57 protein-coding genes and 1 pseudogene (2 of these 58 cut by a window edge) are annotated in these 54,909 nt (G+C 61.3%); 19 read left to right on the forward strand and 39 right to left on the reverse strand.

Going from position 1 to position 54,909, the window contains the following annotated elements; genetic code table 11:
- Together hisH and ACSFC7_RS23610 are read left to right on the forward strand one after the other, a co-directional pair.
- Positions 1 to 532 carry the 3' portion of an imidazole glycerol phosphate synthase subunit HisH gene (hisH, locus tag ACSFC7_RS23605; RefSeq protein WP_436345483.1) on the forward strand. It extends 119 nt beyond the left edge of the window, so the window shows 532 of its 651 coding nt (coding positions 120-651); the start codon falls outside the window, past its left edge; its stop codon occupies positions 530 to 532.
- 1,087 nt (positions 533 to 1,619) lie between these two features.
- Positions 1,620 to 2,819: a Cdc6/Cdc18 family protein gene (locus ACSFC7_RS23610; RefSeq protein ID WP_436345485.1), complete on the forward strand. Its 1,200-nt coding sequence runs from the start codon at positions 1,620 to 1,622 to the stop codon at positions 2,817 to 2,819.
- 43 nt (positions 2,820 to 2,862) lie between these two features.
- Here the strand turns inward: ACSFC7_RS23610 and ACSFC7_RS23615 are convergent, their stop codons facing one another.
- Both ACSFC7_RS23615 and ACSFC7_RS23620 read right to left on the reverse strand, forming a co-directional pair.
- On the reverse strand, positions 2,863 to 3,519 hold the full coding sequence (locus ACSFC7_RS23615) for a hypothetical protein (protein ID WP_436345487.1): 657 nt from the start codon (positions 3,517 to 3,519) through the stop codon (positions 2,863 to 2,865).
- A gap of 145 nt (positions 3,520 to 3,664) precedes the next feature.
- Positions 3,665 to 4,021, reverse strand: coding sequence for a hypothetical protein (locus tag ACSFC7_RS23620; RefSeq protein WP_436345489.1), 357 nt, complete (start codon positions 4,019 to 4,021; stop codon positions 3,665 to 3,667).
- 111 nt (positions 4,022 to 4,132) lie between these two features.
- Between ACSFC7_RS23620 and ACSFC7_RS23625 the strand changes: the two genes are divergently transcribed.
- Positions 4,133 to 5,329, forward strand: coding sequence for a sensor histidine kinase (locus ACSFC7_RS23625; protein WP_436345491.1), 1,197 nt, complete (start codon positions 4,133 to 4,135; stop codon positions 5,327 to 5,329).
- Positions 5,330 to 5,368: 39 nt separating this feature from the next.
- On the opposite strand, the gene ACSFC7_RS23630 is transcribed toward ACSFC7_RS23625, so the two are convergent.
- Positions 5,369 to 6,259 carry a type 1 glutamine amidotransferase gene (locus ACSFC7_RS23630; protein ID WP_436345493.1) on the reverse strand — a complete coding sequence of 297 codons (891 nt, stop codon included), beginning with the start codon at positions 6,257 to 6,259 and terminating at the stop codon, positions 5,369 to 5,371.
- A gap of 497 nt (positions 6,260 to 6,756) precedes the next feature.
- Between ACSFC7_RS23630 and ACSFC7_RS23635 the strand changes: the two genes are divergently transcribed.
- Positions 6,757 to 7,878 (forward strand): tRNA (guanine(26)-N(2))-dimethyltransferase, encoded by a 1,122-nt coding sequence (locus ACSFC7_RS23635; protein WP_436345494.1) that lies wholly within the window; start codon positions 6,757 to 6,759, stop codon positions 7,876 to 7,878.
- A 261-nt stretch (positions 7,879 to 8,139) separates the two neighbouring features.
- Entirely contained in the window at positions 8,140 to 9,456 is a 1,317-nt protein-coding gene (locus tag ACSFC7_RS23640) for a YhjD/YihY/BrkB family envelope integrity protein (RefSeq protein ID WP_436345496.1), read from the forward strand.
- Positions 9,457 to 9,629: 173 nt separating this feature from the next.
- Here the strand turns inward: ACSFC7_RS23640 and ACSFC7_RS23645 are convergent, their stop codons facing one another.
- On the reverse strand, positions 9,630 to 10,427 hold the full coding sequence (locus ACSFC7_RS23645; protein ID WP_436345498.1) for an alpha/beta fold hydrolase: 798 nt from the start codon (positions 10,425 to 10,427) through the stop codon (positions 9,630 to 9,632).
- Between the two features lie 86 nt (positions 10,428 to 10,513).
- Between ACSFC7_RS23645 and ACSFC7_RS23650 the strand changes: the two genes are divergently transcribed.
- On the forward strand, positions 10,514 to 10,723 hold the full coding sequence (locus ACSFC7_RS23650; RefSeq protein ID WP_436348030.1) for a DUF2250 domain-containing protein: 210 nt from the start codon (positions 10,514 to 10,516) through the stop codon (positions 10,721 to 10,723).
- 33 nt (positions 10,724 to 10,756) lie between these two features.
- On the opposite strand, the gene ACSFC7_RS23655 is transcribed toward ACSFC7_RS23650, so the two are convergent.
- From ACSFC7_RS23655 to ACSFC7_RS23675, 5 genes are all read right to left on the reverse strand, one after another.
- The gene (locus ACSFC7_RS23655; protein ID WP_436345500.1) at positions 10,757 to 11,602 is read right to left on the reverse strand and encodes a hypothetical protein; all 846 of its coding nucleotides are present in this window, start codon (positions 11,600 to 11,602) and stop codon (positions 10,757 to 10,759) included.
- Positions 11,603 to 11,704: 102 nt separating this feature from the next.
- Positions 11,705 to 12,301, reverse strand: a complete 597-nt coding sequence (locus ACSFC7_RS23660; protein ID WP_436345502.1) for a hypothetical protein — start codon at positions 12,299 to 12,301, stop codon at positions 11,705 to 11,707.
- Between the two features lie 147 nt (positions 12,302 to 12,448).
- Entirely contained in the window at positions 12,449 to 13,525 is a 1,077-nt protein-coding gene (locus tag ACSFC7_RS23665; protein WP_436345504.1) for a Vms1/Ankzf1 family peptidyl-tRNA hydrolase, read from the reverse strand.
- 180 nt (positions 13,526 to 13,705) lie between these two features.
- On the reverse strand, positions 13,706 to 14,881 hold the full coding sequence (locus tag ACSFC7_RS23670) for a Fic family protein (protein ID WP_436345506.1): 1,176 nt from the start codon (positions 14,879 to 14,881) through the stop codon (positions 13,706 to 13,708).
- A 194-nt stretch (positions 14,882 to 15,075) separates the two neighbouring features.
- Complete coding sequence (locus ACSFC7_RS23675; RefSeq protein WP_436345507.1) at positions 15,076 to 16,065, reverse strand: DMT family transporter; 990 nt, start codon at positions 16,063 to 16,065, stop codon at positions 15,076 to 15,078.
- A gap of 259 nt (positions 16,066 to 16,324) precedes the next feature.
- Here ACSFC7_RS23675 and ACSFC7_RS23680 point away from each other — a divergent pair, with 259 nt between their 5' ends.
- Positions 16,325 to 17,122 carry a helix-turn-helix transcriptional regulator gene (locus tag ACSFC7_RS23680; protein WP_436345508.1) on the forward strand — a complete coding sequence of 266 codons (798 nt, stop codon included), beginning with the start codon at positions 16,325 to 16,327 and terminating at the stop codon, positions 17,120 to 17,122.
- 131 nt (positions 17,123 to 17,253) lie between these two features.
- Here ACSFC7_RS23680 and ACSFC7_RS23685 read toward each other — a convergent pair whose 3' ends face one another.
- Positions 17,254 to 18,639 (reverse strand): sodium:calcium antiporter, encoded by a 1,386-nt coding sequence (locus tag ACSFC7_RS23685; protein ID WP_436345510.1) that lies wholly within the window; start codon positions 18,637 to 18,639, stop codon positions 17,254 to 17,256.
- 303 nt (positions 18,640 to 18,942) lie between these two features.
- Positions 18,943 to 20,538: a GMC family oxidoreductase gene (locus tag ACSFC7_RS23690; RefSeq protein ID WP_436345511.1), complete on the reverse strand. Its 1,596-nt coding sequence runs from the start codon at positions 20,536 to 20,538 to the stop codon at positions 18,943 to 18,945.
- Positions 20,539 to 20,731: 193 nt separating this feature from the next.
- On the opposite strand from ACSFC7_RS23690, the gene ACSFC7_RS23695 reads away from it, so the two are divergent.
- A complete protein-coding gene (locus ACSFC7_RS23695) occupies positions 20,732 to 21,796 on the forward strand; it encodes a peptidase zinc-dependent (RefSeq protein ID WP_436345513.1) in 1,065 nt (354 codons plus the stop codon).
- A 75-nt stretch (positions 21,797 to 21,871) separates the two neighbouring features.
- Here ACSFC7_RS23695 and ACSFC7_RS23700 read toward each other — a convergent pair whose 3' ends face one another.
- The 7 genes from ACSFC7_RS23700 to ACSFC7_RS23730 all read right to left on the reverse strand — a co-directional run bounded on the left by ACSFC7_RS23700 (position 21,872) and on the right by ACSFC7_RS23730 (position 33,000).
- A complete protein-coding gene (locus tag ACSFC7_RS23700; protein WP_436345515.1) occupies positions 21,872 to 22,654 on the reverse strand; it encodes a hypothetical protein in 783 nt (260 codons plus the stop codon).
- A gap of 3 nt (positions 22,655 to 22,657) precedes the next feature.
- Positions 22,658 to 23,248, reverse strand: a complete 591-nt coding sequence (locus ACSFC7_RS23705; RefSeq protein ID WP_436345517.1) for a LemA family protein — start codon at positions 23,246 to 23,248, stop codon at positions 22,658 to 22,660.
- 96 nt (positions 23,249 to 23,344) lie between these two features.
- On the reverse strand, positions 23,345 to 23,800 hold the full coding sequence (locus ACSFC7_RS23710; protein WP_436345519.1) for a DUF7344 domain-containing protein: 456 nt from the start codon (positions 23,798 to 23,800) through the stop codon (positions 23,345 to 23,347).
- Positions 23,801 to 24,403: 603 nt separating this feature from the next.
- Positions 24,404 to 27,943 (reverse strand): PAS domain S-box protein, encoded by a 3,540-nt coding sequence (locus tag ACSFC7_RS23715; RefSeq protein WP_436345521.1) that lies wholly within the window; start codon positions 27,941 to 27,943, stop codon positions 24,404 to 24,406.
- Positions 27,944 to 28,291: 348 nt separating this feature from the next.
- The gene (locus ACSFC7_RS23720) at positions 28,292 to 29,632 is read right to left on the reverse strand and encodes an FAD-dependent oxidoreductase (protein WP_436345522.1); all 1,341 of its coding nucleotides are present in this window, start codon (positions 29,630 to 29,632) and stop codon (positions 28,292 to 28,294) included.
- A 791-nt stretch (positions 29,633 to 30,423) separates the two neighbouring features.
- The gene (locus ACSFC7_RS23725) at positions 30,424 to 31,914 is read right to left on the reverse strand and encodes a sensor histidine kinase (protein WP_436345524.1); all 1,491 of its coding nucleotides are present in this window, start codon (positions 31,912 to 31,914) and stop codon (positions 30,424 to 30,426) included.
- A 123-nt stretch (positions 31,915 to 32,037) separates the two neighbouring features.
- Positions 32,038 to 33,000, reverse strand: coding sequence for a hypothetical protein (locus tag ACSFC7_RS23730; protein WP_436345526.1), 963 nt, complete (start codon positions 32,998 to 33,000; stop codon positions 32,038 to 32,040).
- Positions 33,001 to 33,237: 237 nt separating this feature from the next.
- Here ACSFC7_RS23730 and ACSFC7_RS23735 point away from each other — a divergent pair, with 237 nt between their 5' ends.
- On the forward strand, positions 33,238 to 33,861 hold the full coding sequence (locus ACSFC7_RS23735) for a class I SAM-dependent methyltransferase (protein WP_436345528.1): 624 nt from the start codon (positions 33,238 to 33,240) through the stop codon (positions 33,859 to 33,861).
- Between the two features lie 243 nt (positions 33,862 to 34,104).
- The gene (locus ACSFC7_RS23740; RefSeq protein WP_436345530.1) at positions 34,105 to 34,896 is read left to right on the forward strand and encodes an aldo/keto reductase; all 792 of its coding nucleotides are present in this window, start codon (positions 34,105 to 34,107) and stop codon (positions 34,894 to 34,896) included.
- A gap of 126 nt (positions 34,897 to 35,022) precedes the next feature.
- On the opposite strand, the gene ACSFC7_RS23745 is transcribed toward ACSFC7_RS23740, so the two are convergent.
- From ACSFC7_RS23745 to ACSFC7_RS23755, 3 genes are all read right to left on the reverse strand, one after another.
- Complete coding sequence (locus ACSFC7_RS23745; RefSeq protein ID WP_436345532.1) at positions 35,023 to 35,460, reverse strand: NINE protein; 438 nt, start codon at positions 35,458 to 35,460, stop codon at positions 35,023 to 35,025.
- Between the two features lie 38 nt (positions 35,461 to 35,498).
- Positions 35,499 to 35,969 carry a DUF2085 domain-containing protein gene (locus tag ACSFC7_RS23750; protein ID WP_436345534.1) on the reverse strand — a complete coding sequence of 157 codons (471 nt, stop codon included), beginning with the start codon at positions 35,967 to 35,969 and terminating at the stop codon, positions 35,499 to 35,501.
- 455 nt (positions 35,970 to 36,424) lie between these two features.
- Entirely contained in the window at positions 36,425 to 36,730 is a 306-nt protein-coding gene (locus ACSFC7_RS23755) for a hypothetical protein (RefSeq protein WP_436345536.1), read from the reverse strand.
- Between the two features lie 12 nt (positions 36,731 to 36,742).
- Between ACSFC7_RS23755 and ACSFC7_RS23760 the strand changes: the two genes are divergently transcribed.
- Positions 36,743 to 37,138 carry a hypothetical protein gene (locus ACSFC7_RS23760; protein ID WP_436345537.1) on the forward strand — a complete coding sequence of 132 codons (396 nt, stop codon included), beginning with the start codon at positions 36,743 to 36,745 and terminating at the stop codon, positions 37,136 to 37,138.
- On the opposite strand, the gene ACSFC7_RS23765 is transcribed toward ACSFC7_RS23760, so the two are convergent.
- The gene (locus ACSFC7_RS23765) at positions 37,064 to 38,500 is read right to left on the reverse strand and encodes a DUF389 domain-containing protein (RefSeq protein ID WP_436345539.1); all 1,437 of its coding nucleotides are present in this window, start codon (positions 38,498 to 38,500) and stop codon (positions 37,064 to 37,066) included. The genes ACSFC7_RS23760 and ACSFC7_RS23765 overlap by 75 nt on opposite strands.
- Before the next feature lie 299 nt (positions 38,501 to 38,799).
- Here ACSFC7_RS23765 and ACSFC7_RS23770 point away from each other — a divergent pair, with 299 nt between their 5' ends.
- Entirely contained in the window at positions 38,800 to 38,970 is a 171-nt protein-coding gene (locus ACSFC7_RS23770) for a hypothetical protein (RefSeq protein ID WP_436345541.1), read from the forward strand.
- 86 nt (positions 38,971 to 39,056) lie between these two features.
- Here the strand turns inward: ACSFC7_RS23770 and ACSFC7_RS23775 are convergent, their stop codons facing one another.
- From ACSFC7_RS23775 to ACSFC7_RS23790, 4 genes are all read right to left on the reverse strand, one after another.
- Complete coding sequence (locus tag ACSFC7_RS23775; RefSeq protein WP_436345542.1) at positions 39,057 to 39,722, reverse strand: AIM24 family protein; 666 nt, start codon at positions 39,720 to 39,722, stop codon at positions 39,057 to 39,059.
- 117 nt (positions 39,723 to 39,839) lie between these two features.
- Entirely contained in the window at positions 39,840 to 40,613 is a 774-nt protein-coding gene (locus tag ACSFC7_RS23780) for a hypothetical protein (protein WP_436345543.1), read from the reverse strand.
- A 22-nt stretch (positions 40,614 to 40,635) separates the two neighbouring features.
- Positions 40,636 to 41,184: a hypothetical protein gene (locus ACSFC7_RS23785; RefSeq protein WP_436345544.1), complete on the reverse strand. Its 549-nt coding sequence runs from the start codon at positions 41,182 to 41,184 to the stop codon at positions 40,636 to 40,638.
- A gap of 9 nt (positions 41,185 to 41,193) precedes the next feature.
- Positions 41,194 to 41,631 (reverse strand): DUF4870 domain-containing protein, encoded by a 438-nt coding sequence (locus ACSFC7_RS23790; RefSeq protein WP_436345546.1) that lies wholly within the window; start codon positions 41,629 to 41,631, stop codon positions 41,194 to 41,196.
- 252 nt (positions 41,632 to 41,883) lie between these two features.
- Here ACSFC7_RS23790 and ACSFC7_RS23795 point away from each other — a divergent pair, with 252 nt between their 5' ends.
- A complete protein-coding gene (locus ACSFC7_RS23795) occupies positions 41,884 to 42,693 on the forward strand; it encodes a helix-turn-helix transcriptional regulator (RefSeq protein WP_436345547.1) in 810 nt (269 codons plus the stop codon).
- Between the two features lie 442 nt (positions 42,694 to 43,135).
- Here the strand turns inward: ACSFC7_RS23795 and ACSFC7_RS23800 are convergent, their stop codons facing one another.
- The 4 genes from ACSFC7_RS23800 to ACSFC7_RS23815 form a co-directional block, all read right to left on the reverse strand.
- Positions 43,136 to 44,176: a hypothetical protein gene (locus tag ACSFC7_RS23800; RefSeq protein WP_436345549.1), complete on the reverse strand. Its 1,041-nt coding sequence runs from the start codon at positions 44,174 to 44,176 to the stop codon at positions 43,136 to 43,138.
- Between the two features lie 329 nt (positions 44,177 to 44,505).
- Complete coding sequence (locus ACSFC7_RS23805) at positions 44,506 to 44,976, reverse strand: nucleic acid-binding protein (RefSeq protein ID WP_436345550.1); 471 nt, start codon at positions 44,974 to 44,976, stop codon at positions 44,506 to 44,508.
- The gene (locus ACSFC7_RS23810; protein ID WP_436345551.1) at positions 44,973 to 45,224 is read right to left on the reverse strand and encodes a hypothetical protein; all 252 of its coding nucleotides are present in this window, start codon (positions 45,222 to 45,224) and stop codon (positions 44,973 to 44,975) included. Before ACSFC7_RS23810 ends, ACSFC7_RS23805 begins: the two co-directional genes overlap by 4 nt.
- A gap of 630 nt (positions 45,225 to 45,854) precedes the next feature.
- Positions 45,855 to 46,163: a HalOD1 output domain-containing protein gene (locus ACSFC7_RS23815; RefSeq protein WP_436345552.1), complete on the reverse strand. Its 309-nt coding sequence runs from the start codon at positions 46,161 to 46,163 to the stop codon at positions 45,855 to 45,857.
- A gap of 270 nt (positions 46,164 to 46,433) precedes the next feature.
- Between ACSFC7_RS23815 and ACSFC7_RS23820 the strand changes: the two genes are divergently transcribed.
- Complete coding sequence (locus tag ACSFC7_RS23820; protein WP_436345553.1) at positions 46,434 to 46,886, forward strand: DUF7344 domain-containing protein; 453 nt, start codon at positions 46,434 to 46,436, stop codon at positions 46,884 to 46,886.
- 21 nt (positions 46,887 to 46,907) lie between these two features.
- Here ACSFC7_RS23820 and ACSFC7_RS23825 read toward each other — a convergent pair.
- A pseudogene (locus ACSFC7_RS23825) lies at positions 46,908 to 47,183 on the reverse strand (PadR family transcriptional regulator).
- A 187-nt stretch (positions 47,184 to 47,370) separates the two neighbouring features.
- Here ACSFC7_RS23825 and ACSFC7_RS23830 point away from each other — a divergent pair.
- Positions 47,371 to 47,700: a hypothetical protein gene (locus ACSFC7_RS23830; RefSeq protein ID WP_436345554.1), complete on the forward strand. Its 330-nt coding sequence runs from the start codon at positions 47,371 to 47,373 to the stop codon at positions 47,698 to 47,700.
- Positions 47,701 to 48,415: 715 nt separating this feature from the next.
- Positions 48,416 to 48,976 carry a TATA-box-binding protein gene (locus tag ACSFC7_RS23835; RefSeq protein WP_436345555.1) on the forward strand — a complete coding sequence of 187 codons (561 nt, stop codon included), beginning with the start codon at positions 48,416 to 48,418 and terminating at the stop codon, positions 48,974 to 48,976.
- A gap of 52 nt (positions 48,977 to 49,028) precedes the next feature.
- On the opposite strand, the gene ACSFC7_RS23840 is transcribed toward ACSFC7_RS23835, so the two are convergent.
- Together ACSFC7_RS23840 and ACSFC7_RS23845 are read right to left on the reverse strand one after the other, a co-directional pair.
- Positions 49,029 to 49,304 carry a HalOD1 output domain-containing protein gene (locus ACSFC7_RS23840; protein ID WP_436345556.1) on the reverse strand — a complete coding sequence of 92 codons (276 nt, stop codon included), beginning with the start codon at positions 49,302 to 49,304 and terminating at the stop codon, positions 49,029 to 49,031.
- 100 nt (positions 49,305 to 49,404) lie between these two features.
- Entirely contained in the window at positions 49,405 to 50,064 is a 660-nt protein-coding gene (locus ACSFC7_RS23845; protein WP_436345557.1) for a helix-turn-helix domain-containing protein, read from the reverse strand.
- Positions 50,065 to 50,252: 188 nt separating this feature from the next.
- On the opposite strand from ACSFC7_RS23845, the gene ACSFC7_RS23850 reads away from it, so the two are divergent.
- Positions 50,253 to 50,399, forward strand: coding sequence for a DUF7563 family protein (locus ACSFC7_RS23850; protein WP_436345558.1), 147 nt, complete (start codon positions 50,253 to 50,255; stop codon positions 50,397 to 50,399).
- Between the two features lie 94 nt (positions 50,400 to 50,493).
- On the opposite strand, the gene ACSFC7_RS23855 is transcribed toward ACSFC7_RS23850, so the two are convergent.
- From ACSFC7_RS23855 to ACSFC7_RS23870, 4 genes are all read right to left on the reverse strand, one after another.
- Positions 50,494 to 50,802 carry a thiamine-binding protein gene (locus ACSFC7_RS23855; RefSeq protein ID WP_436345559.1) on the reverse strand — a complete coding sequence of 103 codons (309 nt, stop codon included), beginning with the start codon at positions 50,800 to 50,802 and terminating at the stop codon, positions 50,494 to 50,496.
- Positions 50,803 to 51,053: 251 nt separating this feature from the next.
- The gene (locus tag ACSFC7_RS23860; protein ID WP_436345560.1) at positions 51,054 to 51,992 is read right to left on the reverse strand and encodes a tyrosine-type recombinase/integrase; all 939 of its coding nucleotides are present in this window, start codon (positions 51,990 to 51,992) and stop codon (positions 51,054 to 51,056) included.
- Positions 51,992 to 52,495 (reverse strand): hypothetical protein, encoded by a 504-nt coding sequence (locus ACSFC7_RS23865; RefSeq protein ID WP_436345562.1) that lies wholly within the window; start codon positions 52,493 to 52,495, stop codon positions 51,992 to 51,994. Before ACSFC7_RS23865 ends, ACSFC7_RS23860 begins: the two co-directional genes overlap by 1 nt.
- A gap of 229 nt (positions 52,496 to 52,724) precedes the next feature.
- Positions 52,725 to 52,943 carry a hypothetical protein gene (locus ACSFC7_RS23870; protein WP_436345564.1) on the reverse strand — a complete coding sequence of 73 codons (219 nt, stop codon included), beginning with the start codon at positions 52,941 to 52,943 and terminating at the stop codon, positions 52,725 to 52,727.
- Positions 52,944 to 53,288: 345 nt separating this feature from the next.
- Between ACSFC7_RS23870 and ACSFC7_RS23875 the strand changes: the two genes are divergently transcribed.
- Entirely contained in the window at positions 53,289 to 54,032 is a 744-nt protein-coding gene (locus ACSFC7_RS23875) for a glycosyltransferase (protein WP_436345566.1), read from the forward strand.
- Between the two features lie 117 nt (positions 54,033 to 54,149).
- Complete coding sequence (locus ACSFC7_RS23880; RefSeq protein ID WP_436345568.1) at positions 54,150 to 54,539, forward strand: pyridoxamine 5'-phosphate oxidase family protein; 390 nt, start codon at positions 54,150 to 54,152, stop codon at positions 54,537 to 54,539.
- A gap of 70 nt (positions 54,540 to 54,609) precedes the next feature.
- Here ACSFC7_RS23880 and ACSFC7_RS23885 read toward each other — a convergent pair whose 3' ends face one another.
- Positions 54,610 to 54,777 (reverse strand): DUF7576 family protein, encoded by a 168-nt coding sequence (locus tag ACSFC7_RS23885; RefSeq protein WP_436345570.1) that lies wholly within the window; start codon positions 54,775 to 54,777, stop codon positions 54,610 to 54,612.
- Positions 54,770 to 54,909, reverse strand: partial view of a HalOD1 output domain-containing protein gene (locus tag ACSFC7_RS23890; RefSeq protein ID WP_436345572.1) — the 3' portion only. Its footprint extends 127 nt past the window's final position; 140 of the gene's 267 nt are visible here — the last part of the coding sequence; its start codon lies beyond the right edge, outside the window — the gene reads right to left on this strand; it ends in the stop codon at positions 54,770 to 54,772. The genes ACSFC7_RS23885 and ACSFC7_RS23890 overlap by 8 nt, the downstream gene beginning before the upstream one ends.

Consider the following 54,909-nt stretch of genomic DNA (forward strand, 5'->3'; position numbering starts at 1 on the left):
TCCGGACGCCTTCGCCGCGGCCGACGGCGTCGTCCTCCCCGGCGTCGGCGCGTTCCGCGAGGGCGTCGAGAACGCCGATCCGCTTCGGGAGGACCTCCTCGAGGTCGCCGAGTCCGGAACGCCGCTCTTCGGCATCTGTCTCGGGATGCAGATGCTGCTGACGACCAGCGAAGAGGGTGAGAACGACGGCGAGTCGGCCGTCCAGGGGCTCGACCTGATTCCGGGCACCAACGTTCGATTCGCGGAGGGCCAGAAGGTCCCCCACATGGGCTGGAACGAGTTGGACGTGGAGCGTGACCACCCGCTCGTGGACGGTGTCGACGGTCGGTACGCCTACTTCGTCCACTCCTACTACGCCGTGCCCGACGACGAGAGCGCGGCAGTTGCGACGACCGACTACGAACTCGAGTTTCCCTCGATCGTCTCCAACGAGGCGGGAAACGTCTTCGGGACCCAGTTCCACCCCGAAAAGAGCGGCGAGACCGGATTGCAGATCCTGCGGAACTTCGTCGAGATCTGCGCCGAGGAGTGATCGGACCGCGAACGGCTAGCGGGAGGGTGCGGTGTTGGTTCGAGTTCAAAGCGAGCGGTGTTAGTTCGGTTTTGCTTCGGTTTTGGCTCGGTTTCCGTTCCGGTTCGTTTTGGGTCGCTTTTGGGATTTGTGCTGGATTCAGGCTTCTCGAGGCAGACTTCTCGAGGCAGACGAGTCCCCGAGGGAATCGAACCGGATTCGATCGGTTTGAGTCGGGGACACACCCCGCGGTGCCGCTGTATAGGTGCGAGAGAGAACTAATTGCCCGGGAATTCGTCAGAATCGGTGATGATCGGCAGAACGATTCTCGATCGAGTCACTCATCCAGACCATCACTGCTAAATACTAGTCGTGTGTCACCGACCACTGAGGGTATTGAACGCGGAGCGACGGCGTCGGTTTTGAACGCGGTCTCGTCGTTCGAGTCGAACTGGACCGTCGTCGTTCGTCACCGTCCGCTTCCGATCGCCCCGCGTGACGGATGCTCCCCTCGAGTTATCGCAGTCCAACCGGGGGTTCAGCTACTCCAACACCCCTACACCGTTACAGCGGCACCGCGGGGTGTGTGACCCAACATACAGCGGCACCGAGGGGTGTAGAATCGTCGACTCGATTCCTGTAGAAATCCTTTTGAATCCATACAGCGGAACTACGGTACCGAATCGAGGGTGCCAGCAGCCGTCTCGTGCTTCGACGCGAGCGGGACCCCGCGATACAGCGGCACTGCGGGGTACCGCCACGACGAGACGGCACCGCACGACGGCTGCTACCGGGATTCGTACAGCGGCACTCTGGGGCCAACCGGTGGGAGTGCACACCGGGGATCCAAGCGTCGACGTAACCGAGACGGCGCACGGCCTCTACAGCGGGATCGTAGGAACCTATACGACGGAACCGCGGGGACCTATATAGCAGAACCGCGGGGATCTATACAGCGGAACCACGGGGTTCCACAGAAACGATACAGCGGCATCGAGGGGTGTATTTTACCGCTTTGAAGGGGGCAAGCCCACCAATCCCGTGTTATACAGCGGCAATCGGGTCCCGAACAGTTAAGTCACGGCTGTGTGATGTCCGTGATAGCTGAATGTCGGACTCGATGGACTACTTCGGAAGCGAAAACGAAATCTTTCAGAACAAGGAGCTACTGCAGGTCTCGCACCTTCCCGACGGTGATCGGATCATCGGTCGCGAGGACGAGTTGACGAACCTCGCGAACGCGATCAAACCGGCGACGCGCGGCAACACGCCGAACAACGTCCTCGTCTACGGAAAGACGGGAACCGGGAAATCGCTGTGTTCGAAGTTCATCACGAACCAGGCCGTCGAGCGTGCGAAACAGGACGCGGTGTCGATCGGCGTCGCCTACGTCGACTGCCTGCAGGAGTCGACGGAGACGCAGGCCGTTCAGTCCGCCGGTCACCAGCTCAACGAACAGGACGCGACGGGAATCTCGATCCCCCACTCGGGGTTGAGCACGGCCGAGTACTACCGCCGACTGTGGGAGATCGTCGACAACCGATACGGCGTCGCACTCATCATCCTGGACGAGGTCGACAAGATCGAAGACGACGATATCCTGATGCAGCTCTCGCGAGCCGTCGAGTCCGGAAAACTCACCGAGAGCACCGTCGGCGTCATCGGCATCTCGAACAAGGTTCGGTACAAGGACTCCCTCGACGAGCGCATCAAATCGAGTCTCTGCGAGCGCGAGTACGTCTTCTCGCCGTACGACGCGACCCAGATCCGAGAGATCCTGCGGTCGCGCGCCGACGCGTTTCACGAGGGCGTCCTCGAAGACGGCGTCGTCCCCCGGGTCGCCGCACTCGCCGCCCGGGAACACGGCGACGCGCGGAAGGCGATCGACATCCTCCGCTTTGCCGGCGAGATCGCCGAAGAGAACGACCTCGAGCGTGTCACGGAGGACTGCGTCGACCAAGCCCACGAGCGCGAGGAGACCAGCCGACTCGCCGAACTCATCTCGAAGAGTCCGAGCCACGCGAAACTCGTCCTCGAGGCGATGGCACTCCGCACCCAGCAGACGGGGAACGACGACGCGCCGGTGACGACGAACGAGGTCTACGACCTCTACAAACGGCTCTGCGAGCGAGACCAGTCCGACCACCTGAAACTCCGTCGGGTACGGGATATCCTCTCGGAACTCGAGTTCCTCTCGATCATCGATCAGGAGCGCAAGTGGGCCGGCAAGGGGAAGGGGAACTACATGGAGAACCGGTTGATCGACGATCCCGAGGTCATCATCGCGGCCTGTAACGAGTCAGACTGACGGCAAATGTCTTAATCGCGAGCGGTCGCCCACGTTTCGACCGTCACTCCATCGCTAGCGACCAGGGACCATCAGCTTCGATCGTCACGTAGCCGATTCCATCGACATCGAACGTCGTCTCGCCGTCGAATTCGTCGAGTTCGTTGAAGACGAGTTCCGAAAACTGGTCGTCCTGCGGAAGGATTTCGACGATGAAATTCCCCTCGCCCTCGTATGTACCATGTGCTTGCCCGAGTCCGTCGAACTGAAACGGCCCGTCCCACGCCGGTTCCTCGCCCTCGAGTTCGATCGGTAATGTATCGGACTCGTCTTCCGTCGCACGCGGTTGTAGGATCTCGAGTTCCCAGTCGCCGTCCGCATCGACATCCAAGAGATACGTCCCTTCCTCTGCGAGAACGCCCGAGGCTCCGTCGAAGTCTCCGATCACGTTGACCAACAGTTCCTCGAAACCGCCGTCCGTCGGTACTAACTCGACGATAAAGTTCGACTCACCGTCGTGGACAGTTTCGGCGATCGTCACACCGCCCTCGAGTTCGAACTCGTCGCTAACTGTCGCTCCGGTACCCTCGAACTCGAGTGGGGAGGGGTTTGTTTCGTCTTCGTCATCGGTCTCCTGGACGGTGTTAGCAATCACACCCGGCGATCCGACGATCGGGGCTAGCAGTCCGAGACTGGCGGCGAGATAGTAACGTCGGCGCATACGACTGTTCCACCAGAGACCTACTTCAAACGCCATTCATGTCGACGGTGAGACTCGTTTTCGTTGAGACGTATGGCCAGTTCGAAATCGGGGTCGAGCACCGAAACTTGTACTCAACGTGTCAGGATAGACGACTCGAGTCCGGTTACAACAGTTCGCGGACCTCCGAGTACCACATGTCGTGGTAGTCGACATGACCGACCCGGCGAGCGATGGCGACGGCGAGCACGTGCCAGCAGTAGTCGGTCGGATCGTCGTCGTCTAAGTTGTACTCGCTGTCCTTGCAGGTACAGCCGCCGTCCTCGACGATGTACTCGTCCTCGTAGCCGACGACGATCGTGAAATCGCGGTAGGCTTTGACCCGGTTCTCGCCGACGGCCTCGATCGCGCGGACCCCGCGGTCACCGTGGACGCGGGAGATCTGCCCGACGATCTCGGGCGTGAGTTCGCCCGCCTCCTCGAGGGCTGCCTGCCATCGATCGACTGGGTTGGCCTCCGACACGACCGCAACTGTGCGCGCAACTGTAAAATCGGTTTGGTTGTCGGTCGCGGCGGCGGAGCGGACGCCAGCGACGGCGCAACCCAAAAATAGCTTCCGGTCCGACTAGATTCAATGACCCGCTGGCGCCGGTTGCTGTCTGCTGCCGGAGGGCGCGGTACGATCGCGGCCCTCGGAACAGTGTACGTCGCGCTCGCGTTCGCGTGGGCGTCCACCCAACTGATCGACGGATACCCAGTTTCGAACGTGGTTCTCGTCTCCAGCTTTATCGGTACTCCCGGGCTGGTGCTGCTGTACGGCAGTCGTCGATTGGTGCGGACCGACGTCCAGGCCGCGTTCTATCCGACGATCGCGCGCTGGTGTTTCGGCGGGGTCGGACTCCTCCTCGCCATTCTCGCCCTCTACCAACTCGAGCCCGCCGAGAGCGTTAGCGATCCGGTTCGGGCCGTGCTCGTCCTCACGGCGTTCGGGAGCGTCGCCGGCTTCGGCGTCGGCGTCCACGACGCGCTGGCCAAGACGCGAGCGCACGAACTCAGACGACGCAATCAAGAGTTGAGGCGGATGAAAGCACGACTCGACGAGACGGTCGTGCAACTCGAGTCGGCAAATCGCGAATACGAGGCGTCCAACGAGCGACTCGAGCAGTTCGCGTACGCGGCCTCGCACGACCTCCAGGAGCCGCTGCGGATGATCACGAATTACCTCACGCTCGTCGAGCGCCGGTACGGCGATCGGCTGGACGCCGACGGCCGCGAGTTCATCGAGTTCGCCGTCGACGGCGCCGAGCGCATGCGCGCGATGATCGACGGCCTCCTCGAGTACTCCAGGGTCGAGACGCAGGGCGACCCGTTCGAACCGGTCGACCTGGAGGAGGTGTTCGCGGCCGTGCTGAAAGACCTCGAGGTGCAGATCGCCGAGAGCGACGCGACGGTGGAGATCGAGGCGTTGCCGAGCGTCGAGGGTGACGCCAGCCAGTTACGGCAGGTGTTCCAGAACCTGCTGTCGAACGCGATCGAGTACAGCGGCGACGACCCGCCGCGAGTGCACGTCACCGCCGAACGAACCGGGTCGAACTGGACGGTCTCGGTCGCGGACGAGGGCATCGGCATCGATCCCGCGGATCAGGATCGCGTCTTCGACCTCTTTCAGCGACTCCACGGCCGTGAGGAGTACGAGGGGACCGGACTCGGACTCGCGCTCTGTCGGCGGATCGTCGAGCGCCACGGCGGCGAGATCCGAGTCGACTCCGACCCCGGCGAGGGATCGACGTTTTCGGTGACCCTGCCGGCCGTCGCCGATCGAGGTTCGTGACGCCGGCTCGCTGTCCCACGGTAGTTCAACGGTGGGCGATTACCTCGAGTCGACCGGCGAGTCCGAGAGCCACTCCGCCGTAGCGGCGTCGGCACCCGCATCGACACCGGTCTCGCCAGCGGCACTCGCGCTGACGCCGATATCGCCGGCGGCGTCGACACGCGCGTCGGCAGCGAGCCGCACGTTCCGCTGCTCCCGCACGAATCCGGTGAAGTTGTCGAAGAGTCGCTTGGCCTCGCAGGCGACCTCGTAGGTCTCGGCGTCGATCCCCCCGAGGACGGCCCGAATCCGTTCGTCCTCGAGTTCGCCCTCTTTTCCGGCCGTGACCCGCTCCGCCGTCGTCGCGTCGTACTCGGGGTGGAACTGGACCCCAAAGACGCGGTCCCGCTGGAAACCGTGGATGCCGTACTCGTTTCTGGCGAACACCGTCGCGCCCGGCGGCGCCTCGGCCACGCGATCCGAGTGTGTCGTGAAGACGGTGAACCGGTCGTCGATGCCCGTCAACAGGCGATTCGCTCCGTCGTGTTCGACGGCCCGGTAGCCGATCTCGTACTCACCCATGGCCTCGACGCGGCCGCCGAGGACGTCCGCGAGTAGCTGATGGCCGTAACAGACGCCCAGAAACGGCAGTCCCGCTGTGACGGCCTCGCCGACCCACTCCTTCAGCGCGCCGATCCACGGCTCGTCCCAGTAGACGGAGGCGCTCGAGCCGGTGACGACACAGGCGTCGAACGCGAACGTTTCGGGGAGTTCGCCCGACGGACAGTGAAACTCGACGAGGTCGGCGTCGAGTTCCCGCTCGAAGTTTCGCTGGGTCGTGCCGCGTTTGTGCGCCGCGTTCAGCAGTGCGATTCGTAACCGGTCGGGACGGTCGTTCGTCTCAGTGTGTTCGCGTCCGTCAGCCCGCTCGTCGGTCGACGGGGCGCTCACGTGTCGCCCCACTCCAGTAGAACCGGCGCTGTTCGGTCTGGTGTGCTCGAGGAGGCGATCGTTCGTGAACCAAAGCGTATCAACGGGGGCCGGGGCATCGATATACAAATGGAAGGGATGCTGGCTACAAAGGACTTTCTAACGGTATAATTAATGATAAACCGATATCAACCGCTATTCAGGTAGTATGTCCGTATTTACTGGACATATGTACTCCACACCTCGGAGTATCGAAAAGAACGCTATCGGATTAGTATCGACTCGTTAGACGGTGTCTGCTCGACGCGAACACCGGTCGACAGCCGAGAAACCGATATGACCGTGGTTGTGGACCGAGAAAACCGAGAAACCGACGTGACAACGGTCGATAGTTTGGAAATCGAGGGCCCGTTCGACGGTTCGGGGATCAAGTGGTCCCGTTCGACGCCGAAGACGAGTGCCGACGGGCCATCACCACAGACCACGTCGTTTTTCGCGGTCGCCCGTCGACAGGAGGTATGCGCGTCACCGAGGGCGGGGTCGAACTCGAGGTCCCCGGCGAACAGACGGAGGGCGTCGAGGAGTCGGTGTTCTACAACCCGCGACAGGAGTTGAACCGAGATCTGACGATCGCGACGCTGCGGGCCTTTCGCGAGCGCGAAGATCGTGCGGAGTCGTATCTCGACGCGATGACCGCGAGCGGTATCCGTGGCGTTCGAGCGGCCGACGACGGCTGGCGGGTAACCTGCTGTGATATCGACGAGGAAGCCATCGACCTCGCGCGGGCGAACCTCGAGCGAAACGACCTCGAGGAGGGGTCGAGGATCGAACACCGCAACGTCAACGCGCTCATGCACGAGTCGATGTTCGACGTGATCGATCTCGATCCCTACGGGACGCCGATGCCCTTCGCCGACGCGGCCTTCGCGCGCTGTCGGGATCTGGTTTGCGTGACGGCGACCGACACCGCACCGCTCTGTGGCGCCCACTTCAACAGCGGCGTCCGGTCTTACGGCGCCCATCCCCAGAACACCGACTATCACACCGAGATGGGCGTGCGGATCCTCCTCTCCGCGCTCGCTCGCAGCGCCGCCCGCTTCGACGTCGGCGTCGAACCGATCCTCACCCACGCGACGAGCCACTACGTCCGGACCTACCTCGAACTCGATCGGAAGCCGACGGCCGCCGACGCCGCCCTCGAGAACCTCGGCCACCTCTCCCACTGCGAGGACTGTCTCCACCGCGAGGCCGAGTACGGACTGGTCGCGGACCCGCTCGAGTCCTGCCCAAACTGCGGCGGCGAGCGGATCCTCGTCGCCGGCCCGGTCTGGCTCGGCCCCTACCGCGACCGCGAGTTCACGGCGGCGGTTCGGGAGCAGATTCCCGACGCGTTCGGAACCGCGGAGAAGGCTCGAGAACTCTGCGAGACGCTCGAGGCCGAACTCGACGTGCCGACCTACTACGACCAGCACAAACTGTGCAAGAACTGGGGACTGCCGGCCAACGCGATGGACGACTTCCTCGCGGATCTCCGGGACGCAGGCTACGATGCCTCTTTCACCCACTACGGCGGGACGACGTTCAAGTCGGACGCGAGCGTCGCCGAGATTTTCGAGGCGACCGAAGCGAATCTCGAGTGAGCGAGTCGAGGTCGGCGTACAGCCGAACGAGTCGTCACGCCGCAGTCGGGACGGCAAAGACGTTCCGCGTCTTTCGAGCCCTCGGTCGCTGACGCTCCCGAGGACAGCGTCGTCGCTCCGTGTCGTCCACCCGACGTGGCAGTAAACGGTAATGGCGACGACCGGAGTCTCGAGCGAAACTGGACTCGAGACAGCCGCTTTCAGTTTGCAGGCCTGTGCCACACGACCGCATATTGCGCTGGCCGCAGACAGTTCTGAGACGTGATCGACCGGAGACAGGGCCTCGAGTTCGCGACCGCCGTCGTCGGCCTCGCTCAGAGCCAACAGCTGACGCTGCTGGCGGCCGGCGTCGCCTTCTACGGCTTCATCTCGCTCGTCCCGCTGATGTTGCTGGGGTTAGGGATCGCCGCCTCGCTCGGAGGGGAAGCGCTCGCGGCCCAACTCACGGCAGCGGCGAGCGACGTCCTCACGCCGTCGGCCCAGGAGATCCTCGCCGACACGGTCCTCGACGACACCGGGCGACAGGGGGCTACCGTCTTCGGTGCACTGGGACTGCTGTGGGGCTCGAGTCGGGTCCTTCGCGGGCTCGATCGAGCGTTCTCACAGATCTACGGTACCGCGGCCTCGAAGTCGTTCGTCGACACGGTCTGGGACGCGATGATCGTCTTCCTCGTGATCTCGTTCGGCCTCGCGCTCGTCGGGGGCCTCGAGTTGCTGATTCGGTTCGTTCCGTTCCTCGGCGTCGCCATCGTCGGCCCGATCCTCGTCGTGCTCGGCCTGGCGGTGACGTTCCTGCCGCTGTACGTCGTCTTTCCGAACGCAGACGTCGACATTCGGGAGGCCGTTCCCGGGACGATCGTCGCCGCCGTCGGCTGGTTCGTTCTCAGTCGGACCTTCGGTCTGTACGCCGCCGTTGCGGGCGATTACGCCGTCTACGGCGCGCTCGGAGCCGTCTTTCTCGTGCTCATCTGGCTGTACGTCGGCGCGATCATCCTCGTCTTCGGTGCCGTCATCAATGCCGTCCTCGCCGACCGTGAAGCGGATCGGCAGCTACAAAGTCCCGGCGCTCGACAGTTTTGGACAGAAGCGATGACCGACGACGCCACGGGTGCCGACGAGGGGGCGACGAAGGACCAAGCAGGGACGGGTGCGCAAACGGCCGGTACGGGGACGAGTACCCGCCGGAGTGCCCGGACTCGAGACCGATCCGACGATCCCGAAGCGCTTCGAGAGGAGATCGAACGGCTGCGCGACCGTGTCGAGTCGTTCGAGGACAACGTCGAGAGTCGTACCGTCAGGAAAGAGTCCCTCGAGAGCGAACTCAAACGCTACGTCCGCCGCAAGTACCGTCGCGGCCACGCTCGCGACTGGGGACCGTATCTCGTCCTGTTGTACGGGACGGCGATGTCCATCGCGGCGTTTTACTTCCTCTCGGGCGGCTGGGCCATTCTGGCGATGTTCGTCGTCTGGACCTCGACCCTGGGCGTCTACGCCCTGATGGTGCTATTCGGCTTCGGGATCTCCGTGCTCGGGATTCCCGGCCGGATCCGCGACGCGATCGGCGATCGGCGCTCCTGAGCCACCAACTCGCTCGCACCACCATCCGTCCCCCGCGTGACGCCGTCTCGGTATCCGTCCCCCGCGTGACGCCGTCTCGGTATTCGCCCCTCCGTTGACGTCCCGTCGGACCCGTTTTCCAGTGCTCCTCGCCTTCGCCGCTACAGTCGCAACCGAACCGCCGCAGAACAGCGCTAGCGCGGCGCCGCAACGCGTTGTCGAACGAAGTTTCGAACGCGAGCGGTGTACGTCTCCGGCCGGTGGAGATTGCAGATGTGACCGACGCCCGCGAGCACTTCGATGCGTCCGTCCTGGGCCGCAGCGGCGTGTTCGCGCTCGCCGCGGCGCATGACCTTGTCGTGTTCGCCGTTGAGAACCAGCGTCGGGCCGGGATAGGTCGAGAGTTTCGCGCGGAAGTCGACGCCCGCGACGTCCGGCCCCGCGTCGCCGAACTGCTTCGGGTAGATTCCGGCCTCGAGGATCTCCCGCTTGACGTCCTCGGGGAGGTCGCGATTGTTCACCCATCGTTCCCCGAGTCGTTCGACGAGACGCTTGCTGACGTCGGGTTTCGTCGCGAGTCGAGAGATCGCCCCGGTAGCGCGCGCGAGCGCCTCCATGCCGCCGACCGGGTTCGCGCTGGAGCCCGAGAGCACCAGTCCGTCGACGTCGCCGGGATGGCGGTAGGCGTACTCCGTCGCGGCGTAGCCGCCGAGCGAGAGGCCGACCAGCACCGCGTTCCCGTCGGTGTGACGACCGATCACGCGCTCGAGGAGGTCGATCGCGGGTTCCATCCGAAACGTCTCGTCCGCGCGAACGCCGTGGCCCGGCAGATCCGGGGCGACGATCCGATACTCGTCGGAGAGGCCGCGAATCTGTGGCAGCCACATCTTCCGCGTGAACATCGCGCCGTGGACGAACACGATCGATTGTCCGTCGTCGGGACCAGCGACGTCGATACCCGCGATTCCGTCGTCACCGTTGCGTCTGGACATAGCCGTCGTATCACGAGGCACAACTTAACCTTCGGCCCGGAATCCACAGCGCTCTCGAGACGCCGTTCCGAGCGCTCCGTCCGGATATTCGTCGGTCAACGGAACGAGTCTATACCACACATCCCTCTCGTCGAGTCAATCGATGGTCGTCTCCCGGCCCGAGATCGAACGGCTGCGGACGGAAGCCGACACCATCTCGGAAGCTCAAGCCGAAGGACGAGACCCACCGCAAACACACGTACTACGTGCCGACCGACGTGGCCCATCGGCTCTTGTGCGATTTCGAGGACGCGTGAACGCTACCGAGAACGAAGCCGCGATAGCGGGTGTCAACTCTCGTCGTCGCGCTCGAGGTCGTCGGCCTCCGACTCCTCGTCACGTCCGATCCGCTGTTCTTCGGGTCCGTCCTCGAGGTTCCCGCGGCCCGCATCTTCGGTCGTCGGGCCACTGTCGTCTGTGTCCGCGTCACGAATCGCATCCGGATCCATCTCCGCGTCCGTCCGGCGGGGCTGTTCGCCGGGGTCGACTGCGGCGTCCGTCCGCCGCGGGTCGTCGTCGAGGTCGACCGCAGCGTCGGTCGATCGGTGGTCGTCGTCCGGCTCGACACCGGCATCGGTCCGGGAACTGGTATCGCCGGGATTGAACTCGGCCTCCGGTTCCTGCTTGGCCAGTTCGGTCGGATCGGCCTCGAGGCCGCGATCCGTTCCCCGCTCGTCCACCGAGTCCGGCCGCTCCGCGTCGGTGGCAGTCCCTTCCGCCGAGTGGATCGAATCCGTCTCCTCGTCGGTTTCGTCGTGCAGATCCTCGGCGACTTCGGTCTCCTCGATACCGGCCGAACCTCCGGCGGGTTCGGTCGCTGGCTCCGACGTTCCCTCGCGGTCGTCGGTACCGACGGCCGATTCGGGTTCGGACGCCGGATCGTCATCCGTCGTCGGCAGGCCACCCTCGAGCCGAACCGCATCGTCGGTGATCTCGCGAACGGAGTCGCTGCTCAGCGGCTGGGTCTCTTCGGCGACGCTGTCCCACCCGATCGAGGACGTAATCGAACCGACGGCGTCCGTCTCCGGCCTGACGTGGGCGATGTCGCCCTCGACCGACGTGACGACGCCGATCTCCTCGTCGGCGTCGTTCACGACGGGTTTGCTGACCTCGTCGTCCGTAAACGTTGGACACATGGCTGACCCTACTCGCGTTCGAGATAAGCCGGTGGTGCCTGCAATCGTCAGGGATGGTTCGAGGGCTCGAGAAACGTGACCGCGTCGCGCCGATTCCGATTCTCAGTGGTCGAGGCCGGGATCCATGTAGATCGCAGCGACGAGCGCGACGACACTGAAGAACGAGAGCAGCATGAAGCCGACCGCTCCGGAGACGATACTCAGTTCCGTGCCGGCGACGGGCAGTGTCGATCCCTGATACCCGGTCCAGCCGAACAGGACCGCGACGAGGAAGCCGATCGCCGAGACGACTGCGGCACCGATCTGGAAGCGAGTTTCGAACGGGCCGATACCGCTCGAGTCTCCCGTCGAGTCCGTTCTCGGAGTCGTCGATTCGCTCGCAGAACCGGTCCCGTCGTCGGTTCCGGCGTCCGATCGGGCAGCCGATTCGGTCGCTGCCGGCGTCGCCGAGTCCGCTCGCGAGAACCCCTCCGTGAGGTGGACGCGCGTTTCTGAAATCGCCTGGACATCGCTCTCGTCGAGGATGAACGGACCGCCGATCTCGCCCCAGTCGAAGCGGGCTTTGATCTGGTCGACGACGTCGGGTGCCGGTTCGACGTAGGCGCCCTCCGATTCGAGCGAGGCGACCGTTCCGATCACCTTTCCGTCGGTTCGTTCGACGGGCTTACCGACGTCATCGTCGGTGAAAGTCGCACACATTAGTAATTCCACGGCCGGGAAAGCCCGTAAACCCTCTGATTCGTTCGCGATATCGGCCCCTCGACACCGTGACAGTCACGTTCGCCGCCAGGTGACAGCCGCGAACGGCTACCGGGCGGGGATGTCGGGAGTCGACCGACGGTCCGGTCACTCGATCGGGAATCGCAACAGCGCTCCGACGCCGTCGAACGCCTCTTCGAACCGGTTTCCGTCGGGGAAGTCGTCCGGAACGACGACGGTTTCACCGCCCTGCTCTTCCGTTCGATTTCCGAACTCCTGGAGGGCCGTCCCCTCGAGTGCCGTCGAGAGCAGGAGCGTTTCGACGGCCTTGAACTCGAGGGCGTCGTCGACCTCGTCGCGTCCGTAGGCGACCGGCTCGTCGTCGCGGACCCCTTCGAAGAACTCGTCGAGCGCCTCGCGAACGGCCTCTCGGTCGCGCTCGTCGATCGCTTCCTGGCCCCTCTCTGCGAGCTGCTGGAGCCCCTGCTGGCTCGAGTACTCGACGGCGAACTCGCCGACGATGCGATCCTCGAGTCGGTGGTCCAGTTCGGCTTCCTCCTGGAAGGTCTCGATGGTGCCCGTCGTGCCGCCCAGCAGGACGCCGTCGACGGGGTCGTCGCCGAGGAACTGCCGTTCGGCGCGCTCGGCGACTTCGTCGAAGAACTCGCGTTTCTGGCGTTCGCGGTCGCGTTCGAACCGCTCGGCGGACTGGCCACCCGCGCTGGACTTTCCGGGGACCTCGCTCTCGAAGGTGTCGATCGTCTGGACGCCCTCGTCGTCGAGCAGTCCCAGCGCGCCGCCGCCGCGTTCGACCACCAGCAGGCCGTGGGTCGACTCGGGTTCGGTGACGTCCTCGAGCGGCGTGAGGTCGAACTCGTTGGCGTGGCGGTAGACGGAGTCGTCGATGGCGACGGGGAGGTCGTCGAAGACCGACGTGAGAAGGTCGCCGTCGACGGACCCGGCGTAGATCGCGAGGCCGTGTTCCGGAACCTCGTCGTAGTCGTTCAACTCGCTCCGGACGGTCTCTAAGGCGTCGGTGAGCGGTTTCGGGAACGACTGTTCGTCCAGTTGGCTCGCCTCCGCGTAGTCGGTCTCGACGGGCTGGCGGGCCTCGCCGATCGACTGTTCGGGCGGGACGGCGAGCGTGACGAGGATGTCGCGGTCAGCCGAGGCAGACGAGAGTCGATCGAGTCGGTCGTGTAGTTCGTAGTCCGAGAGTGACATGGATACGGTGGAGTGTGTACGTGCCGGGCCTGCTGTGAGAGCGGCGCGTCGCGAGGCCGGCGAGTACTCCTGATACGGGGAGTGTCCGGTTGAGCGACCGGCCGGCGCACTCATGCAAAACGGGTGGCTCGAGTCGCGGTGTTCGTCGCCGGTAGCGATCACGCCGACGCTCGAGCGAGGTCAGTACGTCCGCGGCGGTCGCTCGAGAATCTCGAAAATTTCCCGCGCACGATACTCCCGATTGCGCTCCTTTCCGGTCGTCTCCTCGAGGAGTCCCGCTTCCTCGAGTCGGTCGAGCGCCCGATAGGCGGTTGGACTGGCGACGTCGAGTAACTCCTCGGCGACGGCCGCGGTGAGATACGGTTGGTCGAAGAGTTTGCACGCGAGTCGCGCGTACGCGGCGGAGTCGTCGCCGTATTCGGCCTCGTACTCCTGTTGCAGAGTGTGCAACTCCTGTGAGCGCAACAGCGTTTCCTCCGCCTGCTGGCGGATCCCGGTCACGAAAAAGTCGATCCAGGCCTCCCACTCACCGTACTTGCGGACGGCATCCATGCGATCGACGTACGTCTGCTTGTAGCGATTGAAGTACTCGCTGAGATAGAGCGTCGGCTGCTCGAGGTAGCCGTCGTCGTACAACTGGAGCGTGATGAGCAATCGTCCGAGACGACCGTTACCGTCTCCGTACGGGTGAATCGTCTCGAACTGGTAGTGTGTGAGCGCGATATCGACGAGCGAATGATAGCTCCCCCCGGTCCGAACGTACGTCAGAAGCGCATCCATGGGCCCGTCGACGGCGCTCGGAACGGGCGGAACGAACTCGCCCAAGTGATTCGGAGCCGTCTTGAACGCGCCGATGGTGTCCGTCTCCCGTCGGTCGTCCGGAACGCCGGCGAGGAGCGTTTCGTGGAGGGTGTGGAGGAGATCGATTGAGATGCCGTCACCGCGCTCGAGCGCCTCGATCCCGTCCTCGAGTGCCCGTTCGTAGTTGAGGACCTCCTGCACGTCTTTCGTTTCGTCCGGCGCCGTCGTCGTCTCGCCGTCTGACCCGCCAGCGCCGAGCGATCGGGTCTCGAAACTGTAAAGCGCGTCGTAGTCGATATCGGCGCCCTCTATCTCGGACGACTCCATCGCTTCCTTCCGGAGCAGCGAGGTGGTCAGAACGGGGGAGAAATCGATCGTCAGACCGAACCCGCTGAGTTTTCCGAGCCAAAAGGTCGCTTCGGAGAGCGTTTCGTAGAACTCCGCGTCGAGTTCTAACTCGGTATCCGGGGGGAGCGGATCCGGACTGTAATACGGTCGCTGTCCGTACGGGACGAGTCGTCCGGGAGCGTCGTCGGCTAACTCTCGCAGTACCATTCGTAACTACGAACACATACGGACCACCAGTAGTTAAATCCACTCCACCAAATATAACTAACAGGCGATATGCTCGGAGCTTCATTCATCTAGTGCCGCTTAACGAGAATACGATCGTTCTGGATAGCAGACGGTTACGGATGAACAGTCGCTTCGTAGCTACTACGTTTCTGCACGGAATCTGACGGTGCCGATCAGTCGGACCGGTAACCGCGCGGTTCCTCCGTCGCCGTCGCCCGTTCCTCGGCTACAGGGGTGTGTGCGACCCACTCGGGCAGCAGCGTCCGCACGTCTCTCGACTCGCTGCCGATGACGGCGAAGCCGGCGAAGATCGTCAGGAAGCCGACGACCGCCAGCGGGGCGATGGACTCGTCGAGCAGCGCCCAGCCGCCCAGCGTCGAGACGACCGGCACGACGTAGAAAACTAGGTTGGCCTGGGTCGCACCGGTCGATTCGAGCAGCCCGAAGTAGGCGATGTACGCGAGGACGCCGGCGACGAGGCTGACGTACGCGAGCGCGACGAGCGCTTCCGTCGTCCACGCGATCGATCCCGTCGACTCGCCGGTTGACCAGGCGAGGCCGTGACTGAGGGCTGCAGCGATGGGCAGTCCCCACGCGATTCGAACGGTGCTCGAGAGCGTGGCGTTCGAACCGGCGCGGCGGATGAGGACCGCACCGAGTGCAGCGCTGACCGCGCCCGCAAAGAGGATCGCACGCCCGAACGCGTCGCCGCCGACCAGCATCGCCGGGTCGGGGCTGACCACGAGCGCGACGCCGAGGAGGCCGAGGACCATCCCGAACGCGCCGCGGGGCGAGAGGCGCTCGTCCGAGAGGAGGACGGCCGCAAAGACCGGCGTCAGGATCGGGTTGAGGCTGAAGACGATCGCGCCGACGGCGCTGGTGGCGTACTGCTGGCCGACGAACAGGAGTGCGTTCGCCAGCCCGATCACGAGTCCGCCGGTCGCGAGGATGCCGACCACGTCATCGCGCGTCCGTGGACGCAGTTCCTCGTACGAGGCGGTTAGCGCGACGTAGCCCAGCATGATGAGCGCCGCGACGTCGAACCGGAGCGCCACGAACAGCAGCGGCGGGAAGTACTCGAGGCCGGCCTTCGCGGCGACGAACGTCCCGCCGAAGAAGACACTCGAGAGGACGAAGAAGACGAGTGTGCGGCGGTCGATCACGGTCTCACCCCGATTCGGCGGGTGTCCGACGACTCCCCGGCGCGGGATCGACGGAGCGTGGAGGGATGGAACATCTTGTCTCTACAGATGAGCCCGAGGCATATAGTTTAATTCAGAAAATATTTCACGGTAGGAAATGAAGTGGTACCGAGAAAATAGTACCCACCGGGAAACTCGTTACTGATTGTGACAGCCTGTCACAGCGTGAAACTATTTCACGGTGCGAAAGCACTATCAGGGAACGGGCGAACAGACTCGTATGGAATCGGCACTCGAGGAGATCGAGTTCCTCGCGCTCTCGGCGAACCGCGTCGAGGTGCTCAGACTGCTCGCGGCGGGGGGACGCAGCCGGAACGAACTGGCCGCGGAGACCGGTGCGTCCCAGGCCACGCTCGGACGGATTCTGAGCGACTTCCGAGAGCGGTCGTGGATCGACCGCGAGGGCAGCGAGTACGTCGCGACCGCGACCGGCCGACTCGTCGCGACGGGTTTTACCGACCTCCAGGAGATCATCGAGACCGAACAGCGCCTTCGCGGGGTCGTCGAGTATCTGCCGACCGCCGAGATGACGTTCGATCTGAAACGGCTGTCCGACGCGACCATCACGATGCCCACCCAGACCCGTCCGAACGCGCCGCTGTCGCGGCTGCTCGAGTTACTCGAGGACGCCGACGAGGTGTGGACGGTCTCGCACGCCTTCAACGAACAGACCCTAACGGTCGTCCAGGAACGCGCGGAAACCGACGAGCAGACGTTCAGAGGGGTCTTTTCCCGGAGCGCGATCGACGCGCTCGCCGCCGATACGGAGCTGCGCAACCGACTCCAGGATCTGCTCGGGGCCGACGACGCCGCGGTCCGGATCCGCGACGGGAGCGTCCCGCTCGCGGTCATGCTCCTCGACGAGGTCGTCTACCTGCTCGTTCGGGACGAGCAGGGCGTCCTGCGCGCCTCGATCGACACCGACGACGAGGTCGTTCGCTCGTGGGCGCGAGAGACGGTCGAGGACTACTGGGAACGCGCCGAGGCGCTCGAGGAAGCGGGGTTTTCTCTCGAGTGAGGACCGAACACCGGAGTTCTCGTCCCGACGTCCACCGCCGCCGTCCGATCGGGAACGGACGACGGCGGCGAACCGCGTGAAAGATAGTGTCCCTGGCTCAGTCGACGAGGCCCGGGGGTGACCCGTCCGTCTCAGTCGTCGGCGCTGTGGGTTCGATCCGTGCCGATCGACATCGCATTGCCGATCGTGCCCGCGGTTCGACGGACGAGACGACCGAACGCCCGACGCCGCCGGACGAACAGCGCCGTTCCGAGGACGAGGTAGACGGCAGTGTAGACGAGCAGGAGTTCGGTACTCGAAACCGGCAGCGTGACGAAATCGCGGATCATGGCGAACTCGAGTAGAACCTGCGAGAGGAACAGGACGAGCAGCGTGAGCGCTTCCCTGACGGAGATCTCGAACCTGATCAGGAGCGAGACGGCGAAGAAGGACTGCGCGGCGGTGATCCAGATCTCGGCCGACTGCTTGAAGTCGAACGCGAGCACGCCGTAGCGGCCCAGCGCGAGCGAGTGAACGACGACGAGCGTTCCGATGAGCAGCGTCCACTGGTTGAGTTTCGACGAGATGAGCGCGTTGAACCCCGCCGTCGAGCGCGCCTTGTTCACCAGGTAGACGACGACGATGAGTTCCGGCGCTTCGGAGGCCAGCGGCGCGACCCACTGGATCATGAAGAAGGAGGGGATACCGACGCTCTCGCCGAGGTGCTCGAGTCCGTGGGCGAAGGGTTCGACGGCGGTAAAGATCAGTATCCCGGAGTACGCGAAGAGCGCGAAGACGGTCGCGATCCGGCGGCGTTTCGGGAAGTGCTGCAGGTACGCCGGGACCCCCACGTGGTCCATGTCGGGTTCGACGTCGCCGCGGATGATCACCGCGATGTAGCAGGCGTAGAGGCCGACCAGGAACAGCATGTCGTAGATATCGATCCCGTTGTTGAGCGGAACGAGGAACGCCCAGAGCGTCGCGATCAGCAGGAACACGACCTCGAGGCCGATCTCTCGGTCGAGGACGACGACGTCGGAGAGGAAGCCGGAGCGCTTCTCGACCGCGGGATCGGTCGATGCGCCCGCTCGATAGATCGTAAAGAGCGCGACGCCGGCCCAGCCGATGCCGATGAGGATCCGGTTCGCGCCGGTCATGTTGGCGACCGCCAGGTTGCCCGCCTCGATTCCGCGTTCGGTCTCCGCGAACACGCCCGCGTTCCAGGCGTAGAGGGCATCGACGGCGTACTCGGGCGCGACCGCTAACACCGCGAGCACCGCGATCGCGAACGCCTGCGGGACGTCCTTCTCGGCGGTTTCGGCGGCCCACGCGAGGAGGAACGCGGCACCGAGGACGGCGAGTCCGGTTACGATCACCGTCGCGAGCGTCGACAGCGTTCCGAGCGCGGCCGGCGCCTGGTACTCGACTCCCGCAATCGTCGCGAGCCAGGGGAGGATATCAGTAGCTCCCCACACGACGACCCAGGGGAGTGTCAGTGCGACTGCGGCCGAGATCGCGCCGAGCGCTCGTCGTCTCATGAAAATCGTATTGTAGGTTGCAGTGAAACGCGTATCGGTCGGCCTGTGGTAAGCGGTACGCCGGGATGGTGCTCGTGCCTGCTACTGCTGTGGCGCGCTCCTCGGAAGGCTGGACGACCACGACCCCCTCCGAGCCCGTGAACTCGAGTTGGAAGGTTTCGCCGCCGTCTCTGGATTCGTTTGCACTGACGAATTCGCCGACGTTCGTGGTCTGCCGGGCCGAAACCGGCTCTATGGACCGTTAGGCGGCTTCGGAAAATAGGTACTCGTGTTTCAATTCAGGGTGGCGTGATCGACCGCCGATCACGCTTCGTCCAGAACGAAATCGGCCGCCCTCTCGGCGATCATCGTCGTCGGCGCGTCCGTGTTCCCGCTCGTGATCGTCGGCATGATCGAGGCGTCGACGACCCGCAGCCCCTCGAGGCCGCGGACGCGCAGTCGGTCGTCGACGACGGCCATCTCGTCGTTACCCATCTTGCAGGTTCCGACGGGATGATACAGCGTTTCGGCGGTCTCGCGGATATGCTCGATCAGTCCCTCGTCGCTCTGGACGTCCGACCCCGGGAGGACCTCCTCGCCGCGGTACTCGTCGAACGGCTCGGCCCGGAGGATTTCACGGACCAGTTTGATCCCCTCGAGCAGGACCTCGAGGTCGTCGCCCTCGGTGAGATACCGCGGATCGATGATCGGCTCGTCGAAGGGATCGGCGGAGCGGAGGGAGATTCGACCGCGGCTGTCGGGTCGAAGCCGGAGCGCGCCGAGCGAGAACCCGTGGCCTTCGGGGTTGTCGAACCCGTGGTCGACGAAGTACGTCGGGCCGAAGTGGAACTGGATCTCGGGCACCTCGGCGTCGTCCGAGACGGTCGTGAACCCGCCGGCCTCCGCGATATTGGACGTTAGTGGTCCCGTTTTCCGGAACAGATATCTGAGCGTGTTCCACAGCGAGTCCGCGTCGGCCAGACTGATCGGCTCCGTCGACTCGTAGTTGACGCCGACCTGCAGGTGATCCTGCAGGTTCCGGCCGACGCCGGGGAGGTCCTCGACGACGGGGAGATCGTGTTCCGCGAGGTGGTCGGCCGGGCCGACGCCGGAACACATGAGGAGATGAGGCGAGTTGATCGCACCGGCCGACAGGATGACCTCCTCGGTCGCGTCGACCGTCGCGGAACGACCGCTGGCGTCGTCGCGAGCGTACTCGACGCCGACGGCTTCGCGGCCGTCGAATCTGACCTTCGTCACTCGCGCACCGGTCACCGCGGTCAGGTTCGGCCGCTCGAGAACCGGCTTCAGATACGCGTCCGCCGCGCTGTGTCGCTCTCCGTCCTTCTGGGTCACCTGATAGTAGCCGACGCCCGCCTGATCGCCGGCGTTGAAGTCCTCGTTGAACGGCAGTCCGACCGCCCGTCCGGCCTCGAGAAACGCCTCGGTGAGTTCGTTCGGCGACCGGAGGTCGGTCACGTTCCGCGGGCCGCCGACCCCGTGGTACTGCGAGGGACCGCGCTCGTTGTGTTCGGCGCGTTTGAAATACGGTAGCACGTCTTCGTACGCCCAATCGTCGTTACCCAGTTCGGCCCAGCGGTTGTAGTCCTCGGGCTGGCCGCGGACGTAGATCATCGCGTTAATCGAACTCGAACCGCCCAGCGTCTTCCCGCGGGGCCAGTAGAGCTCCCGGTCGTGCAGTTCCGACTGGGGTTCGGTGTAGTACGCCCAGTCAACCGCGGATTCGAACAGTTCCGAGAACGCCGCCGGAATACCGATCTCCCGGTTCTCGTCGGGCTCGCCGGCCTCGAGCAACAGGACCTCGGAGTCACCGTCGGCCGACAATCTGTTCGCAAGCACACAGCCTGCCGGTCCCGCACCGACGATCACGTACTCGTAAGATCTCCCGCCATCGGACATGTTACGTGAAGCCATATCACGGGGACGGTATAGTCGTGTCCCCGAATTTCGCTCACGGAGTATCAGTTTCCACGCATTCGTTGACGGTGCGGTCACACTGATCGAATCGAACCCCCATCGACCGGACGGTTCAGCGATGCCGACGGTATCTTCCGAAACACCTATTCACGATCACTAACAGGTATCGGTACTGATGGCCGTCTTCCCACACGGCACCCCGCGCGTCGCCGTCGTTCCGATCGGTGAGCCGCCGGCGACTGCGTGTGACGTCGTCGCCGAAACGCTCCGCGAGACGTTCGAACTGTCGGTTCCGATCCGGCAGGCGATCGACGCCCCACTCGACGCGGCGTCGGACGACGCCAATGCGGAGCCGTTCCTCGAGTGCGTCCGGGACGAGACTGAGGGCATCGACCTCGCTATCGGCGTGACCGACGCCGCGCTTCGGCAACACGCCTCCGACCCGCCGCTGTTCGGCGTCGGTCTCGAGTTCGGTACCGTCGGCGTCGTTTCGACGGCTCGCTTGCTCGAGGGAGCGGAGCCGTCTGCCCTCGAATGCGAACGGCTGGCGAAGGAGGCGCTCTCGGTCGCCGGGACGACATTCGGGTTGCGAACGTACCTGCACGACGGCAGCGATACCGACGATTACGGTGAGACCGAGAACGACGAGGACGACGAGCAGCCGTGCGTCGTCGCACCCGGCGACGCGCTCTTCCAGCTCGACGGGACGCCGGCGACCTACTGCGACGACTGCCGGGCCGCGCTCACGAACGAGTCCCCGTTCTTCGAACCGCCCCGGCCCGACGCCTGGGTCGTCCGACCGCGCGACGAGGAGGTACTGACGTTCGCGGACCGGTGGGCGCGCGGCGAGCGGCGGTGGCGCGACTATCCGCTGCTGGCGATGGGATTCGTCGTCGCCACGGCCAGGCCGATCGGATCCGGAGTGCGATCGGTTCTCGGCCGACTGCCACGTCCCGGCTCGATATCGGCCCGCCAACTCCCCCAACCCGTCCACACGACGTATCGGATCGTTCGGTTCTGGACGAACATCTTCTGCTATCTGGGCTGTATCGTCGTCTGGCTGTACGCGCTCGTGACCGTCCACGACTGGCTCTTCGGTTCGGCGTACTCGACCGTCGGTCTCGTCGGCGTGCTGGGAGGCGGTCTCGTCGCCGGGATCGTCACTGGTCTCTTTCTCAAGGCGATCGCAGCGGGCGTCTACGACGGCCTTCGAGGCGTTCCCGTCGAGGGCCCGCACTGATTCGAGTGGTGAGGCCCCGCACTGACTCGAGTGCTGAGGACCACACTAACTCGAGTGCCGGGAACCCATACTGACTCAGGCGCCGAGGACGAACTGGGCGATCCCGGTCAGCCAGAGGAAGGCCGCGAGCCCGATCGTGGCCTTGACGACGCCGACCGAGACGTGTCTGGTCAGCGCGCGCTGGCGCTCCTCGAGCAGCGCGTCCGGCGATTTGTCCGAGAGAAACCCGTTGCCGTTCTCGTCGGCGGTGACGAGAACCGTCTTCCCCTCGCGGGAGTCGGTGCGCTCCTCGTCCGGGACCGCGCGGCCGTAGACGAACACCTCGTCGTCGGGCGCGAGGTACTCGTAGGCGAACTTCCGGTCGCGTTCCATCCCCTGTCTGGGCAGGTCGTTCGCCGCTGCAAAGTCCGCGAGGTCGGGTGGAAGGTGTTCGTGGCTGGCGATCTCCGTAGACCACTGACGGTCGTTGGAGAGGTCCAGTCGCAGGCTCGAGGCGTCGACGCGAACGTGGTAGTCGTCGGCGCCCTCGGTGTCGCGCTCCAGAACGAACGGGGGTGCGATCCGGACGTGGACGTGAGGCGATTCGATCTTGTTGGTGTCCTCGACGGTCAGTTCGTAGACGAGTGCGCGCTCTCGACCGCCGAACGGGAGCCGATCCAGCCGGTGATCGGGACGCGCCGTCCCGGCGATCGCGGTCTTCCCGAGCGCGAGCGAATCGGGTGAGGAGGTGGGCCGGTCGGCGATGACGGTCCGTTCCTCGTACCGGTCGAAGCCGGACTGGACGCTCGAGAGTCCCGAGACCACCAGTCCCGCCGATCCGATAACCAGCGCGGCGTAGACGACGAGCCCGCCGAGCATGGCTCAGGCCGACTGAACGCCGAGCCGGTCGCCGACCTCGACCCCCTCGTGGGCGCGATAGGATGCGACGAACGGCTCCCTCCGAGAGAGACCATGATAGTTCGCGAACGCCGACTCCGGGAACGTATAGCGCAACGTGTTGTAGGTCGCGACGGCCTCGTTGTACTGTTCGCGCCGGTCCTCGAGTCGCTGCTCGAGACGCTTGATCGACGTCGAGAGCTCGTCGAACCGCTCGTTCGACGCCAGCTCCGGGTGTTCGTCCGAGAGCGTGTAGACCTCCTGGGTCGTTTCTCGCAGCGAGACCGCGACGGCCGCGACCTCCTCGGGCGACTGTGCCTCGACGATCCCTTCGCGCGCGTCGACGATGCCGGCGAGCAGGTCTCGCTCGTGGGAGACGTGTTCGTTCGTCAGATCGATCAGTTGCTCGAGTTCGGCCTGTCGCCGCTCGAGGAGCACCTCGATGTCGGCCCAGGTCTTCTCGCAGTTCTCGTGGGCTTCCATGAGCCGCGCCTGCGCCCGTCCGAGGTATCGGACGACGCTGTAGACGACGACGAGGGCCGCGAACCCGACGATCACCAGCCAGAATAAACTCATGTGTTTCCCGATAGTTCTTCTGCGATGAATTATACGTTTCGTCACTCGGCCGGGAATTGGTGACGACGAAATCGGAGTACCCGTTTGGAGAGCGGATCACCGGTCCACGTCGGAGACTTCGTTCGTCGAACAGTAGTCGAGAAACGTGTCGACGGGCTCCGGCACGCAGTGAAAACGGATCGCTCCGTGCAGACGATCGTACCAGATCAGCCCCGCATCTTCGAGTTTCGGAAGGTGTGCGTGATGGAGGTCGATCTGTACGTTCCGTTTCGTCTGTTCGTCCAGTTCTTCGGGCGACGCGTCGATCTCCCAGGCGGCGATTTGCTCGGTTATCTCTTCGAAGTTCGCGCGTCTCTCGCCGCGGAGATAGTACAGTACGTATCGCCGCCGGTCGTTCGCTAACAGTTCGATACACTCGCGTATCTCGTGTCCGCCGTCCGCGACGAGCGAACCGTCGACGGCGCCTTTCGTCTCACGCTTCCGGGTCCTCCGTCCCGGTCCGGTGTCCGTACATCGTCGGTCCGTCTCGGTCGGTCGTCGTTTGTCACTCATCGGCTATCGAGTAGCCGGCCGAGCGGCAAAGCCGCCAGTCCTAAAGAACGCAATCCTCGTCGGTCACCGATTCCCACCTCCCCGCTCGACGGTAGGTATCGACTACGGGCGTTGAGAAACGGATTTCGTCCCGCTTCGGGCTGCTACCCGGTTCGCTGGAAATACGTTCGTCGGTCCGTCCGACACCCGGCACCGGTCCCGCCGGCGACCGAAGCCTACACGAATTGGCCACCCCACAGAACCGGATTCACGGCCGAGCAGTTCCGAACCGAACCGGTTCGGTCGGATCCACAGTCAATTTTTGGGCGACGTAATCACCCGAGAGGACGAATGCTGCAGTCACGACCGGTACTTTGGCGTCTTCCAGAACTATCGGTCGTCGACGAGGGGGATTGGAACGGCTTCAGAACCTAACGTAATTAGGATTCCCTTCACCCACCACGCACCCAGTACCGGTGTTCGAGCGGCCGGCCTACGTGCTTGAACTCGTCGAGCTACTGAGACGATCGCTGCAGTCGCTCGACGACGGGGACCGGGTAGGTGGACTCGACGATCGGGTCGACCGTCCGGACCCGAGGACACGGTCGATCGTCCGGACTCGACTTACGAAACCGACACGCCTTCGATGAACGTTTCGACCAGCTTTCGGATCCCGTCGCGGGTGTGCTGGTGAAACGTCGCCGGTGCAACGTCGAGCGAGTCGGCCACGTCTTCGCCGGAACTGTCCCGCGGCCACTCGAAGTATCCCGCGTAGTAGGCGGTCTCGAGCGTCGTCCGCTGGCGCTCGGTGAGTCGCTCCTCGAGCGTCGTCTGGAACTCCCGCTTCGTGTGAATCGACCGCTCGCGCTGTTGTTTGCTGACGAGATCGGTTCGTGCGAACGTCGACTGGACGGCCTCGACGACGTTCCTGTGGTCGGCCGTCTGGGAGAACGCGGCGACGACGGTCCCCCTCCCTTCGGCGAAGGTGGCCGTGTGGACCGTTCCCCCGTACTCGGCCAGCGCAGTCGCCAGCGACGATCCGGCGACGACGAACTCGACGACGGTGCCGCCCTCGTGTTCGGTGATGACGCGTGCGTGTTCGATCCCGCGATCCTCGTCGGCGAGTTCGAGTACTCGGTCCGGTGAATCGCCGGAGACCGTGAAATACTGGAGATACGAGCCGTCGGATTGTGACGTGATACCTTCCATCTCGAACTCGACCTCGAGTTCGTCCGACGCATGGACGAAGAACACGCCCGGGTCGTGGATACCGAACTCGAGTTCCACGATCGAGTCGGTGAGCAACGCCTCCTTCCGTTCGACCGCGTTGATCGCGAGCCCGATCGTCTTGCCGAGTTCGTAGAGCACGGCCTGTTCCCGGACGCTGAACGCGTTCGCGCGCGAGGAGTACGCGAGGAGGACGTCGTAGACGGTCTCCTTGTAGAGCAGCGGGATCACCGCGGCGGACGACTGGTCGCTTCCGAACAGCCCATCGTCGATGGAGTCGGAAACGGCGAGTTCCGACGGGAGATCGTCGAAGTTACGGACGAGTTGGATATCGCCCGATTCGACCGCCATCGATATCGCGTCGACCGCGTCGATCTCGAACGATCGATCGACCGACTCGGTACGGAGTCCGTCGCCGGTCATCGGCGTGACGTCACGGATACCCGTATCGACTTCGCCGATCCACGCGGCGTGGTACAGTTTCGAATCGGTGAGCGTGTCGCAGACCTGCCGCTCGATCTCCTCCCTCGTGGCCGCCTGAACCAGCTCCTGATTGACCCGCCTGATGACCGTATTGATCCCGTTGAGCGTCTCGAGTTCGTCGCGCTGGCGGCCGAGTTCGAGTTGTTGCTCTTTCACTTCGGTGATGTCGTCGATGACGCCGACGAACCGGTACACCTCGCCGTCGTCGTCCTGCAACGGGAAGGCGAAGCTGTCGACCCACCGGACGGAGCCGTCGGGCTGGACGAGGCGATACTTCTCCTGAAACCTGATCGCGGTGCCCCCGTCCGGCGGCGCCTGCGTCACTTCGTTCACCGCCGATTCGACCCGGCGCCGATCCTGGGGGTGGACGGCCTCGAGATGGTTCAGCAGGGTGTCGTACACCGAGTCCCGCGAGCGACCGGTGATATCCTCGTAGGCGGGGTTGATGTACAGGACCTCGCTCAGATCCGCGTCGGCCATCCAGATGGCGCTGTTGATGTTTTCGGCGATCTGGCGGAGTCGAGCCTCGCTCTCGCGCAACCGTTTCTCGCGTTGCTTTCGATCGGAGATATCCGTCGCGATGACGACCGCCTTCTCGACGTCGCCCTCCCGGTTCTGGATGGGGGCGATGCTGAGGGCGGTCCAGACGCGTTCGCCGTCGGGCCGTTCCAGTCTGAACTCGGAGTTGAGCACGCGCTCGCGGTCCTCGAACACTCGGCTCAACAGATCTTCGGGCTGCACCTGTTGGCCGCTGGCGCCGTAGAACCGACGCTGAGTGACGTCGAGCGTCTGGCTCGTGATCTCTCCGATCGTCAACCCCAACAGCTCCTCGGCCTGCTCGTTCACGCGGGAGATGTCGCCGTCGGGCGTGATCACGCCGATGCCGACCGGGCTCGTCTCGAGGATGTGTTCGATCACGTCGCGTTCCTGCCGGAGCGTCTCCTCGCGCTCCTTCCGGTCGGTGACGTCCTTCCCGATGATGACGGCTTTCTCGACGTCGCCCACGCGGCCCTCGATCGGTGCGATACTGATCGACAGCCAGACCCGACTTCCGCCGGGATTCTCGAGCCTGAACTCGGAGTCGAGGACGCGCTCGCGGTCGTCGAACACGCGACTCAGCAGGTCCTCCGGAGGGATTCCGCGGCCCGTCGAATCGTACAGCTGTCGCTGTGACACGTCGAGCGTCTGGGTGGTGAGTTCGTAGTCGGTGAGTCCGAACAGCTCTTCGGCTCGGCCGTTGACCCGGGAGATGTCGCCGTCGGGCGTGATCACGCCGATGCCGACCGGGCTCGTCTCGAGGACGTGTTCGATCACGTCGCGCTCCTGACGGAGCGCCTCCTCGCGCTCCTTGCGATCGGTGATGTCGGTCGCGATGATGGCCGCTTTCTCGACGTCGCCGGCGGCGTCCGTCATCGGCGCGATGCTGATGGAGGCCCAGACCTGATCACCCTCCGGTCGTTCGAGGGTGAACTCGGTGTCGATGACCTGCTCGCGGTCGTCGAACACCCGACTCAGCAAATCTTCGGGCGACACCTGCCGCCCTTCCGAGTCGTACAGTTTTCGCTGGGAGACGTCGAAGGTCTGGCTCGAGAGTTCCTCCATGGTCAGGCCGAGCAACTCCTCGGCTCGGTCGTTGACCCTGGAGATGTCGCCGTCGGGCGTGATCACGCCGATGCCGACCGGACTCGTCTCGAGGACGTGCTCGATCAACCCCCGCTCCTGTCGGAGTTCCTCGGCGCGCTCCCGCCGGTCGGAGATGTCGCGAACGATGCCGACCGTTCCCCGTATCGAACCGTCGGAGCGGAGCACGGAGACTCGCGCTTCACAGGGAATCGTCTCATCGTCGACGGTGCGTGCGTCGAACTCGACGGTCGCGGCCCGCTCGCCCTCGGCGTCGAGGGGGCTCTCGAAGGCGTTCAGGAACGTGGCACGATCGTTCTCGCCGACGATCACCGACGCGTGTTCGCCCAGCAGGTCGTCCCGCGAGTAGCCCAATTGTTCGACGATCGTGTCGTTGACCATTTCGAAGCAGCCGTCGCGGCCCAGTTGATAGATTCCGTATCCCGGCATTCGGGTGATCGCCTCGTAGCGGTCGATCGTCACCGCCTCGGCCTCGCGATCGCTCGAGGCGCGAACGAACACCGCGGAGAGCTGTTGCCCGTCGAACTCGACCGGCCGAGTATCGGCGCGAATGCGGACCTCGCCGCCGGCCGCGTGCCGGACGACCACGTTTAGCCGGTCGTGTTCGCCGTCGAGGGGCACGCTATCCGAGCGGTCGTCGTCGACGACGAGATCAGCGAACGATCGACCCACGAGGTCGTCCGGCGAGTACCCGAGCACGTCCGCAATCGTCTCGCTGGCGAAGGCGACGGTCTCGTCGGCGTCGACGACGATGGTATCGACCGGCGCGGTTTCGAGTACGCTTCGGAGGAATCCTGGGCTCTCGAGTTCCATACAAGCCGTAACGGCCACCATCCGTGAATAGATAGCAGTATGTATTCTTTCTAGCCGGTTCCGGAGTCGTTTCTCGTAGACGCCGCTTATTCCACTGAATATCTGTTCAGTACGGCCGCATGAGAGCGGTCGAGTCGATCAGATTGTACTGTTGTCGAGTGACGAAAGAACCGGCTGCGATCGCTCGGTTCCGGATCCGTCACGCTCCCTGTGGGACTCGTTCCGATCGATCCGTACGCGAGTCGTGTGTCGACAACACGACACAGTACGAAATATCGGGCGAGATCTCCGCCCACGGTATTTCGTTCCGTCAGCCGTCGAAGAGGCGGATTGCAGTCGCTGGCGGGACTAGCTCGCGCGAGGGAAGTTATCGATCGTCTCCGCGCGGAACGCGTCCTCGTCGAACTCGTACTCGCCGTCGAGGAACTCGAGAACCTTTTGCGTGTCCTGTAGCGCGTTCTTCAGACACGTCGAGGCACCCGGCGACGGCGTGATGTTGAAGATGATGTCGTCGCCGACGAGTTTCGCCTCGCCCATGTCGAGGGATTTCGTCTTCGTGTCGACGATCTGTGGCCGGACGCCACCGTACCCCTTCGCGCGTTCGATGTCCTCGAGTTCGACGCTCGGGACGACCTTCTGAACGTGCGGGAGGAACTGTCGCGGGCCGACCTCGGGGACGTCGTAGACGAGGTTCCTGAGGACGTACGGCAGAAGAATTCGATCGGAGAGAATGTTCCCGTAGCTCAGAAACGCCGCCGCGTTCAGTCCGAACACGTCGAGGAAGTCCTTCACGGTCGAGATGCGGCCGCGCTCGAGCGTCGGGACGAGTTTCGCGGTCGGTCCGAACCGGGTGACGCTGTCGTCGTGGACGTCCGCGTCGCCGTGAACCGCGGCGAAGGGCAACTTCTTCATCTGGAGGGTGTAGACCTTCCCGTTGAGGAGGTCGTCCGCGAGGAAGAAGCTCCCGGCGATGGGGAGCAACACCTTGTCCCGACCGTAGCCGAGTTCCTTCGCGATCTGGAGGCTGTGCGAGCCGGCGGCGACGACGGTCGTGTCGCAGTCGAACCGACCGTTGTTCGTCTCGATCGTGTAGCCGTCGAGCGTGGGCGTGATGTCTCTGACTGCCGCGCCGGTGAAGACGTCGACGTTCGGTTCCTCGTCCGCCTGTTCGACGAGCGAGCGCGTCGTCTCGCCGTAGTCGACGACGTAGCCGTCCGCGGTCTGGAGCGCGAGCATCTCCTTGGCGGGGTCGCGGCCCTCGACGACGTTCGGTTCGATCTCGGCGATCTCCTCGCGGCCGATCGCTCGAAGCTTCGGGAAGAGGTCCCCGAACCCTTCCTCCTCGTAGCGACGTTCGAGTTGCTCGACCTCCTCGTCGCCGACCCCGAGCACCATCTTGCTCCGCTTGTCGTGCATCTCCCGGTCGGGGTCGTGGTTCTCCAGATAGCCCGCGAGGAGTTCCGCTCCTTCCTTGACGTCTTCGGCCTTCTCGAGCGTGTAGTTCGTCTCGATATCTCCGAAGTGGAGCGTCTGAGAGTTGTTCGTGTGGTCCGTGTTAATAGCTGCAATCGACGGCTCCTTCTCGACCAGCGCGATGGAGTCGATATCCGAGAACTTTGCAGTCGTGTACAGAAGGGAGGCCCCACTGATCCCGCCACCGACGATAACGAGGTCGTATTTGCCAGACATGATTGGTTCTGTTATATACCCTACCTGGACCACACCACTCCGCACGGATAACTCATATTTTTTCGAACCGGTTTTCGGTAATCGACGAACGGCGTATCGACAATCCCGATTTCGGCCGACGAATCGCGACCGAGACGAGTCGTTCGACGGGGCCGTCGCTGCGGAATCAGCTACCGTATAGGTCAGAAGCGTGATGTATCCGTAGCGGGCGCTCGCCGCGGACGACTGACGCTCCAAAAACGGTACCCGCGACTGACCCGCAGTGACATCGCCGGTATCGTCTCCGTCCGCCTGAGGGCACGGGATCGCTCCGATCATCGGACGTTCGGACGGAGTCGCGGAAGATCCTCGAGTCGATCGGCTACACGGCCCAGGAGACGAGTATCGATCCGAATGCGATCACGCTCGACGAGGACGTGATGACCTCCTCGACGTCACGGCGTTCGACGGCGCGCTCAACACGAACGTTCCGCCGTCCTCGCCGGGCTGGGCGTCGTGATCGGTGGAATAGCCGCCTATCCGCTCTGTCGCGCCTTCCCACCCTGGGATCCGGAATCTGCTACCGATCGTTTGTTCGACAGACAGCCGATACGGGTTCGAGACGGAAGTACACGCGCCGTCGAATACCGGATATCACGACTCCGCGCCGGAGGCGTCTCTTCGTACGACGGGATGCCGGGATGACCGCCGTCTCGTTCTACGGAAGTGTCGGTGGGATGGTCGTCAAACAGTGAGCACCGAACATCTGCTGTAGTCTCTCTACCGGCCCACTGGAGTTTGGCAGCGTCGCCTCACGCTCGAGCGCCGGGGAGCGCCACGAAGAACGTCGATCCCGCTCCACCTTCGGACTCGACCCAGATCTCCCCGCCGTGGCGGTCGACGATCCGCTCACAGAGGGCGAGTCCGATCCCGGTTCCCTCGTATTCCGCGTGGCCGTGCAGGCGTCGAAACACCTCGAAGATGCGATCGTGGTGCGCCGGATCGATCCCGATTCCCTCGTCACGGACTTCGAGAACCCACTCTGGTCCGTTCTTCTCGGCGACCACCGCCACTCGCGGCCGTCCGTCTCCGGCGTACGTGATCGCGTTACACAACAGATTCTGGACCACCTGTCGAAGCTGGTCGGGATCGCCGTGGACTCGAGGCAGCGACGTCACGGTGATCTCGGCGTCGGTTTCGTCGATCTTCACTCGCAGATCGTCCAGCACGTCGTCGAACACCGCGTCCAACTCGACCGGCCCGAACGAGTCGCCCCGCGTCTCGACGCGAGCGTACTGGAGCAGGCCCTCGATCATGGCCGTCATTCGATCGGCGCCGTCGACGGCGAACTCGATGAACTCCCGGCCGTCCTCGTCGAGTTCGTCGCGATACCGTCCGTCGATCAACTGGAGGAAACTCGAGACCATTCGCAACGGTTCCTGGAGATCGTGCGAAGCGGCGTACGCGAACTGCTCGAGGCGCTCGTTCGATTCTTCGAGGGCTCGTTCCCGTGCCTTGCGCTCGGTGACGTCGCGAACGACGCCGATCGTCCCGTCGTAGTCGCCGGCGTCGGACGTGAGTGGGGTGAACCGACTTTCGGCCGGGAGTCGCTCGCCGTCGCGTCGCAGAATCTCGGCCTCGATGGTCGCGGCATCCGGACCGTCTACCGTCTCCAGCGAGTGTTCGGCCGCCTCGGTCGACACCTCGTCGCCGACCACGAGCGAACAGTGCGAACCGAGCAGTTCCTCGCGCGAATAGCCGGTCATCTCGACGTAGGCCTCGTTGACGACGGCGAACCGGTACTCCTCGTCGAGGACGTAGATGCCGTCCTCGACCGTCTCGACGATCGTCTCGTACTGCGATAGCTTCTGCGCTCGTTCGCTCCGAGCGGCGATCGTACTGACGTCACGAACGACGCCGACGGTCCCTCGCAGTTCGCCACCGTCGACGAGCGGATTGAACCGCAACTCGCAGGAGAGCGAGTCGCCGGTCGCCGTCTCGATCTCGAGTTCCAGCGTCGGCGGATCGGCGTCGGTCTCGAGCGTCCGCCGAATCTCCGCCTCGATACGCGAGACGTCGTCGTCGGAAAGCAGCAGTGAGACGTGTGCGCCGAGCAGTTCGTCTCTGGAATAGCCGGTCGCCTCGACGATGACATCGTTGACGGCGACGAACCGGCCGGACGGATCGAGTTGATAGATGCCGTCGTCGATGGCGTTGACGAGCGCCTGAAACCGCTGGAGCGCAACGTCGCGGTCCGTCTCCGTCCAGAAACTCGGTTCCGTTGCCTCCGACCGCTCACTCATTGACTCGTAGTGGCTACTGAGATAAATAACCCCTCGTAAACTTGCAGTCAGTTTGGGTGCGAGGCCACCAATGGCGGCTATTCGAGCGTACGAACGGCCGTTCCGATCCCGGCTAGACTCGAGTTAGTTGTCGTCCGAACTCGAATCGCTCGAGTCTCGTCTGTCATCACCTGCCGACTCTTCCGCGACAGGTTCGGCTGGTTCGCCGTCGGCTGATTCGCGTTCCGCCGCCTCGGCATCGTCCGGTTCTGATTCTCGATCCGCACGGTCGCTGAGTTCGGTAATCGTCTCGATCACTTCGTCGACCTCTCCGCTGACCGTCTGTTCGACCTCCTTGCTTACCGTCTGTTCGACCTCCTGGCTCACCGTCTGTTCGACCTCCTTGCTGACTGTCTCCTCCACCTCCTTGCTAACCGTCTCTTCGACCGTCTTGGCCACGTCTTCGCTGACGGTCTCCCCGACTTTCTCGGCTACCTCGTCGACTTCCTTGCTCACCGTATCGCTGACGGTCTCCTCGACCTCTTTGCTGACCGTATCGCTCACCGTCTCTTCGACCTCCTTACTGACCGTCTCCTCAACCTCTTTGCTAACCGTGTCGCTCACCGTCTCCTCGACTTCCTTGCTGACCGTCTCTTCGACCTCCTTGCTCACGTCCTCACTAACGGTCTCCCCGACTTTCTCGGCCACTTCGTCGACCTCTTTGCTGACCGTCTCCTCGACTTCCTTACTAACCGTGTCGCTAACCGTCTCCTCGACCTCCTTGCTCACGTCCTCGCTAACGGTCTCACCGACTTTCTCGGCCACTTCGTTGACCTCCTTGCTCACCGTGTCGCTGACCGTCTCCTCGACTTCCTTACTGACCGTGTCGGAGACCGTTTCCTCGACCCGTTCGGCGACCTCGGACGTCATCCAGTCCGGGTCGAAGCGGGCCATCTTCCACGCGACGTGGATGATATAGGAGACTAACACGCCTAGCCCGAACGCGATACCGACACCGGTCCCGACCAGGAGAATGAGTGCGATCGCGGCGAAGATCATTACGCCGTACGCGAGGTCGACGACGAAATCGACTCGAGTCGGGTTCATCGGTCACAACCCTCGATCGATCGACTGGGTCCGCTTTCAACGTGCATTACCGAATATTGCGACTCCAGACGGGAATACCCGTCTACTCGAAATCGGGCTCGAGGACGGTACCGGGCTGCAGACGACTCCACTTCCCGTCACTGACGACACAGTCACCGACGAACTGTGGAGAGAGACGGCTCTCCGAGAACTGAATGGGTCCGACGAGCGTTTACGTGTACACCGATGATGTGAAACGTGGATTCGAAGGTAGTCAGTCGACGATGGGCGGAACGTTCCGGAGAGTACTCGCCAGAATATTACGCCTACTACGGGCCGAACGAGACGAGCGAGACGATCCGCAGTACGCTCGACGAGTTCGTCGACCGAGACGCATCTATCCTCGAACTCGGCTGCAGTTCCGGCCGTCACCTCGCACACCTTCACGAACACGGCTTCGACGATCTGTCGGGAATCGACGTCAACAACGACGCGTTCGACGTGATGGCGGAGACGTATCCGGCGCTCGCCGCCGACGGAACGTTCTACCACGACAGGATCGAAACCGTCGTCGACGACTTCGACGAGGACCAGTTCGACGTCGTCTACTCGGTGGAGACGCTCCAGCACCTCCACCCGGACGTCGAGTGGGTCTTCGAGGACCTGGCGCGGATTACCGACGAGCTCCTCATCACGGTCGAAAACGAAGGCGAAAGCGACGACGAACGGTCGGACGAACCCGACGTGACCTACGTCAACGACGAGTTCCCCCTGTATCACCGCGACTGGAACCGCGTGTTCACCGAGTTCGAGTTCGCCGAAGTCGACGTCGAGTCAGGCAAGCGGGATACGCTCCGAACGTTCCGGTCGACATCGGAGTGAACTGAACGCGGCTGTACGGGAGCTGGCAACGCGGATTTCGCACGTACCGACTCGTTGAACGAGACCCCGTGTTCGACCAGGGCGGCGTACCAATACCGGCGACGTTACCAACAGCTGAAAACCGCCGTACCGGCACGTCGAAGTGTCCCGAGTCACTGTCAGACGGCCTCGAGCCCATCCCCGACGACTGGGTGGTCACCCACGAACGGACCGATTCTTGTGGGTTCGGACACGAGAGAACGTATGAACGCGACACGGCTCGAGCTCCCGTCGGTCGGCCTCGGAACCATGGGTATCGACGATCCGGCGGTGATCGAGACGGCGCTCGAACTGGGCTATCGCCACCTCGACACCGCACAGATCTACGAGAACGAGGCCGTCGTCGGCGAGGGGCTCGCCCGTGCGCTCGAGGCGGACGTCGTCGAACGGGACGACGTCACCGTCGCGACGAAAGTCTGGGCCGACAGCCTCGCACCCGACGACGTCCGCCGGACGACGGCCGAGAGCCTCGAGCGACTGGGGCTCGAGACCGTCGACCTCCTCTACGTCCACCGGCCGATCGAGACCTACGACCCCGAGACGACCCTCCCCGCGTTCGACGACCTCGTCGCCGACGGCCTCACCCGTCACGTCGGGGTGAGCAACTTCACCGTCGATGAAGTCGAGCGCGCGCGCCGGCTCCTCGACGCGCCGATCGCGGCCCACCAGGTCGAGTACCACCCGCTGTTCCAGCCCGAGGACCTGCTCGAGCAGGCCCGCGAGCACGGGTTCCCGCTGGTCGGCTACTCGCCGCTCTCGGGCGGCCGCGTCGGCGACGTCGAGGAAGTCGTCGAGGTCGCGGCGAAACACGACGCGACGCCCGAAGCGGTCGCGATCGCCTGGCTGGCGTCGAAGGAGGGGCTCGTGACGATCCCGAAAGCGAGCGGTCGGGCCCACCTCGAGGCGAATCTCGAGGCGATCGCACTCGAACTCGATTCCGAGGATAGTGCGCGAATCGACGGCATCGAGCGGGAGAAAGAGCTGTTTCCAGAGTGACTAGCCTCTCGAGAACGATGGTCGTGTCTGGTCGTTCGGCTGCGACAACCGATGCGTAGCGGGACAGATGGATCGAAACGAACGAAACACGTCGATTGTGATGGCGATTATCCGACAACAACGGAGTTACAGCTGTCCGAAAATGCTCCCATCCGCGTATTTTCGTTCGTATTCTGCATCGTCCGCGATTAGCATGATGATTCCTTCGACGAGTCCGAGGAGGGCGGGGATGCCCGTCCAGAAAAAGCACAGATAGAGGACACCGTACTTGACATTTCCTTGGTAGAACTTGTGCGCACCGAGTCCACCGAGCAGAAGGGCGAGGATACCGGCGACGATTTTGTCCGAGTTAGTATCGCTGCTGGCGGAGTACTGTCTTACGCCACATTCCGGACAAATCTCCGCCTTCTCGTTGATCAACTCGCCGCATTCGATACAGTATTTCTCGTTCTCGGTTCGGTTCTCGTACCCCTCTTCGAGCGTGGTCGTCTGGTTGACGCCACAGCTCGGACAGAGTTCCGCGTTGTCGTCGATCCGGTCCCCGCAGTTGATGCAGTGTTTCATCGTGTTCTCTGGTAGGTCGTCACAGCAGTCGTAAAATATTATTCATACTTCGTTTCGTATTTCTGCGACAGAAATACGAGAGTGCCGGCGGTGGCCCCGTAGACGATTCCGACGACGGCGACGCGAAAATCGGACGCGAGAAACAGTTGGGGCAGACCGACTCCGTACCCGTATCCGAGCAGAAAGCCGGTGATCGTTCGAACGGCGTTGTATCCTCGGCGGTCGGTAAACGTCGTTACCGTCCAGTCGACGAGTGCAGGGAGCGGGAAAAGGAGGACGACGAGCAGGGCAGTGGTCGACGAATGTGCGAGACCGGACGCCAACAGCGAGGCGGCGAGCGCGACGAGTATCCCCGGATACAGTCCCAGACACCGCGCACAGAGGTGAATCCGTCTGCCGAAGAGTACGGGTGAGTAACACCGGTGCCGCTCGGACGGTACGTGATGTGACAAGAGATACGGCCACGTCCTCGCCAATCCCTTTCGTAACTCCGTCCGATCGATTCCCATACCGCATCCCATCGACTACGACGACTAAAGATTGTGCGTAACCGAACGAGCCCGTATCCGATGCGGGGGACTATCGCCCCCGGTCTCCACCGAGAATCTACCACCGACATCACGCTCAACGGGTAGTCACACCGTGAGTATCGCCTCTTCGACGATCGGTACTCGAGTGACGTCTACCGACCACATCGTGGAACCGGGAACGCTTTCGAGCGGGGATCCGCCAAATCGACAACTTCGACACTCACAGCTCTGGATCTGGCCACAGTACCGGAGGGTGTCGAGGCATCCGAATGCAAATTTTCGATTGGGGCGGAGTGCTACACGAAACGGTGCCTACGTGATACCCGAGCCCGTCGGTTCGTCCCGATATACCTCCAGCACGTCGTGTCGGAGGCCGTCTATCGAGATCGATAACACGCTCGTACAGCAGCCCGTCGGCGAAAATCCACATCACTCTACGGACCAGCAGAGAGCGGGAGTAACTCGAGCGAATCGGCGTGACCGAACTGGCCGCCCGGTTGCCCGGTCGACCGGATCGATCGCGTTTCTGCGGTCGGGTCCGTTTCGAAGTACTGCTCGAGCAGGGAGCGTTCCGAGTCCGCGTCGGAGAGTTCGTCGAAGACTCCAACGAGATCGTCGCTACTGAACGTCAGTGCATCAACCGGGCATACCGTCGTCGGCGCAGCGAGCGAACCAAGCGTCGACGACGCCGACGCTGACTCACGCTCGAGCGGACGCAACGTTTTGAGTCGCGACGTCATACGAGCCAGTAGATGGACGCCGAACGCTGGTGGCCACCGTTCGTCGAGATCGTGGCGCTCGTGTGGATCGCGCTGTTCGTCGTCGACGTCGCGATCAGCTTCGATCTGCTCGTCGTCTCCGAGTCGCTCACGGCGACAATTCGCGTCGCCCTCCGGTGGCTCCTCGTCGTGTTCCTCCTCGACCTCGTGCTCCTCTATCGGTGGTCGGACGACGCCCCGAGGGAATTCGTCCGCTCGAACTGGTTCCTCGTCCTCACCGTCGTCCCGTGGTTCCGACCGTTCCGGCTGCTCCGCATCGGTCGGTCGATCCGTACGCTTCGGCTCCTCACCGGATCACGCCGGATCGGCTCGTTCTGCAACAAGGTCCGCCGGAAGTGCCACAGCCTGTGGCATCGACTGCGCGGATGAAGAACTCGCCGAGAGCGGCAGCCACTCGTCGATCGGCCACCACGCGCTCCGCCCGTCTTCGGTGTCTCCGAGAGCCGCCGCGCGCTGGTAGTCGACGAACCGGACGTCGACGTGGACGGATCGACTCGTCCGGGAATCGATCTCGGTCTGGAGGTCCTCCGCCAGTCCCTCGTGCTCGAGGCCGCTCGAGCGACCCACGGTCACCGTCACCGAGACCTCGTCGCTGAACGCGCTCCCGTCGTTGTACTCGGTCTCGACGCCGGCGAGTTCCAGCGAACTGTACTCGTCGTCCTCGAGTACGTCCTGAACCTCGTTGTTCACCTGCTGTTCGAAGACGAGGTGCTGGTACGTCCCGAAGGCGGTCAGCGCGACGACGACCAGGAAGAACAGGACGATGACGGCGTACGCGCCCGAGCGCAGCGAGACGTCGGCGTTATCGCGGACGTTGCGGATGACCGACGAGCGGTAGCCGAGCGCGATGAGCGTGAGGTACGCGGTGAGGTTGATGAACACGATGTTCATCAGGAGCAGGACGATCCCGCCCGCGACGACGAGGGGCTCGCCCCAGGCCGTCCCGATGCCGGCCGCGGCGGCGGCGGGGACGATGGCCGCGGCGACGGCGACGCCGGCGAGGGAGACGGGGAGGTCGGTCGCGAGCGCGAGCGCGCCGGCGAACCCGGCTGCGATGGCGATGACGAGCGTCAGGAGGTTCGGCGTGGCGAACGCGCCCACCTGCCCGACGCGACCGACGTCCAGCGTCGGCTGGACGAACCCGGTCTGCTGGAGGAACACGCTCATCACGACCGCGCCGAGGTACGCGACGACGAGTCCCGTCACCTGCGACGTGGCGCTGTCGACGACCATCTCGCGGTCGCTGATGACGGCGCCGGCGCTCGCGGAGAGCGTCGACCCCGCGAACGGTGCGATCACCATCGCGCCGACGATGACGATGGCGGAGTCCAGCATGAGGCCCCCGACCGCGACGATGGCGCTCGCGATGGCGAACGCGAGGTACGTCGCCGTCTCCGGCGTCAGGTCCTTCGCGCGCTCGCGAATCTCGGCGTGTGATGCGCCGCGCTCGCCTTTCGGCCCCTCCACGTAGCGGTCCGTCAGCTCGTCGACGTTCGGTACCGTCGCCCGGTCGACGTCCGTGACGACGGTGTACGTGTCTTCGTCGAGTCCGGCGTCGTACAACCGCTCGAGGACCGTGTCTGCGGCGCCCGCCGGAACCGGAATTTCCGCCACACTCCCGTCCCGGCGACCGTCGGCCTCGCTGAAGAGGAACTCGACCTCCATCTCCGAGAGGGCCGTCCGTACCGCCTCGCGGTCCTCGTCGGGAACGAAGACCCGAATGAGTCGCATACCGATCGGTCGGAGCACACGCCTTTTACTAACGGCCTACTACCGGCCCGTAACCGCGAGCATATAGGGTACGACGGGACGGTTCGTGTTCCGTCAGTGGCAGGAACGATCGCGTGATGACCGGACCGATATCGGTCGCCGGAGAGGAGTCGCTCCAGTCGGACGACAACGAGCTAGATCCGGTACCGGAGGCTGGAGCAATCAATGGAAACGGATCGACGGACGTGTACTCCGATTTCGATGACTGTCTCGTTCGGACGAAGAAGTGTTATACACCTCTGTTACGTTATATATCGAATATGGCTGGACTCGTACAGCGAACCGCGGAGGGAATCGACAGCCTATCGCGATCGGTCTGGGACGACTCGAGTCAACTCGAGAAGGCGATCGTCGCCGTCATCCTCATCGTGACGGGGTTAGTGATCCCGGTCCTTCCGATCGTTCTGATCGCCCGACACATCGCCAACTGAGAGTGTGGCGTTGCGGAAGGCCACGTCGTCCGTCCCCGTCCCACGAGTATCGAATCGTGGGCGGCGTCCCGGGACCGCAACGGCCGTTACTCGCCCGGTTGGCGCTCCTCGTAGGGCTGTACGACGACAAATCCGTCCGTTCCGGAGAACTCGAGTTGATACGTCTCGTCCGAGGATCGTCCGATCATGTTCGAGAGCGTCCTGTCGACGTGGCTGCCCGGCGTGGTGCCGCTCCAGGCGACGGTCGCGCTGGGGTCGGTCCGGACCGGCGGTCGCAACACGAGCGGCTCGCCGTGGGTCGTGATCGCGACGCTTCCCGGTCCCACGAGGGAGACGTTGGTCAAGCCGCCCGCCGAGAACCCCGCGATGCTCTTGATGGTCCGGATCTCGTAGTTCACGCTCGACTCGAACGCGAGGACGTCGTTCCCGTTGACCGAAATCTCTTCGCCCGCGTCGAGTTCGAGGATCTGAATCTTCTTCTCCTCGTCGGCGAGGTAGAGGTGACCACTGCCGGTCGCTTCCATCACCGACGTACCCTCACCTGTCGTTTTCTCCTTCAGGAACCCCTTGATTCCGCCCTCGGCGGACGACTTCCCCGTGAACGAGATGTCGCCGCTGTAGGCGATCATCGACCCCGCCTTCGCGATCACCGAGCCGTCTACCGCGACGTCCAGCAGCTTACCGTTCTCGAGTTGGAATGCCTTTCCCCCTTCTTCGGGTTTGTTCGCGTCTACGAATTCGTCTACGTTCATGGAATCCGAGCCGAATCGGCTCTACCGGCCCACTAGCAGAGGGGTAATAAATAGTTGTGTATCGGTGACAATCACCACGCCAGTACTGACGATCGCCGTTCGAAATGATCGGCCGACTCAGTCCGACTCGTACTCGACGAGTTCGACCTCGAGTTCGAGGTCACCTTCCTCGGTGTAGGTGGCCACGTAGGGGGCGATCCCGCCGTCCGAGCCGCGGAGACAGCCCTGTTGGGAGAGTTCGCCGTCGACCGTCGTCTCGACGAAGGAACACCCGATCCCCGCGTAGGAGCGTTCCTCCGTGACCTCGGTGATCTGGGTCCCTTCGTCGGTGGTGGTCTGTTTGCGGTTGCCGACCGAGGGGTCCGTAAAGCCCATCTCGAAGTAGTAGAGCAGGGAGACGCTCTGAAGCGCGAGGACCGGCTTGTGAGCCGGTGTGAGGAACAGTTGGCCCGTCACCTCGTCGCCAGGAGCGGTTATGGTCGACTGATACTGCTCGTCGCCGAACTCGTAGTCGACGCTCGTGGTTACCTCCTCGCCGGCGTCCTCGATGTCGTACACCAGCCGCCCGGTGACCTGTTCGCCGGTCTGCTCGTCCATCCCGGCGAGGTCGAAGGCGTAGTAGCCCGGTCGACTCAGGTTGAACCAGTCGTCGTCCGCGTCGGCTCCGTCGCCGACCATCGAGCCGAGGCCGCCGTCGTCAGCATCGCCGCTGTCGCCCCCATTGCCGCCCGTCGCATCGTTCTCGCCGTCCTCGAGGTCACCCAGCCCGCCCATTCCGGTACAGCCCGCGAGGGCGACCGAGAGGACGACCGCCAGCGTCAGAAGGGTGCGGGCAGTCAGTTTCGTGTTCAACAATCGATCCAGTCCGGATTGTCCGTGTGATTCGTCCATGTGTCGTGTCGTCGTTCCGTTCTCAGTTCGTTTCGACGGCGAACGACTCGACGATTCGCGCGGCGAGTTCGTCGAGGCCGTCGTCGTCGTTCCAGTCCACTCCGAGGACGTAGCCGGTCCCGCCCTCGCGGACGAAGAGGTAGGTGAGCCGCCAGCGCTCGCCGTCGGGCTCGCCCCAGTAGGCGTAATCGACCACCCGACCCGTCCCCCCGGTCCCGAGGAAGACGTCTCGCCGACCGAGACGCTCGATCGCCCGGATATGCTCGTCAGTGGCGAGGGCCTCGAGAAAGCCCGCGACGTAGTCCGCCAGCGTGAGGGCGACGCCCTCGTCGACGGAGACGGTCGCGCCGGCCGAGCTCGTCCGGTCGTCGAACGACGCCCCGCCCGCCGGCTCCGTCTGCGCGGACCAGGCCGTCGGATACGCGAGCCGGTAGCAGTACTCGTCGTCGGCGTACGTCTCGAACGACAGTGTCGATCCTGCTTCGTCCATCCCATCGTCGCCGAACCCGTCCGCTCGTCCGTCGCACGCTCGTCCGGCCGCATTCGCCGTTTCCTCTCGGTTCGTGGGCACGCCTTCGCCTCAGACCAGTTTGTCGGCGATCCCTGCGACCACGGGCAGGCGAGTAGTCTTGCCCTGGTAGGTCGTGACCATGAGGTAGGCCCAGATCGCGAATCCGCCGAGCGCGAGTCCCAGCCAGACTAACCCCAGGAACAGCGAGACGACGCTCCCGATGAGGAACGTGCTCGTACTGGCGAACATGATCGTCGTGAGGACGGTCCCGACGATGCTCACTGCGATATAAGCCAGCAGAAACAGACCGGAAACGACCATGCTCTGGGCGGCGTGAAACCGCACGAACCGGTTGTCTCCTTCGATCAGGAAGAAGATCAGTCCCGTGACGAACCCAAACAGGTACGAGAGCGTCCCCGCGACGTTCGGGTCGAGTCCCGATTCGGTTTCCGCTGGTTCCGCCGTAGGTTCGGCCTCGATATCGACGTCTTGTGTATTGCTTGCCATTGGTGGTCACGGTGAGGGGATCCGACTCGTAGCGCCCCTCGCCAGTACCAGTCAGGTGGAGCGACAGTCAATTATACGAACCGAGTGGGATCGTTTCGGACGGTGAAATCGTCTCACGTCGTGGGACGACGTTCGGCGGGCGGCTCCTTCCGTTTGATCTGACCGCAGTATAAGCGAGTTGCCGGATCGCTGACGCGGAATCGACGATGACCAGTGGACTTAATATCATCATGAGTTGTTTTTAGCGTGTGAATGGATACCGAGGGACTTATCGAACTCATCAGGCAAAAGCCGGTTCTCGACGCGTTGCGCGAGGAGGGCGGGATAGATCGGCGAGAGTTAGAGCAGCACCTGGACGTCTCTCGGTCGACCGTCCACCGGTTCACCCGATCGCTCAGGGACAGCGGCTTGATCGAACGCACCGGTAGCGAGTTCGTCCTCACGCCGCTGGGTGAGGTGACTGCCGAAGAGGTCGCCGAGTTTCAGTCGACTCTCGAGACAGCGTGGGAACTCGCCCCGATCCTCCGAGCGACCGCCCCTCACGACATCGACATCGATCTCGAGGCGTTCGCGGGTGCGACAGTGACGACCGCTGCGCCCGGGAATCCCTATCGTCCGGTGAATCGATTCATGTCGCTGGTGAAAACGACCGAGACGTTGCGGGGTCTCGACCCAGCCTCCATCAACCCGCTACACGTGGACGAGTTGTACGACCGCATCAACGCTGGGATGGAAACCGAGGCCGTCTATCCGTTGACAGTGGTCGAAGAACTCCTTACGTCGAACCCGGAACGGGCGCGTACAGCCATCGGGAGCGGAAATCTGACGTTTTGGGTCCACGACGACCTCCCGTTCGGACTGACGCTCTGTGACGAACGGATCGGAGTCGGCGTCTACGACGATGAGACCGGTCTGTTGCGCACGTACGTCGATACGGATTCGCCAACCGCACGCGAGTGGGCCGAGGACGTCTACGCTAGATACTGCACCGAAGCGTCTCTCCTTACGGAGGAGATCGACCTCTCTCGATTGCCGTCCGGTTCGGCAGAGTCCAGCGGGTAACGCGCCTGATAGGGCTTGCGACCGTCGACGCGGGAGGGACGAGAAACTGCCGGGCACCCGTTGGTTTTCGAACGGACTACCTCGATCGAAACCAGGTATCCACGCTGATATGTGCGGGCTGTGGCGTACTGCGGTGATCCCGCCATCATCTGCACCGATGGTACTCTCTCAGCCGGTGTGGGCGAAGCGTACAAGCGGAACACTCGGGGATACCGCACTTCGATACTGAAGCCATCAACTGTCCAGATTTTCGTGGAAGAACGAGGAGTAATGCGTGTAAACCGGTGGCCTCGGCACTCGAACAGGAACGAATTACGAGTATCGCACCACAGAGTCCGGGTGATTCGAAGCACAGCGAGATAGACTGAGTGATATCGATCGACCGCTACCTGCTCGATTCTAACCCCTACCACATCTCGAGACCGACAGCAGATGGTGCCGATCAGTATTGGGGTTTGAAGGCGAGTTCGTCGTATTCGTACGAGTAGGAGTTGATATCAGCCGCATCACAGCGTGACCTGAGGTCGGCTGGTAGCATGTCCGCCTGGTCGTCGAATTCCTTCTCGAGATGTTTGCAAAACGCAATAGTGATCTCTCGGTCTTCGTCGTTATCTTCTGCAACCTCGAGAACCACTGCGAGATCCGGATCGGTATAATCCGGTTTGATGACGTAGTCACCCGGCGTAAAGGGGTTCTCCGCGTGTTCAAGATTTGTGTGTTTGTAGGTGTAAAGCTTGATATCCTGGTCATCACAGTAGGATGCGAGCTTCGCTGGATGAATTTCGCGCCAGTTTCCAGGACCGTCATCGAGCATATTCGGAAACGCGACACTGACTGCTTCGCCATCCATCGTCTGCCCGTAAAGATTGACGTCCTGTTCCGGTGGGAGTACCTCCACGACCACCGCAACTGATGCATTGGTATCTTCCGCTTTCACCACCCGATCGCCGGGTTTGAACGGGTTCTGCGGCTTCTGATTCATGTGGGCCGTGTTCGGCCCCAGATCCTGTAACTCGTTCATCGGACGTGCAGCGAGATGCGCAAGTTTCTCCGGTTCCTCACCGGAGTATGCCGCCTGCGTTTTGACTTTCGACTTGAGCGTCTCAGTTCGCTCCCATCCGAGGAGGATCAACGCGTCTTCGTTGTCGCGATGCCAGACCATCACGATGATATCGTCGTCCGGATCGTTCTCGAGCATGTTCGCCGGACGAAACGCAGAGACGTCCCTCGAGGTTTTCACGTCAATTTCGTAGCCGAAGACCTCGAAGTCGTAGCCGGAGAAACTCTCGGAATTACAGCGTCGGATGGCTTCCTCGTTTTCCCACTCCCACATCTCGACGGGGAGGTATTCGCGACAGAATTGCTCGAATGCGAGTTCACCGAGATTTCCGATCCGTTTGACATCTAAATCGTCTGCTCCCTGAATAACTGCCTGGTGATGAGCACGTTCTCTATCGATTTCGTCCGGTGTATAGAGATACATTACAGTCCCATTATCTGTTGGTGTAATGTACTTTATGGACTACTCAGTTCAGCGCAGAAACTGGTGAGGAAGCGGATTACCGAAGAAACGAAAGATACCCGACTGACGGGTTTTGCAGATCATAGCATCTGTACGGAAAATAACTGCGAGTAGCTAGTGGCTGATTTGATAAATAGCCGGTGAACAAGGGTTGAAGCGCGGCAGTACTCGTGAAATCCGATGTAAGTGACGGCGCAGGTCCACTGTCAGAGATGAGGCCTCAGCACTCACGACGTGTCTACTATCCATAGTGAATGTGATTAGAGCTGCGATAGGCGCCGCTCGATCCGTTACTGCTCGTCCAGCATGCGGATACCGCGCTCCACGACCGCCTCGGTCACGAAGAGACTCGTCTCGCGCTGGAGTGCCCGCATACGCGATACCGCTTCGTCTCTATCGAGCAATCCGCGGCCATAACCGAGCGCAATGACACCGATAGAGCCGTGTACTTCGATGCCGGCTTCGGATGCCGCTTCGCGTGCCGCGAGGTCGTCGGTCAGTAGTACGACCTCGCGCTCGTTTGCGACAGCTATCGCAGCGCGTTCTCCGGCGTCCAGGTCCGCAGCTCCGATCCGGCGCTCGTCGGCTTCGACGAGTTCGTACGAGAGGCTGGGTAGCCCGTCCGGAACGCCACCAGCCTCGATCTCTCCGTACACCGTCTCTGGAACGAGGAGCGTGTCGAACGCATCCAGCAACTCGAGTGAATCGATTTCGACGAGGTGTATGAGCGGTCCCGTGTCCGAGACGGCCGCGAGCGTCACGCGTTCATGCCCCAGCCGACGTCCTCCTCGATGACCGCTCGCTCCTGTTCGACGCGCTCTACCTTCGTCCGACCGACATGTTCGATAGCCACCTCACGTTCGAGTTCCCCGTCAAGGTACTGCGCGAGTACGAGATCCTCCCAGAGATCTTCGAGACCCCGTTCGAGGGCCCGCTCGAAAACCTCGGATTCTGGAAGGCCGCGACCCTCCGCGATCTCTCGGACCCGGTCGGAAATATCTGCGGCCATACCGTGCGATAAGTCGGCAACGTTCTTAAATCCGTGTCTGACTGTCCAGTGAGCGCGCGACCGGGCCCTCTGTCAACTGTAGCCACGACCGGATACGCTCAGAGACAGTGTCTATCGACAAAAATCGGTGGCCTCTGCACTCGAACAGGAACGATGTACATGTACCAGCGAACTCGAGCAGTAGATAATGGCATGATTTCTTTATTCAGAAATAGGGCTGATGTGAATTGGGCGGTTCGGTAACTACGTGGGCAAAGTGAACGCTCGAGTACTGAGATCAAAGTGGACGATCAGGCAAGCAGGTGAAAGGCCAACAACTTTTACGACTGTTTTGTGAGAGGTCTGTATGTCGTATACCACCGCGGTTCGGGGGTGGTTTGTTGCCGACGATGACGTCATCTATGAGTGTCGAGATTGTGGGACAATGCTTGAACCGACCGATTGGAAGTGTCCGTCCTGTGGATCGGTTGAAATCGCGGAGTACGACGACGCTATTCTCCAGTGATTGCTCATCCGTAATTCAGAGCGAGACTCAGAATATTACTGCTACACCGTGTGCTTTCCCTATACCGAACGAATTTTCAGAACCAAGTCTAATAAATAAACGTGTTACCAACTACTGCGAGATAACTAGGATTCGTAAGATGCCTGGACTACAACCTTACCGCTCCCACGCACGTCGACATCGTATCCAGCATACTGGAACGATACTGTAACAGGTTCAGGCCGAGACGTAAGCAGATCGTTCAATGCTTCAGGATCGATTGCCTCATAGAGTGGCGGCAGTTCAACCGGGTCTGCCCCCTCAACTTCTGCAACTGCTGAGACAACTGCAAATACCGGTGTATTCTCCGAATCTTGGTTCCACTCACTTGTGATAGAACTTAGTGAGTTCTCTGAAACTCCTATCGTGTTATTCTGGGCGCTCATCTCAGGCATTGACAGCTGTCCCACAACCCGACATAAAAGGCTTACCAAATCACGTGGGAAGCAGCATTACTGGTTATGGTGTTCAAGCGTTTCCATCAAACTCCTTTTATCAGGTTTCCTCTCACATACATGATACGACATTAAGAATATTGGATCTCCCGTTTATCAAAACATCTGTAGAGGTACAAATCGAACATCAGGAAGACTTGACTCTCGCTGAAGGACGTCTATTGGTATCACCCCCCAATATCTATTAGCTTGTATATAGTATTCAAATATATGTCCGACGATGACTTCTGTAGGGGAGACGAGGAGAAGAAAGAAAAACCACCAGCAGTAAACGAGGTGAAAGACACAGCACAAGATGGCGGACAAAATGCGGACGACATCGGACACAAGAAATTAGAGAGAATCCTTCAAACACTCACCAGTCAGCGCAGGAGATATATCCTGTACGAGATGCAGGAAAATGAGGTAAGCGATATTGATTCGTTGGCGACCACGGTCACAGCAATGGTACAAGAAGTTCCACCAGAGAAAGTAAAAACCAAGGATGTGGACAATATGAAGTCCCAGCTAATACACGCTGAACTCCCAGCATTAGCGGATGCTGGCTTTATTGAATACGATCAGCGAAGCAAGGCGGTTCGCTACTCTAATCCACCATCTCTTTTAGATGGTTTTCTCCGCTTATCTGCCAAAATTGATTCACCATCGGATCAGTCATCGTAACATAATTAACAAAAAGAATGTTCAAAAATTAATATACTGTTCTATCCACTCTCGGCGTTCTTGGATGCGTTCTTTCCCGTCGCTGGTAATAGCATAGTAGTTAGTTCGACGGTCTAACTGGCCTTTTTCGACTAACTCTTTGTTGACAAGAGTATCCAGATTTGGATACAGTCAACCATGATTGATTTCTGAGCTATAGTATTGTTCAATCTCATCCTTGACATCTTGGCCAGATGGCTGTTCGTCGCTTGCGATCACGTACAGCAGGTCGCGTTGAAACCATGTCAGATCGTCCATACTCCGTTCTCACTGGATAGAGTATTTGTTATCACCCTTTTATATGCCAGTATATGACTTATAGATAGAACGTACTACCCAAGGTTACTTACTGGTATTCTCCCAATTTTGGGATTGCCGAGTTTCTTGCTATTTCGCTATTCTACCTACAAGAAAGCTTATACTGAGCTGCTCGAGTTCCAGGTGTATGTCCGATAACATTATGGAAAAGGAACAGACCGGTACTTCTGAGGATAGTCAACTCCCAAATCTTGTAACGATTGTTGGACGCGGTGTACCCTCGAATTTTGAGATCTCGGTTTCTGGTGGGATTGAAATGGCTGCTGATAATCCTGTTGAAGAAGCTACAGTTGTAGCTGGTGGGGTAGCAGAAGGCTTGATTGATGTCGGTGTCCAGCGGTTCTATTTTTCGGGAGAATGTGCGAATATCCGAGCCGTTGATTGGAATGGTGTTGAAGCCCCTGAGTCATCGAGTACGCCGACCATTCACGTTAATTACGGCGTCTCTGACCGGTAGACAGGTAGAGAGTTGGTCCTTGGATCGTCAATAGCAAGAGCTATGGAATTCCTTCAACTTATCACCTGTACGGGCCTTTAGCTTAGTCTGGTGAGAGCCCTCGGCTCATAACACATCCTGATAGAACGGAGGATGTGTGAGATACCGAGTGGTCACCGGTTCAAATCCTTATATAGTTGGTCCACCTACGCTCTAACTTCTCAACTTCCTCCTCCTTATCCAGATCGGTGAATGTGTGATTCCCGGCGATACGGCCATGAAAACGCGATGTTGCCGTTCCAAAGCGTCTCCCAGATTTCGACATCTTGCTTGGCCTGAAACTCGTATAATTTCTGGAAGGTGAACTTACCCTCCTTTTCATCGAGGCAGTGGAACTGGACTGTTCGACCAGCTACGAGTGTGAACCCGGGTACGAATCGGCCGAGATCACTATTGCCTAAGTGACGGGGGAGGATGCCATCGATCTCTGGCTTTGCGTTCAGCTGTTCCAGTTGCTCTGTATGGTCCGGTAGAGCATCTAAATCCTCAATTCCGATGGGAAGGGAAACCATTGGTTTCTGGCAGGGAGGAAGAAGTCTTGAAAGCATCACCGATAACAGAGAAAGCCATCACGATACGGTTTTGATAGCCCTTCCAAGAAAGTAGTTTTCAGAACTATCTTTCATAATTAGAGAGTGCTAGCTTGATACTGGTTCGCTAGAGATACCTTTACAACGTGACTGAACCAGCGAAGACTATTGAAATTCAGAACGTTGTTGCGTCGACGGGTATCGAGCAAGAGCTGAATCTTGAACAGTTAGGACTTGATCTTGGGGAAGCTGACTATGATCCTGAGCACTTTCCTGGGCTTGTATACCGGACACAGGACCCGAAAGCTGCTGCCCTCATTTTTCGGTCGGGAAAGATTGTCTGTACCGGGGCAAACAGCGAAGAGGCAGCACGCGGATCACTTAGCATTGTCTTCGACGCTTTGCGAGATCTTGGAATTGATGTTGTTGAATCACCTCCAATTGAAGTGCAGAATATCGTTGCAAGCGTTGACTTCGGTAACCGGCTCAACTTGAATGCGATCGCCATCGGTCTTGGACTCGAGAATATTGAGTATGAGCCGGAACAGTTCCCAGGGTTAGTGTACCGTCTTGATGAACCATCAGTCGTCGTATTGCTCTTTGGAAGTGGGAAAGCCGTCGTCACTGGGGCTAAGACTACTGAGGATGTGACCCGGGCAACTAACGCCGTTGAAACCAGGCTCACGGACTTAGGCCTATTTGAGTGATATCAGCCTGAGACTGAGTCAGAAAACAGATTCTCCTTGTTTCACAACAGTATCACTCCGTCCCATCAATCGATTCCGTGGTGATATTAGCATTGCTATCAACATGCACGTTGTATCCGCAATAGGTGAAACAAACACTCCCTTCACGGTCGAGATCTGCCGAAGCCGTCGACTGAAAAAGTGAATTCAATGCATCAGGATCAATTACAGAATGCAGAGGTGGTGATAGTTGGGTAGGACTTGTTCCTTCACGATCAGCAATTTCTTCAACAATTTTCGCACCCAGATTCGGTGTAGACTGCCCTTGGTGATACGTCGCTTGAGGCATTAACAGATGGCATTTCGGCATAGTCACTCTCAAATCTACCGCAGCACTATGCGGTCGGTTAAATAGGGGCATAAAGAGAAGAAGTTCTACCAGCTACTAATCATGAACTAAAGTGTTGCTTGAACATCTTTGCCTTGATTGTTCTCAGATGCGAGGACAGGGTTGATGGTGTAATGCCAAGCTCCTCGGCAACCTCTTCAGCGTCGGCCCCCTCCGGGTCAAAATAACCCATCTCCGTTGCAGTTTGACCGACTTCGTGCTGGCGGTCAGTTAGTTGAATATGAACACCTGTTCCTGCAGTTTTATTCTGATCATCGTCACCGTATATCTTATTTATTCGACACTCCACATCTTCTTGTTCACAATACGTCTGAAAGTTCGCAAGTTGGCTCCTATCTGCCGCATGTAATCGAAGCCGCCATCCGCTATCAGCATTTACAACATCAAGAATACGCAAACCACGTTCAGTCATTTCTGGTGTGATAACTTTCACCTCGGAACTAAGACGTACACGATAGATACGATGGTCATTGAATTTAGATATAAATTCCCAATCAGCTACTGTAGAATCCGAGTCAAGCTCTGATTCAAATATTTGATATGAGGGTGTCTTTACTGAGTAAAATAACACCGGCGAATCAGAGGATGTTGCTGGTTGAGATTCGATTTCGATATGGAGGTCTGGCACGGCATCAAGTGTCGAAGTTAATGTAAGGTCTGGATGTTTAACTGTGATTTCAGCGATATAACTCGCTACCATGCATGTGGCATGCCAGCAAGGATCAGGAAAAGTATTTTGAAGTCGATTTGTTTCCGTATCTATCGAGAACAAAATACCATGGAAGAAGATGATAACTCAGGAACCATATTTTTGCCAGTCTGCCGCGAATGTAACTGTGGCAGTTGATCTCATCACGTTATACAAGGGTCGACGTGGAAAGATAACATATGCCTCATTGTAATGACTGTGACGCGTTTATCACCCGGGACTTTATCCGAGTGTTCGGTATTGATGGCGAGGTCCACGGCTGTCCGAACTGTATGACTTATCGAGAGCTACAGGTTGGGAGTGGTGTGTCGTCAGAGCAGACGTAACCTTGTCTAATCACAAACCGATCACATCATCTTATGCAAGTCGAAATAAGCAGCGTCGTACTGCACGAGGCCTCTCAGGGCTGTCGGATCCACGCTACATGTTCTTCTCTGGGTCGCGGCCAAGCACGCTGGCCACGGATTTGACACGGTCCTCGGCGTGCTGATCCGTTCCCTGGTCATCAACCTCAACGGATGTGATGATTCGATCAGCCTCAACTGCGTTATGTGCGGCCTGGATTGCTTCGAATACCTCATCAACCTCGTTGGCTTCAATGACCGTGTCTGTCGCGGTCATTTTGTATGAGATATCGTACTCATCAAGTGCATCGATGGCCTGTGCGATGTCTTCGGACAGGCTTCCGTCGTGGACTGGGATGACCTCGAATCTGGCAATGACAGTCATGAGTTTTCACCTCTAAATGTGCCTGGTGGGGTCGGCTACCCCACGGAGCACGGTTGCAGTACGAGAACAGTGTCAATAGAGATTCGGAGCTATCAAAACTTCTGTCTGTATATCTGATTTAAGGCCTTTTAGATACATTGTTAAAACACCGCATAGCTGTAGAGATACCCCGTCCACCGGCCGTGTCAGAGACAGATTTTCCTGCCTACCGTCCTCCCAGAACCTCTAAGCTCGAAAATTGAAGAGGATAGTCAGGAAATAATCATCAAATCTAGCGGTTTAATGTATTTCAAGTACTCTGTACGGGCTTCATCCCGGTCGACACGGGTGTAGATGTCCATCGTCTCTTGTTCAGCATCCCCTCGAATATATTGCAGGAAGTGATCCTTCATACCCTGATTTCGCATCAGTGTGGTGAACACGGTTCGGAAGGTATGCGGTGTGAACTTCTTCTGGAATCGGGTTTCACCTTCCTCCATCACATCTGCTTTGACGGCTGCACTGCGGACGCTTCGCCGCATCCGCTCCTTCCCCAGTTTGTTCCCGTAGATCGATGGGGAGAGATACTCATCGTCTCGAGAGGATACAAACTGGTACCGTTCGATCGCTTGCTCGAGTTCCTCATCAATCGGTACTACAGTTTGTTTCCCGCCTTTCCGCACACGGAGCCGGATGAATCCGTCCTCTAAGAGCAAGTCATCGTACTTGATTGAGAGAGCTTCATCCACGCGGCACCCGGTTTTCGCTAATATTGCTGTAACTAACTTATCTCGTGGATCGTCGGTAGCTTGGACGATCTTTTTCGCGTTCTCCCATGTCGCACAGTCCGGCCGGTCATTGATCTGTTTCGGTAGCTCCTCCAGAAGCACCCCGGCAGGATTCCCAGTGATATTGTATCTAGGTCGTTTCATTGCCCAGGAGAAGAACGCACTGAGGGATTCCAGGTACCGGCGTTTCGTATTCTGCTTCAGATCGCGGTTGTTGAGGATGTGCAGGTATTTCTCGATATGCAGGACTTCGACCTCTTCTGGGTGCAGTTCGGGGAAGTGTTCGTGGAAGAACTTCTGCAGTGTGCGGCTGTACGTGTTCAGGGTGCGGTCGCTGCGGCCGATATCTGCTTTCCGTTCCAGGAAGTCGTTCACTACGTCGTGCTTGTTTTCGAAGACTTTCGAGTACCAGTCGTCGGTCATTACTGGCTACCTCCCAAGTGTTTCCAGCCGTTGCCACGGCGGAAGGCTGCTTGACCCTGCTCGCCCAGACTGTATAGCTCGGCTTCCAAGTGTTGTTTGATCCGGGATTGGACCGTTTGCTGATTTAGGAGTGTGTCCAGCAACTGATCAAGTGATGTGTAGTTGCCGGTAAGTACCTGCCTCACGTCGTCGGGGGTAACCAGTTCGCTCGGCAGTTGATCGGGAGTGGCTATCTGCGGCTTTGAGTCGCCTTTCTGTTGTTGGGCTTCCAGTTCTTGGATGCGTTCTTGGAGTTGTTCGACTTGACGTCGATCGCCGATCTGGAGCTGGCCCTGTTGTCGGAGGAACCGTGCTTCTTGAATTAGTTCTTGGAGGTAGCTGCTCATCGATTCGTCGCGGTTCTCGGCTTCGTCTTGCCAGTCTTTTTTGAGTGATTTTGGGGTGTAGAGCTGTACCTGCACGGTGTCGTCACTGACACCGGTGGATGTTTGCCAACCAGTCATTTAAACCAACCTCGTCTTATTGGACGTTTGTCTAACGACGCTTAAATATCTAACAGCGGTTCGAAGGCCTCGGCACTCATAGGGCTCGTCACCACCGGGTGCCGAGTCCGGCTCGGAGCGAGTGAATCGTCATCGGCCATTCGGACGTAGTGCAGTCACTCAAAAGACGGTTTGGATTGCGCGAGCGAATCCGCACGAAGCCGACGCACGAAAGGAGGTAGCCGTCCCGTTACGACCCGTCCGCATCGCCCGCGAACGCGGTGTTGAACTCGTCGATCAGGTTCTCGAGTCGCGCCCGATTCCGGTTCGAGAACGTCAGGGGGGCACGGTCGGTGGCCGTCCGCGGGTCCGTCGTGAGGGCCGCAGTTTCGGCGGGGGTCGCTCGAGTTCGGTTCGTCGGTCGATCGCGCTGTCGTTCGGTCCGGGTCTGCAGGTGTTGTGTGCTCATGTCGGTCGGATGGTGTTATGTCGTCGGAAGGCGGTACTGGGACTCGTCGGAGAGAAGGGCGAGTTTACGCTACTACGTGTACGACCGACATCTGTACTCCCCTCTTCAGGCTCCGTGGTTATAAAAGTTCATGATAGATAATTCTGCCGTCGAAACTCGTGTGAAAGTAAGACACGAGGTAGCAACTCGCACAGTCGACTCGAGACGACGATTCCCACGACGGGCCGGTCACAGTCCCGAAGCGGAGCCACCCATCCCCAAGGGTCCACCGCAGCCCCACGAGCGCTCGGGTACACACCCACAAATTAAGACGATACGGGCGAGACCTCTCGAGTAGACGTTTCGATGGTTGGTGACCCCGACGAGACCGCTGCCGAAATCGACGATCGTACCGACGAACCCGCGAGCCACGACCGGCCGGACGTGAGCTTCGTGATCCCGACGCGGAACGAGGCCGACTACCTTCGGGCCGCGCTCGCGAGCATCGCGGCGCTGGATACGAGCTACGCGTACGATGTGCTCGTCGTCGACGGCGGCTCGACGGACGAGACGCGGGCGATCGCTCGAGAGTACGACGCGACCGTTCTCGAGGACGCCGACTCGAGCATCGCTCAGGCCAGAAACCTGGGTGCGGCCGCCGCGACCGGCGAGTGGCTCGCGTTCGTCGACGCCGATACGGAACTCCGGGCGAACTACCTCACCGAACTGCTCGGCTATCTCGAGGCGAACGGGCTCGCGGCCGCCAGTTCCTACTGCCGAATCAGCGGCCCGCGACGCGCGATGCTGATGGAGGCGGCGATCAACCACGTCTTCCCGCGACTCGAGTACCCCATTCTTCCCGGATTCAACTGCGTCGTCCACCGACAGGCGTTCGACGAACTGGGCGGCTTCCCGAATATTCCGAACGAGGATACCGCGTTCAGCCGTCGGCTCGCTCGCCGGTATCCGACGGGGTACTGCCCCACGGTGTTAGTCGAGAGCTCCGGCCGCCGGATTGCCGAGGACGGCCTGACCGGCACGCTCTGGCACTACGCGACCCTGGACGTCGAACGGATTCGACGGTCGAGGACCGGCGAGTCCGCGCCGTGATATCAGCGGCTGGCACGATCGACGAATCGGTACCGATCCCGCGTGATCGCCTCGAGGAGCCACGCCTCGGCACCACCATGGCGGCCGCTTTTGCTGATCGCCGTCGGGTTACTCACTGTGACGGTTCCCTCAGAAGCCGAACGGCTGCTCGAGAGCGAGCCGCTGATGGCCCATCTCGGGACCTGCGTCGGCGGTCGACCGCACGTCGCTCCCGTCTGGTACCGCTACGTGGCGGACGACGGAGTCGTCGAGATCGTGACGACGGGCCGAAAACTGGCGAACGTTCGGGAGAACCCCCGCGTTTCGCTCTCGATTCAGGCTGACGACGCGGGCCAGACGCGCTGGATGGTGACGCTGCTCGGCACGGCGACGGTCGTCGACGACGAGTCCGACACGGCCGAGGCGCGCCGGCTGATCAACGAGAAGTACGACGCGGAGCCGGAGGCCTACGCGGAGAACACGCTCGTTCGGATCGACGTAGGCTCGGCGAGTTACCGGACGTACTGACGAGAAAGGCGAGGCCGTACCGTTCGGTCACAGATAGCCTAGTTCCGGCAACCGTCCGTCGAATCACCTGCTACTCGCTGCGGTTCCACGCCGCCTTACACCCGTCGTCACAGAACGAATAGATGCTGTGATCGTCGATATCGTGGACGAGTTCGACGACCGGAGGCCAGTCGTCGAGGCCGAGCTCAGCACCACAGTGGGCACAATAGTTCCAAAACTCCGGTCTCTCGCTAGTCATTATAGACACGGACAGTAACCCGCTCGTCACTGGACACGCACACTCGATAGCCGTGATAGTCGAATTCGATGGTCGTGGCTCCCGTACTCGTTCGAAAGAGTGCCTCCAGAGCGTCCGGATCGATAGCGGTGG

The organism is Natronorubrum halobium, from assembly GCF_051351675.1.
GTDB lineage: Archaea > Halobacteriota > Halobacteria > Halobacteriales > Natrialbaceae > Natronorubrum.

What these genes read in the sequence shown, in the direction of transcription:
- ACSFC7_RS23610 (WP_436345485.1), top strand. Translation starts at nt 1,620, where the DNA reads ATGTCGGACTCGATGGACTACTTCGGAAGCGAAAACGAAATCTTTCAG.
- ACSFC7_RS23615 (WP_436345487.1), bottom strand. Translation starts at nt 3,519, where the DNA reads ATGCGCCGACGTTACTATCTCGCCGCCAGTCTCGGACTGCTAGCCCCG.
- ACSFC7_RS23625 (WP_436345491.1), top strand. Translation starts at nt 4,133, where the DNA reads ATGACCCGCTGGCGCCGGTTGCTGTCTGCTGCCGGAGGGCGCGGTACG.
- ACSFC7_RS23635 (WP_436345494.1), top strand. Translation starts at nt 6,757, where the DNA reads ATGCGCGTCACCGAGGGCGGGGTCGAACTCGAGGTCCCCGGCGAACAG.
- ACSFC7_RS23645 (WP_436345498.1), bottom strand. Translation starts at nt 10,427, where the DNA reads ATGTCCAGACGCAACGGTGACGACGGAATCGCGGGTATCGACGTCGCT.
- ACSFC7_RS23655 (WP_436345500.1), bottom strand. Translation starts at nt 11,602, where the DNA reads ATGTGTCCAACGTTTACGGACGACGAGGTCAGCAAACCCGTCGTGAAC.
- ACSFC7_RS23660 (WP_436345502.1), bottom strand. Translation starts at nt 12,301, where the DNA reads ATGTGTGCGACTTTCACCGACGATGACGTCGGTAAGCCCGTCGAACGA.
- ACSFC7_RS23665 (WP_436345504.1), bottom strand. Translation starts at nt 13,525, where the DNA reads ATGTCACTCTCGGACTACGAACTACACGACCGACTCGATCGACTCTCG.
- ACSFC7_RS23670 (WP_436345506.1), bottom strand. Translation starts at nt 14,881, where the DNA reads ATGGTACTGCGAGAGTTAGCCGACGACGCTCCCGGACGACTCGTCCCG.
- ACSFC7_RS23680 (WP_436345508.1), top strand. Translation starts at nt 16,325, where the DNA reads ATGGAATCGGCACTCGAGGAGATCGAGTTCCTCGCGCTCTCGGCGAAC.
- ACSFC7_RS23685 (WP_436345510.1), bottom strand. Translation starts at nt 18,639, where the DNA reads ATGAGACGACGAGCGCTCGGCGCGATCTCGGCCGCAGTCGCACTGACA.
- ACSFC7_RS23690 (WP_436345511.1), bottom strand. Translation starts at nt 20,538, where the DNA reads ATGTCCGATGGCGGGAGATCTTACGAGTACGTGATCGTCGGTGCGGGA.
- ACSFC7_RS23695 (WP_436345513.1), top strand. Translation starts at nt 20,732, where the DNA reads ATGGCCGTCTTCCCACACGGCACCCCGCGCGTCGCCGTCGTTCCGATC.
- ACSFC7_RS23700 (WP_436345515.1), bottom strand. Translation starts at nt 22,654, where the DNA reads ATGCTCGGCGGGCTCGTCGTCTACGCCGCGCTGGTTATCGGATCGGCG.
- ACSFC7_RS23705 (WP_436345517.1), bottom strand. Translation starts at nt 23,248, where the DNA reads ATGAGTTTATTCTGGCTGGTGATCGTCGGGTTCGCGGCCCTCGTCGTC.
- ACSFC7_RS23710 (WP_436345519.1), bottom strand. Translation starts at nt 23,800, where the DNA reads ATGAGTGACAAACGACGACCGACCGAGACGGACCGACGATGTACGGAC.
- ACSFC7_RS23715 (WP_436345521.1), bottom strand. Translation starts at nt 27,943, where the DNA reads ATGGAACTCGAGAGCCCAGGATTCCTCCGAAGCGTACTCGAAACCGCG.
- ACSFC7_RS23720 (WP_436345522.1), bottom strand. Translation starts at nt 29,632, where the DNA reads ATGTCTGGCAAATACGACCTCGTTATCGTCGGTGGCGGGATCAGTGGG.
- ACSFC7_RS23725 (WP_436345524.1), bottom strand. Translation starts at nt 31,914, where the DNA reads ATGAGTGAGCGGTCGGAGGCAACGGAACCGAGTTTCTGGACGGAGACG.
- ACSFC7_RS23730 (WP_436345526.1), bottom strand. Translation starts at nt 33,000, where the DNA reads ATGAACCCGACTCGAGTCGATTTCGTCGTCGACCTCGCGTACGGCGTA.
- ACSFC7_RS23740 (WP_436345530.1), top strand. Translation starts at nt 34,105, where the DNA reads ATGAACGCGACACGGCTCGAGCTCCCGTCGGTCGGCCTCGGAACCATG.
- ACSFC7_RS23745 (WP_436345532.1), bottom strand. Translation starts at nt 35,460, where the DNA reads ATGAAACACTGCATCAACTGCGGGGACCGGATCGACGACAACGCGGAA.
- ACSFC7_RS23750 (WP_436345534.1), bottom strand. Translation starts at nt 35,969, where the DNA reads ATGGGAATCGATCGGACGGAGTTACGAAAGGGATTGGCGAGGACGTGG.
- ACSFC7_RS23755 (WP_436345536.1), bottom strand. Translation starts at nt 36,730, where the DNA reads ATGACGTCGCGACTCAAAACGTTGCGTCCGCTCGAGCGTGAGTCAGCG.
- ACSFC7_RS23760 (WP_436345537.1), top strand. Translation starts at nt 36,743, where the DNA reads ATGGACGCCGAACGCTGGTGGCCACCGTTCGTCGAGATCGTGGCGCTC.
- ACSFC7_RS23765 (WP_436345539.1), bottom strand. Translation starts at nt 38,500, where the DNA reads ATGCGACTCATTCGGGTCTTCGTTCCCGACGAGGACCGCGAGGCGGTA.
- ACSFC7_RS23770 (WP_436345541.1), top strand. Translation starts at nt 38,800, where the DNA reads ATGGCTGGACTCGTACAGCGAACCGCGGAGGGAATCGACAGCCTATCG.
- ACSFC7_RS23775 (WP_436345542.1), bottom strand. Translation starts at nt 39,722, where the DNA reads ATGAACGTAGACGAATTCGTAGACGCGAACAAACCCGAAGAAGGGGGA.
- ACSFC7_RS23780 (WP_436345543.1), bottom strand. Translation starts at nt 40,613, where the DNA reads ATGGACGAATCACACGGACAATCCGGACTGGATCGATTGTTGAACACG.
- ACSFC7_RS23790 (WP_436345546.1), bottom strand. Translation starts at nt 41,631, where the DNA reads ATGGCAAGCAATACACAAGACGTCGATATCGAGGCCGAACCTACGGCG.
- ACSFC7_RS23795 (WP_436345547.1), top strand. Translation starts at nt 41,884, where the DNA reads ATGGATACCGAGGGACTTATCGAACTCATCAGGCAAAAGCCGGTTCTC.
- ACSFC7_RS23800 (WP_436345549.1), bottom strand. Translation starts at nt 44,176, where the DNA reads ATGTATCTCTATACACCGGACGAAATCGATAGAGAACGTGCTCATCAC.
- ACSFC7_RS23810 (WP_436345551.1), bottom strand. Translation starts at nt 45,224, where the DNA reads ATGGCCGCAGATATTTCCGACCGGGTCCGAGAGATCGCGGAGGGTCGC.
- ACSFC7_RS23815 (WP_436345552.1), bottom strand. Translation starts at nt 46,163, where the DNA reads ATGCCTGAGATGAGCGCCCAGAATAACACGATAGGAGTTTCAGAGAAC.
- ACSFC7_RS23820 (WP_436345553.1), top strand. Translation starts at nt 46,434, where the DNA reads ATGTCCGACGATGACTTCTGTAGGGGAGACGAGGAGAAGAAAGAAAAA.
- ACSFC7_RS23830 (WP_436345554.1), top strand. Translation starts at nt 47,371, where the DNA reads ATGTCCGATAACATTATGGAAAAGGAACAGACCGGTACTTCTGAGGAT.
- ACSFC7_RS23840 (WP_436345556.1), bottom strand. Translation starts at nt 49,304, where the DNA reads ATGCCTCAAGCGACGTATCACCAAGGGCAGTCTACACCGAATCTGGGT.
- ACSFC7_RS23845 (WP_436345557.1), bottom strand. Translation starts at nt 50,064, where the DNA reads ATGGTAGCGAGTTATATCGCTGAAATCACAGTTAAACATCCAGACCTT.
- ACSFC7_RS23850 (WP_436345558.1), top strand. Translation starts at nt 50,253, where the DNA reads ATGCCTCATTGTAATGACTGTGACGCGTTTATCACCCGGGACTTTATC.
- ACSFC7_RS23855 (WP_436345559.1), bottom strand. Translation starts at nt 50,802, where the DNA reads ATGACTGTCATTGCCAGATTCGAGGTCATCCCAGTCCACGACGGAAGC.
- ACSFC7_RS23860 (WP_436345560.1), bottom strand. Translation starts at nt 51,992, where the DNA reads ATGACCGACGACTGGTACTCGAAAGTCTTCGAAAACAAGCACGACGTA.
- ACSFC7_RS23865 (WP_436345562.1), bottom strand. Translation starts at nt 52,495, where the DNA reads ATGACTGGTTGGCAAACATCCACCGGTGTCAGTGACGACACCGTGCAG.
- ACSFC7_RS23870 (WP_436345564.1), bottom strand. Translation starts at nt 52,943, where the DNA reads ATGAGCACACAACACCTGCAGACCCGGACCGAACGACAGCGCGATCGA.
- ACSFC7_RS23875 (WP_436345566.1), top strand. Translation starts at nt 53,289, where the DNA reads ATGGTTGGTGACCCCGACGAGACCGCTGCCGAAATCGACGATCGTACC.
- ACSFC7_RS23885 (WP_436345570.1), bottom strand. Translation starts at nt 54,777, where the DNA reads ATGACTAGCGAGAGACCGGAGTTTTGGAACTATTGTGCCCACTGTGGT.